Raw genomic sequence first — 54,758 nt, 5'->3', positions numbered from 1 at the left:
GGGTGCGCCTTCGGTGACCTTGCAGATCAAAGCGCTCGAAGAGCGTTTGGGCGTTGATCTGCTACATCGCACCACGCGCAGCGTCCAACTCACGGAAGCCGGCCGGGTTTTCTTTGATGCTGCTGCTCCTGCGCACCGCGACTTGGGCTAGCCGCCCTGTCGACAAGTGTCAGCTTTCAGTATTGCTTGGATGAAGCACGTCGATCTTTTGAGTCCCTGAATTGCAAAATGCTAATCCATCGAATTTACGGCATGGTCAGTCTCAACAATTAGGAGATCCGACAATATCTGTTGGTTTCCCTAAACGATGGGACTGAATTGTTGGGACTCACCTCTCCTAAACGAACGAAGCGGGCTTTCGCTGCGTCTATCCAAATGGGGGTTTTCGGCCAGATCAGACTATTGGCGCGCTTACGTCGACGGCCGTGCCCGCTGGGTCGCGCACCATAAGACGCCGTTGACCGTAGGGTAGGTCTGTTGGTCCATCGATGATTTCGGCCTTCATAGCGTTTGCTTGATCTTGCACATCTTCGATAGATGCCACCACGAAGGTGAGGACAATACCGGACGTGTCGGCAGCCACGTCGGCAGGGATTGTGTCGTGATCTCGATCCAGGATTCCGAGCTCGAATTCCGGCATGTCGTCATGAGACAAAATGACAAACCAGCCGAAATCACCGGTCCGCTTCATGCCAAGCAGGTCTTCGTAGAACTGGGCCGTGTTCGAGACATCGCTGGTCAGTATGTTGGAAAATGAGCGATTCATGATCCAGTCCTTCGGCAGCATACACATGTGTATCTTGCTTAAAGCATACATATGTGTATGTCTAGGCCATGATTGCTCGTGTCCTTACCGCCGAAGACTGGCTTGATCTGGCCTTGGAGGAACTTAAAGCCCACGGTTACATCGCTTTGAGGGCTCAACCACTTGCCAAGAAACTGAATGTGACCCGTGGTAGCTTCTACCACCATTTCGAGAGCCTCGAAGCCTTTCACACTGCAGTCATTGCCCATTGGTCCAAGAAGACGAGCGGCCAAATCGCCTTGGAGGCAAAGAACATCGACGACGCGAATGAAGCTTTCGACGACTTGCTTCAAAAGACGCTTCGGTCGGGCGAGGAACTCGAGCGTGCGATACGATCATGGTCAACAGTCGCGCCGATCGTTGCCGAGGCCGTGGACAAGGTCGATCAAGAACGGATTAGCATTGCCGAGAACCTATTACGCAAGACTGGGATACCAAAGTCGGTTTCATCAGCGCGCGCCAAGCTGCTCTACTGGGCAGCGATCGGGCGGTTGATGCTCCCGTTTCCTCAAAACAATGTTCTTTCAAGCTCAGAGATATCGCGCCTCGCCGAACTCATGACGAAGAATTAGAGAACCGAACGTTCGCCGCAGTGTAGAAAGTTGGGGGGTTTGGGCTCGATTCCGCTTTTAGCTGGCAACAGATAAATGGCGGCCCCCATCGACAGGAATGATTGCTCCGGTGACGATGGGCGTCTGCATAAGAGCAACTGCAAAGCGGCCGAATTCTATCGGCTCGACAATGCGACCAATCATTGTTCGATCGGCTTCGACACGGCGAAGTTCGTTGCGTTCATCATCGGACATGTCTGCCCATAGCTCAGAGTCGATGAAACCAGGACGTATGACATTGCATCTTATCGGTGCCAAAGCGACTGCCGCCACTTGTGCCATCGCCTCCGTGGCTTTGAACGCGGTGTGAACATGACCAGCTTTGTCATCAATCACTTGAGAGTATCCGCCGGTGATGAGCGTTACTGATCCGTTCTGATCCATTTGATCTTTGGCATGCCAGATACATCTATGGGTGCCCCACACTTTGCCCTGCATGAAGCGCTCTGCTTCACCGGGAGGTGTTTCGCTGAAACCAGAGCGCCCCACAGCTCCCGCTGTCAGCATCAAATGAGAGAAGCGCCCAACGCGCTCAAAGAAAGTGGACACGCTGTCTTCGTCGTAAATATCTATTGGCTCGCCCCTGCAGCCCAATTCTTTCGCAGCTTCGTTCGCTTTGCCCGCAGACCGCGACGTAACAACCACGTCAGCCCCGAGTTCCAAAGCTGCTTCTGCAACGCCACGACCCATGCCGCCGGATCCGCCGATACACACTACAATCTCACCACTCAGCATTCTGAGTCCTTTCTTTTGTATGATCCTCTGACTTAGCTTCCGTTGGCTGAACGACAGCCATTTACGAGCACAGCTTAGAGAGCATCGACCGCATCGCTTTGGAGGCCGCTTCGTGCCGCCGCTCTGTGTCTTCGCAGTCAGCCACCCATAGCGCGGCATCAATCATCGCGCCGTTGACCAGCACAGCCAGGGCCACTGCATCGCCCTCCACAAATGCGCCCTGCGCTTGAAGCTCCGCAATTGCCTCTCGCAGCGGCTCGACACTGCCCTCCTGGTCAATGTCGCGCAGCCTTTGACCCAGCACAGCCGGGCCATCCTGAAACACAATGCGGCGAACTTCTGGGTCTAAGGCTGCTTCAAGATAGGCGAGGCATGTTTGGATGAAACTTTCACGATCTACGGTGTCGCCACCCGCCATCAAAAGGCGCTCGCCGATCTCTTCATCAATCTGCAAGATGACCGCTTCGAGCAGCCCCTCTTTGCCACCAAAGTTGTGATAGAGCGCACCACGGGTTACGCCAGCGTCAGCACAGAGATCATCCATGGATGTGCCTGCGTAGCCCTTCTCGAAAAACCATCGCCGCGCCGTTGCCAAAAGCTTGGCGGATGTCTCCGCTTTCTTCTGTTCACGCAGATTCATGCGGGAGACCCTCGCTTTTCATTTGACATACGGCTCGTATGTTATATTTCACATACACACCGTATGTTAAGGAGTTCGCAATGAACATGCAACACAAGATCGCCCCCGCTGTACGGGCGGCGACCGTGCAAGACATTCCTTTTCTTGCCAAAATGGATGTGGAGGCGTCTTTGCCGCCTTTTGGCACATCTTTCTGGGATGAACTGCTTGAGGGCACCGGAACGGATACGCTGACATTTCTGGAAACGATGTTTCGCGAAGGGGCTTCGAATTGGGGGGCTGTACCGGACTTCCTCATCCTGGAAAGCGATGGCGCGCCGGTCGCGACCTGCGCTGTGTTTCCGCCAGAGCCGAATCCGACGAATGAAGGCCCGCTGAACCTCGATAAGCTCGACCAGATCGCTTGGGCGCTCTGCTGGTCTGACGACATAAGGACCGCCTTTCGCGCGGCGTATGAGAAGGTCTGGAGCGGGGATACAGTTTTTCTGAAGCCACAAGCGGACCTCATTGTTGAGACCGTCGCCGTTGCCCCGGATCATCGCGGACAGGGCTTTGGCACCGCGTTGATGCACGCCGCCTTTGCCCGCGGGCGCACACTTGGTGCCGAGAGCGTGGGGATAATGGTCATTCACGGCAATGACGGTGCGCAAGCGCTCTACGAGAAACACTTCGAACCCTACGCAACCTTCCATTCTGCGTACTTCGAACATCAATTCCCGGGACTGACAAAGTACCGGGCGTCCCTCACGTCAGAAAAGGAGTAAACTGATGGACACTATGATTGTGATGTACAACCTCGCGCCGGATCAGGATCAGGCTGACTTTGAGCAATGGTTGCACAACGTCGATCTGCCTGGCTACGCCAAGGTCAAATCGATGAGCGATCCGGTCTATTACCGGGCCGAAGCTACGCTTGAGGGGAACGTGCCACCCTACAAATACGTGGTCGCGATCAAATCGACGGGCGGCGAAGATGTCGACCAAGAGATGACAGGCCCGGAATGGGAAGGTTTTGTAGCGGATTTTGAGAACCGCACGCGCGATGCGATCTATGTCACAGCTCAGCGCATCATTGGATGAACGATGAAGGCGAGGGTCCGGATCCGGACCTTCGCAACGCTTCGGCGAACGATGGGTCCGACCTGAGATAAACCGCCACCGTTTGCTGTAGCCCAATAAGTTGCGGATTTAGGCGCACATCTCTCAGCTGCTGATGTTCAACCTTGCGATTAACGCAGAGATAGAGATGTGAAATTGTTCCACCAGTGCATCGGCATCAAAACCAGCCTCTTCAAGAGCATCCCGGAATTCCTAATCGCTCATCGCAAGAAGCGCCTCCGGATCCTTCTCAGCCAGCTCGAAAATCCAATGCTCATGCACGCGTTTCATCCACTAGGATATTCGCTAAAAAGCTAGCCGCAGAGCAGATGTAGGCAAACCGGGTGCAAAGGTCGCCGATGCATTACAAGGTCTACGAGTATGCTCTAAGCCTTGAGGATGACTAGTGATGTGATCCCGTATCATCTGGACCGACACCTGCCGAAAGAGCCTTCCCGAGATCAGCGATCGTGCGGTGTTTCAGGTTGGCTCTCATCGCTTCAGTTGCGGCTGCCAGTGCCACGTCTATGTCTTGTGCAACGGTGCGCTCGATTACGCATTCAGGGGGGTTACTTTCGCCTCCGCTTTCCGACGGGACCAGCTGCTCCCCGAGAGCGTCGAAGACATCTGCGAGGCTGATCTCTTCCGGCGGCTTGGCTAGGCGCCAGCCTCCAGAGTGGCCCTTTTCAGACGCGACCAATCCACCAGCCCTCAGAAGCCCTAGTACGCGACGCACGAAACCCGCATGCGTACCGTTGTGCTCAGCGATCTCTGCGGACGTCAAAGATCGATGCGGCTGTGCCGCAAGATGCCCCAAAACATGAAGCGAGAGAGAAAACCTTCCATTGCGTTTCATGCTACTTTTAAAGTATCGTGATTCCCGTTTCTTACTCTCACTAGGTCTAAGTCATGTCCACACCCAAAGCACCCATCAAGGTCGACGTCGCAATTGTCGGGGGCTCCTTTGCTGGACTTTCCGCAGCTCTCCCTCTGGCGCGCATGCGCCGTCAGATCGCGTTGTTCGATCACGAGGTCACGCGGAACAGATTTGCCTCTGCTAGCCACGGCTTCCTAGGGCAAGATGGCTCGTCACCTAACGAAATTCGAGCGACGGGGCGTCGTGAGCTCTCCGTGTATCCAACTGCTCAGGTGCTCAAGGAAAAGGTTGAATCCGTCATCCGGAAGGCAGGAGCATTTAGGCTCGAGACAGACCAAGGCACCTCCCTTGATGCGAAGCGCCTAATCCTCGCAACCGGGCAGCGGGATCTGTTACCCGACATACCAGGATTGGCAGACTGTTGGGGCCAATCAGTCCTTCAATGCCCCTATTGCCACGGCTATGAGTTGCAAGACAGGCCAACGGCTCTCTTGCATGTCGGAGAAGCATCCTTCCACCAGGCGCGTATTCTGCCCCACCTTACCGATGACCTCGTTTACCTAACGAACGGGGTGAAGATACCTGACGATCAACGCGCCGATCTCGGCAGCATTGGCTACCGCATCGAGGAGCGGTCTATTCGATCTTTAAAAAGCAGTGATGGTCTCTTGAGCAATGTCGAGTTTGCAGACGGAGCCTTTCTAAGCCGACAGGCGCTATACCTGATTACAACCTCACAACCTGCTTCTGACTTGGCAGATCAATTGGGTTGCCAGTCTCTCGACGGCCCGTTCGGCCCCTTCCTTGAAGTCGACGAGATGCAGCAAACGTCCGTTCGTTATGTATACGCCGCCGGCGATATCGGCCGACCGGCCTACAATGCGACTTGGGCCGCGGCTGATGGCGCGCGCGCGGGCGTATTTGCCCATCAATCGCTTGTGGTTGATCAGAACCCTTACCAAGGAAACAAAGTCTAGTATTTGATCACGCTTCAGGCTTAGCCGAGAACAGTTTTCGGCTTCCAGCAATTCCTGAACGAGACACGTCAGTCTTCTGGGCCCGGAATTGCAAAACGCTAAGCTATTGAATTCCCCGCGAGTGCTGTCTCGGCAAATTGGAGTTCCGACACGCCTTGTCGTTCTACCGGAATGATGGGACTGACTTGTTGGGACCAAAACGCTCTGCAACCGACCCTTTCGTGGTTCTAGCCCCAACGGCTAAAGAGCTTTGCCAAGTTCAAAAAGGTCTATTGCAAGCGCACCAGTCCGAAGACCTCAAACTGCTACGTCGTTCATGATTTGACACATATTCGATAGTCTTTGGTTATCGAATATGTCACCGAACCGTGTCGAAAAGTCGTGACATCGAACCAGTTCGAGGAGTGCTGTAAGTTAAAACAGCGCTCCAAACTACTGTCACAGATGAGATCACATGAACCTCTGGCTTGTCGCACTCCTTGGCACTGCATTTACCGCAACTCTTGTTTGGGCACAGGGTCTTGAGTCAACAGACCGCTACGGCACGAGTTTCGTAAAATATGCACAGGTTGATCGCACCGACGGGACGTATCGGCGCATGCTGACCACACCTGACGTGCTGGATGCGGCGCAATCTGGTCAGCCACTTCCCGATGGGACCCGCATCTTGATGGAAACCTATTATCGCCCTGGCGAACTCAGCACTGTTTTTCACGAGCAGAAAGTGGACGGTCGTTGGGAATACGGGTCCTTCGATGGGCAGGGAGATGTGCGGCTCGACACGCGACCGCAAGCGTCTTGCTTGTCTTGTCACAGTCGCGCTGCCGAAACGGACTTCACCTTTACCAAACCAGCCTTAGATGCCGCGCTGGATATGGGCGAGATCACCCTTAGCTGTGATCGCAGCGGTCGACGTCCCTGCACGCTCAGCACCTATCGCGTCAGCGTAGCAGACTAATGGCCCCGTACCCCCCATTGATGCGCTGGCTCCATTGGTCCACGGCAGCTTTGGTGCTCATTCAAATAAGCCTGGTTCTGCTCAACAGGGCGGTCTACGAGGCTTACCCGGTGCTTTCAGAAGCTCTTATCCAAGGGCATATCTCACTCGGTGCCTTGATCCTCTGCGTGACGTTGGTCCGGTTTGGCGTGCGCCAAGGGTTAGACGTACCGCCTGCGCCAACGAGGCCGTTTGTGAGGCGCACTGCGAGAACTATGCACCTTACCTTCTATGTCTTGCTGTGCGCGCTGCCGGTCATCGGTTATGCGCAACTCGCGTTCTTGGGGTTCGAACTTAGCCTCTTCAGCGTCGTGCACCTGCCGAGCCTACCCTTCAACCCGACGCTCGCACAGACGGCTTCGCTTTTGCACAGTTCTGCGGGTCTTTTCTTGGGCGTGTTGACCCTGCTTCACATATTGGTTGCGTGTTTTCATAGGAAACTGGACGGACAGCCGATGCTTGGACGCATGCTCCCGTCTGTCAAAACGCGGAGCTAAGTCCCTCACCCCTGCGTTAGCCGTTGAAGCTTGTCGATGACTTCTTGGGTCACATCCAAAGCGGGCCCGTGTCCGGGGCACACGACGTCGCCCGGTTGCACTTTGCGCGCCAGTTTTTGAATGGAAGCCAAGCCTACAGCGCGATCCTCGTAGAGTATGGGTTCTCGAATACCCGCGATCGTCATGATAACGTCACCTACAATCCAGGCACGCCTCTCTAGCTCAATCGGCAAGCCATAGGCGACTTGACCAGCGCAATGGCCAGGCAGAGGGAGGGTTTCGATTTCGATACCAAGCTCTGTTTTCAGCATGGTCAGCGCCTCAATTCGCTCAACAGGAGCAATGTGCTCGGGGTACCTGCGCGCGACCAAACGCGTTAAGACGTGTCCTAACACCGTTGGGGACGGCACGCTGTCTCGCCGCCATTTCCCTTGGCTGAGTAAGGCCGCGTCATCATCCGAAGCGAACACCGAGGCACTAAGGTGGTTTGAGAGCGTAGCTGCACTCCCAGCATGATCGTAGTGGCAATGCGTTAGCAGAATGGCGCGGACCGGCGAAGCCCGTTCCAAAGCGCGGGCAAGCGGCCTCGCAAAAGCTGGCTCCCCGGTATCAAAAAGGAGCGCTTCACGTCCGCGATCCCACAAGTAAACATTCACGCCCCGCCGCGTGGCCTGGAACAGCGCGTCTCTGATCTCAACAAACTTCATACAACGATTGCTCTTCTCGGGGTTCGTGAGTACGGGCCCCACCGGAACCCGGTGGGACAAAAGTTGTCAAAGGATTGGCTAGTTCACGACGACAAGGGAATGCGCCCCCGGCCCTGTTGGAATGCGGTACCCAGTATCACTGAGCCCACGCGTTCCGTCCTCGCTTGTGACGACTTCCCAGATCTGAAGATCGCTGGCGCGGGGTTCTGGACCCGCATATTCAAAAACTCCGAAAGCGATGAAGCTGTCAGAGGCATCAAAGGCCACGCCCTCTGGCAGGTCGCCCTCGAACTCCCAAGAACCCAAGACCGTCTGCTGGCCGAACTCTGGATCGAATTCAACAAGTGACACCGTCGACAGGGTTGCTTCGACAGCGTCTCCGCCGGGCCATGTCTGCCCGATATTGACAGTGGCAATGAGATCACCAGCGTTGGAGAAGGCGATGCTTTCAGCATGTCGCGGCAGAGACACGCCGCCAACTACGAAATGTCGGGGCGCTTCCGCGTCGAGCGGTGCGAGCTCAATCGACGTAAGCTGCGAAGGCGGTGCGTTCAGGTAAAACCCACGTACGTCCGGGCCCCATTGCAGATCATTCGTCACAAAGAAACGTCCGTCGCGCGAAAACTTGCCCGACATCGGCCATTTGCTTGTCGTTACCGGATTGCCCCATACCGAAAGATCCGTGACGCGCCCATCCTCAGACCGTGCGACTTGAAAGAACCGCACTTGACCTCTCAACTGTAGTGTTACGGCGATTACATCCGCCGTGGGATGCCACTCCGCATGGTGCGGCAGAAGACCTTGGTCTGGCAGTTCAGGCATGGGTGCAATCTCTCCAAGATCAAAACGCTGAACGTCGCCGAACTGACCGTCTTGCCAGGACACAAAGACCAACGGCTCGGGTGCTGCTTTGGTTGCTATGACCAAAGTGCTCCCGTCGGGGCTGACAGAGACACCTTGTGGAGCAACGCCCACGTCGATGCTGTCGATCACGCGGGGAGCTGTTGGATCAGACACGTCGACCGCGCGAAGCATCGTCCCCGGCTGCAAATCCATGATCGTCCGGTCGCCTTCTTCTCGTTGCGTATGCGTCTCCACTACAAAGATCGTCGACCCATCCGGGCTGTGGGCGATTGAGTAGACCGGGTTGATCACCGTGTTGGGGACTTCGATCGCAGCGACCGTTGGATTAGTGTTGAGGGGCAGCGGTATCATGTTCAGCGCGTCCGGTCCGCGCGGGACACCGAGATCGCCGTCGATGTATGCAAAGGCACGCATGTCGCCATCCGAGATTGCAGCGATGTAGCGGCCTTGGAAATCCGGCGGCGTGTCTTGCGCAAAGGAATGCGTTGCAAGCACCACAGCGGCGAAGGCCGATACGGTGATCTGAAAAGGGTATTTCATAAACTTGTGCTCCCGATGAGTTTTGGTTCACGGAAGCAATCTGGTCTGGAATTTGCGCGCAGAAACCTAAGTATTTGAGTAATTCAATAATCGATGGTTATCAAATGGCTGCGATACTCGACTATCAATGCGTTCTCGCAATCCGCCAGGAAGGCAACTTCGCGCGAGCCGCCGCAACGATCGGCATATCCCAACCCGCGCTCACTGCTCGGATCCGGCGCTTAGAGGAGGAGCTGGATGTTCGTTTATTCGAACGCGGGCGACACGGAGCCAGACTGACAGCCGCTGGTAGCGCGTTTTCGGAGGCCGCGGAGCGGATTGTTTCAATCGCCGAAGAGGCTGAAAGCGCTGCGAAAGGCGCGGAACGTGGTATTGGCCAAAGCGTACGGATCGGGTTTACACAGATCTCTGCCAGAACCTGTCTCCTACCAATCTTGCACGCGTTCCGAGATGCGCACCCGTTGGTTCGGGTCCAGCTTCGAGAAACGACCACGGTGCGGCTGGAGGCGTTGGTGGCGGAAGATCGCTTGGATGTCGCTCTGCTTCACCCGCCGGTCCACCGAGATGGTCTTGCCGAGCTTCACCTACGAAGCTGTCCAATTCTTCAAGTCGAAAATGACGACGCATCGGACGAAGGGCGTCCACTGGTTGAGTATCCGAGGAGCGATGCGCCGGTCCTGATTAGCGAATACAACCGCCGATATCCTGGGGCGCAATTAGCACCTCCTGCAGCTGAGGCGGACACTGCTTTTGGCGCGCTTCTGTTGTCAGAAGCGGGGTACGGCCCTTGCGTTGTTGCGGAAGACAGTTGGCGCCAAGTCGAAAGCAGCAACGGACGCTTTGCGCGGACGTTGGACATGGAAATCCACACGAGTCTCGTTTGGAGAAACATGGATCGGCGAGAGATTGTGCGAAACCTCATAGCGGTTTGCAAAAGGATCCGGCGCCAAATTTAAAAGTAACCACGAGACTTCGTTGACGACAAGTTGTCCCTCGGGGGTTCTCGGGCAATAGCATAGGTCCAAGGCCATTCATGCATAGCTTCCGAGCACCGCTTTGTCGCCGCCGGCAAAGGAGCATTGGTCTCAAATCGATCTTTTGGTCGGTTCTTCGAGACCTAAAACAACAAACACACCTTGCTTGAACCAACCATGCATATCCTCATAGGGCTTGTCGGAAAGACCGAGTCTGACACGCATCAAACCTAGACCATCCCATATGGATGCGCCAGAATTTGAGCGCTGGTATTGGCCGGTAGAGTCCTTAAACGAGTTCTGCAAGCAACTGGGTTTGTCTGCTTCAGGATCAAAGGCCGAGCTCAGAGAACGCGTTTTGTTTTCCTTGCAACATCCAAGGGAGGTGCAATCCAACCTGCGGCGCAAGTCCAATAGCTCAACGTTCAATTGGGCAAAAGAAACACTGGACCGCGATACTGTGATTACAGATAATGTGAGCTTCGGACCAAACGTCAGATGCTTCTTCAAGTCCGCGGTTGGCGCTCGCTTCACATGCCATTCGGATTTCATGGATTGGATGCGTGCGAACGCAGGGGCGACGCTCGGCGATGCAATCGATGCTTGGCACGTCCTTGAACAAAGAAAAAACGATCCGTCCTTCCGTCGCGAAATCGCCACCTGCAACAACTATCTTCAGTACTTGAGGGATGCGCGGGATAAGGTCACTGGCATGACCTTGGAAGAGGCAAAGTCATGCTGGGATTTTAAGAAGATAAGGCCCGCAAGAAACGGGATCGTCGTTTTTGAGATGTCGGATCTGACGTGCTTAGAGTGAGCACGCCACAGTGCTGTCTTTAACTCGCCCTTCCCTTTCGGCAAACAGTCAATGAAACAAGACACATAATAAACCTTATCGGACTCACAGCTTCTGGGTTTTCGGAGTCTTTGAATCGACAAGATTTGTAATATCCTCTGCTTTCGATCCGAGCGCGCGCGCTAGAACTATTAGCTCGACGACATCTATTCGTCTCTGGCCGCTTTCGATACGCGCAATCATCGATTGATGGCAAGACAACTTCGCAGCCAGATCAGCCTGCGTCATACCCTCGGCCCGTCTGATACGGATCAATTCAGCGCACAACGCTTCGTGTCCCTCACTATGAATTGTTTTTGCCATGCGACGAGAAACCTCTTCGCATCAGCGCTAATCTAGAATATAGATTATCTAAAATTTAGATAATTTAGGGTTTGTTATGCATACTATTTCCTTCTTCGCCAACAAGGGCGGCTCCGGTCGCACCATTGCCACGATGGCGCTGGCCTCTGGCTTTCTGGCGCAGGGCAAGCGCGTTGCCCTGATGGATTGCACCGATCTGGCGGGCGGAAGTACGGATGGTCGTTTTCCCTCGACGCTGCAGGCATGGATGACCCAAATGGCGGCGTGCAAATTTCGCCCGCCCCAGCTTGAACTGATCGAGTGCAGAACCCGCGATGCGGTGGAAGACAGCGCCGCCGCAGCCGACACGCGCGGCGTTGATGTTCTCCTGATCGACACAAAAGCCCGACTTGAAGAACCGCAACTCGCAGCGCTTGGCCTCGCCGATCTGATCATTGCCCCCGCTATCAGCCCCGTTGAGGCAAAGTGCATTTTCGACGGCATCAGCGACTATCTCGGATGTCCGGAACATCTCATGGGCCTGATCACCGGCTGCCGGAACGGAGCGCTTGAGGCAGCGGAGACGCGCAAAGCATTCCGCTATCATCCTGTTTTCCAATCCGAACTGCCGTGGGCCGAGGCGATTTCGGATCAGCTCTTGAATGGAGATATCGCGCACTTCGTCTCATCACTCGCCTGCAGGTCTGACAAACCTGGCTTTGCCCGCTACCGGGACGCACTGAAAGCCTGGGTCGCGGTGCAACGCCTGACCTTTGAGGTCGCATGGGCCTTGAACGGTCAGCGCTTGGAACCCTTCACCGGCGATCAGTCACCCTTCGCCTATAAAAGAAAGGCCGTCGCATGATCCGCTCATCGCTCACCCTCGCTGTGGCTCTGACCTCTCTTGCCGCACCCGCCCTCGCCGAAAACGAGCTGACGTCCATGGATGCGCCAGAGCCCCGCCCCTACCCTTATGAAATCCTCGGTCTGCAACCGGGCGATCCGCTGGACGATGTTCTGGCAGTGTATTCCGAGCGCGGCGACGATGACCCCACAAGCGAGAGCGACGTTCTACGTGTCCAATCGCCTGACGGGGCCGTATTCGAGTTCACCTACCAGCGTTTCAGCCGGATCGGCGATGTTGGGATCAACGGGCGACTCGCCAAGGTGGATCAGGATCAGGTGACGGCGATGTTATCGTCAGATGTGATGGCACAACGCCCGATGGCGATCCATCGCTCAATCCGCAAGCCCAGTGACCAGCTGCCAGAACCGCTGGAACTGAAAGCCCAGCTCGAAGAGACCTATGGTCCGCCATCCCGGGTCGAAATCAGCGGGCGTGAAATGACCCTCACATATGCCTGGGGCGAAGATGGGTTCATTGCCGATCTGGACGCCTTACCCCCGCTGGTCCACGAAGAAACCTTTGCATCGGGCACCGTGCGACAAACGGAGTACACGCTTTGCAGCAATGCCCAGCACTACCGCAACAACGTCGAGTATCACTTCGAGCATCCGCGCCAATCCGACATCAAGACAGGTTGCGTTGCGACCTTCACGGTCCGCTATCGCGGCGAACCTGGCAGTACCGTCATTGGCTTTTCCCTCGAAGACTATCAGCTTGCCCGTCAGCATATGGCAGAACTCGATCGCCAGATCGTTGAGGCACTGACCGGTGAAGAGGTCCAAGCCTCGGACATGGATTTGTAAGAATGGATAGCCAAGCACATCGGGAGCAACGATAGCACCCGCATGAACATCACGCGCAAACATATCACCCAAACCTAGCGCTCGCACATATGGCGGGCGGCATCGCGCTGTTCGCCTTTGATGATTGTCATCTCCGCTTCGCCAGATTGCCGCTCCGCCGACGACAGACGACGGAGAGAAGACATGACCAACTGGTACACCGCCGATCCCCACTTTGGGCATGAAAATGTCATCAAGTTCTGCAATCGCCCCTTTAGTTCGGCCAGTCACATGGACGCGGTTCTGATGCAGAACCTCTGGGCTATGGTTGGTCCCAAAGACGCGCTCTGGATCATCGGCGACTTCGCCCATGGACCAAAAGCCAAGGATACTGACTGGTTGAGAACACTCTTTGACAAGTTACCCGGCGCCGAGAAGCATCTGATCGTTGGCAACCATGATCTGAAGCCGACACAGGCCCTACCCTGGACCAGCGTCACACATCTGGCTGAAGTTCGGGATGGTCCCCAGAACCAGGCACACACGCTCTGCCACTACCCGATGATCACCTGGAACCATGCCCGACGAGATGCGCTCCAGATCTTCGGCCATGTCCACAATAATTGGCACGGCTCGCGCAACAGCGTGAATGCTGGCGTCGATGTCTGGGACTTCATGCCTGTCCGATTCGAGGACATCGCCCGCCGTGCCAAGACGCTCCCCATGAACAAGCACTGGGTGGATGTTGAGCATAACGCGAAGGAGATTTGAGATGGTCGAGGATATGCCAACCGCCACGATAAGCATGCTGCGGCGCAAGACGCATGAACTGCTGAAACGCGCCGAGAACCACCCCATCCTCATCACGCGATACGGCAAGCCTGCCTTGGTGCTGATGTCAGCCGCGCATTACGAGGCGCTCTCCAGCGCGGCCGGAGGTGCGCCATGACCGATCAAACGATCATCCCGTCCGACGCCACGGCACTGATCGCAACAGTATCCGGCGATTTGGAACTGGCTCTGGCACACGGACTCGACGATGCGGATGTCGCGCCGAACGTCCAGTTACTTTGCGCCGTTTTGCTGCGCAGAAGAGATCGTGGCTGGACCACTGAAATGATCGAATAGCTTGAGGCGCAGGGCAAACCTACCACGCCGTAATCCGATCAAAAATATCCCAATCTTGATGAGAATAGCGCCCACTATCTCATCAACAGACGCGCGCCCCAACCGAAACAGGAGACCTCAATATGACAGAAGAACCATCCGACCGTGCCCTATGCGAGAGCGTCGATCTGCAAGCTGCGCTACTGCGGTACGCCTACGCAACCGGCGAGGCAACAACTATTGATCATGCCCTCATCCGTGTCACAAACGCCCGCAGAATGATGAAAAATGGTTTGTACGAACTCATCTATGGCGACGACCCTGAGGACTCGGACAACGCCGCGACGCCCTCCGATCCTTAACGTCTCCGGGCAGCGCCGCTCAGCTTCGAACCGTTTCAAGAGATGCGATAGACCTGACGTCTACCCACAGCGTACAGGAACGGATATGGCGCGCAATCCGTCCAGGGCATCCGGGAAACTGGTGACCCATGGATCGGCATCACAACCTGTGGCTTCTGCAATTAGATCAGCGGCAGTGTTGTTGTCGATTCGATCGAAACCCTGCTGTCATGTATCAGTGTCGACGATACCTTTGCTGCCGGATCCCACGTTACCTGCACATCGGAGCCCTCAAACTGCACGGCCTCCGTCACCAGCGCGGGGCTTCTCGCGACCGGATCATCAGCTGGGGCATCGCACCCCGCCAGCACCGGGCTACCGCTCAAAAAAACCGTTGTCATCAAAATCCGCATACATCGCTCTCCTCAATTTGCCCCAGCTTAGCGGACAACTAGCACTTGCAGAACCCGTCCTGACATCGCCCCCACATGAGGCAGGGGAAGGATGGGTTTTGCGTCGCCCAACGGGCGCCGAGACAACCAAGTTGCTGATGAGATGGCGGCTCTGGGTGGGGCATCACAACAGCTACAATCCGAATGGATCGGCGCGAAGCGCTGGGGTGTCGGGGCCTGCCCTGACCATCACACAAGCGGAGTGAGTGGATGCCTGGGGGTGTCGGGGGGAGGCTGCAAAGCAGTTCCCCATGATCCTCATTGACACTCAGACGTAGTCGGAGTTTCATTATGAGCAATAAACTCCGATACCTGCACAAACACCGGTTACGTTTTGGATTGATACAATGGCCAGACGCCCCCGAAAACCCCGTGCCCCTCGTGGCCCGCGCCAGAAAAAAGAGCGCGCGTTGGCGGGAACGGGCTCTATTGTCACCAACTTCCGACAAGCATCTCGTGCCAACCTGAAAGGTGCAACTTTACACCAAACCAAACGGAGTCCTGATGGCTGGTCTGCAATCGATCTGTCCCGCGTTAACCTGAACGAAGTGTGGGTCGGATCAGGCATGCATATCCTCAATGACGTCAACACCTATCTTTCAGATGTCGTCGAGCCAACCCACAAGAACTCCTCGGCATCCCCCTTTTGCACAATCATACTGGGAGCTTCACCGGAGTATTTTCGACCCAACGGTGAACCACCTGGACAAGAGGATCCTGAGCGTCTGGAAGCATGGAAAGCACGCACCAAAGCCTGGATGAAAGAGACCTTCGGAGACGACCTCGTATCAGCAATCTACAACGGAGATGAAACCACACCGCATGTCCATCTCGCCATCTGTCCGACCTATCTGAAACGGCCGCGCAAGCCGGATCGGAAGAAACCAGGCGAGTCCGACGAAGCGTTTTTGCAGCGATGCGAGGATTGGAAAACTGCCCCCGGCACCAAAACGCTGAGCTGGTCGTCCAACGAAGTTCTCGGACGATACAACAGCTTTGGTCATCTGCGTCAGTCCTATGCTGATGCACTGAAGCCTCTTGGGTTGGAGTATTCGCTGGCATCTTTCGAGCCGGCGCAGTACCCCGAACCGAAGCATAAGAAAAAGCACCTTGAAGATCTGGAAACCGAGCGACTGGAAGCACTTGACGCGCTTGAGGAAGAGCGAGCGGAGCTTGCCGAGGAACGCCGCAAGTTCGAACAAGATAAAGCCGCATTCGAAGAGCAATGCGCTGAGATCGTTCGTGAGGAACTTCGGTCTGCAACCGAAGAAGCCGTACGCATTTCAAAGATAACGATGGCGGCAGGTCAGAAAGTCGCCGCGCGCATCGAAGCCAATGCCAAATACGATGCCGAACAACGCGCGGCGGAGCAGACAGCTAAACTGTCGGCAAGAGTAGAGAAACTCGCGCGAGACGAAGAACGACTGGAACGGCAAAAAAGAGAGATCGAAGATCAGGTTTCGTGGTTCGCGCTGTTCACATCCAAAGTTGAGCTTGCTTTGCAGCGCGCGCTTGATCGTAGTTTCGACACGACAATCAGCAGGGATCAACTGCCCGCCAGCCCATCCACAACCGACTGGATCGCCGCGCGCGGCGGAAATGTGACCCACGGTCTGAAGTTGGAGTTCTTTTCACTCCACTCTTCGACGGGTGTGCCGATCCCCCTTCCCTCCCAACTCAAAGATCTCGTCCGCAGCGTCTTCAAGAGTATCCAAGGTTTCGCCCAATGTTGGCGAACACAACATCGGCAACTGACCGATTTAAGGAACAGGACAGTAGCGATTGCAGAGGCCACCGAAACCGCAGAGCAAGCACTGGCAGACGCAGGCCGACGTCTTGCGGCCATGAGGCAAGAAACAATGGATGCCGAGGCCGCTGCAACGAAAGCCTACGATGAACATGCCGAACTGTCTTATGAGTTTGCGAGGCTTGATGAAGCACTGGCCCCTGCCCGACCGGCCTATGAGGCGTTACAAAACTGGTTGAGTGAGCTGCAGGACATCACGCCGAACGAAGACGACACGCGAAGTGCAAAGACGTGGATAAACCAATGGATGGAGAACGATACTGCGGACACAAGATCACTCATGAGGCTCACCCTGCGTCTGCAAGGTGAAGCATATACGTCTGAACTGGAACACCGCCTTAAATCGAGCGACATATCTTTTCCCACATTCTCTCGCGACATCCGTGATCGTTGGCGCGAAGTCTGCGCGCTCCCGTTCGGTCACCAACACAGAATGGTTAGGGCAATGAAACTGATTGATCGTGAGAACAATGTGCCGCTGTTCCTCCGCGACGAAAACGAAAATGCACTTGCTAAACACATCGCGCAACAACGCGCTCAGCATCAGCAACGCAGCATTCCTCCGCTTGCAAGACAATTCCTCGACCTCCCCGAGGATACTCAAACCAAGCTCGGGGCAGCACTCAAGGCACAGGATGACTACAATGCGACAACCGTCAGTTCAGGGCTTACGATGTAGCGTGCGATTGCTGCATACCTCGGATGCAATGCGGCATCCAAGATGTCGACTACGCTTCTCGGGGCCGGGGTCGGCTTACAGAAGACCATGGCACCCTCATCAAATGCTCCAGTCAGCCTAATGCGACCCGAACTCGACGCTCGATGCCGGTGAAAGGCCAATCGCTGCACGATCAACGAGATCCAAGTTTCAGCGTCAGAAACACCACAAACAAGAGATTATCGAAGAGGCAGCGCCTAAAGCGCCCGACGCAAAACCTGAATCGTGGAGGATTCCCGTAGTCGCTGATTTGTGATTCATCCTGTTTGGGAGGATGGATCATGTCAGCACCTTTATCAGATGCACTTCGGGCGCGTTTTCAGAAACTGGTTGAGGAGGGGTTGAGCGGGCGCGCGGCGGCGTTGCGCTTGAAGCTCTCGCCCGCCACCGGAGCGCGGTGGGGTCTTGCGATCCGGCGTACTGGACAGGCCAGAGCTGCGCCGCAGGGACGCCCACGCGGTAAAGGCAAGCTTGATCCGCATCGCTCATTTCTGATCGAATTGATTGATCAAGACGGTGACATGACCATGCCCGAACTGGCCGGAGCACTGGCGGATGCAACCGGCGTTCAGGCGCACCCGGATGCGATTGGTCGGTTCCTGCGCAAGCTTGGCTTCACGTATAAAAAAAGACGCTGGTCGCGACCGAGCGACGCCGTGCAAAGGTAAGGAAACAGCGCGAGGACTGGGTCAGATACCGCCTATCAGCGGTCGCAGCCCGACCGGAATGTGTTGTCTTCATTGACGAAACCTCTGTCAAAACGAACCTGACCCGCCAGCGTGGATGGTCACAACGGGGCGCGCGGCTGGTGATGGATACGCCCTTTGGATCTTGGGGAACGCAGACCTTCATCGCAGGCCTCGGCGCTGACGCACTGATCGCACCTTACCCGCGGCAGCATGAGCTGGCTGTAGCCCTGAGTGAAATCGGGCGCATAGAGCGGACACTGTTCATCATTGACTGGCTGCTCGATGCTGACATGCACCGGCGCGCTCAGATCGGTCTCAACAAAGGAGAGGCGCATCATGCTTTGAAAAATGCACTGCGCATCGGTCGTCAGGGCGAAATCAGGGATCGTACCACCGAAGGCCAGCATTACCGCATGGCGGGTCTGAATCTCCTCGCAGCGATCATCATCTACTGGAATACAAAGCACCTCGGCCACGCTGTCGCTGCAAGAAATCAAGCTGGCATCGACTGCTCACCAGCCCTTCTGTCGCACATCTCACCCCTCGGATGGGCGCATATCCTGCTCACCGGCGAATATAGGTGGAAAAACCGACCGTGACCCGCCTTAACGTACTATTCTGCACTCAGCCGGAGTCTACCCCCTTTTGCCTCTGCTTACTTTTACCAGCGTGAGGTGAGGGCCAAGCTGACTTCGCGTCCACTGCCATATGAACAAACAAACTCACTCTGGCATCCGGTGACGTAAACCTCATCAGAAACGTTTGATACGACCAAATTCGCGGATACGATCTCGTTAAATGCATAGCCGCCGTAAAGATCATAGATAGTTGAACTTGGAACCTCTAGCGTATTCGCCTCATCGGCGAAGCTGATCCCGCGGTGCCGCACGCCTGCGCCCAATGTCAGGCCGTCCAGCGCATCTGCGAATGCGTAGTTCACGCGGGCAGAGACTTCGCGTTCCGGCACAAGCGTCGGTGTGTTGCCAATCAAATCGGCATTTTGGTCCTCGGTGATCTCCTGATCTATGAAGCTTGCGGCACCTGCCACGGTCAGACCGTTCTGGAAGTCGTAAACACCTTCGAGTTCGACACCGCGCGACCGCACTTCACCCAGCTGATTGAATGGTGCAAAGGTGCCGACCACAACGTTGTCGCGGTCGATCTGGTAAAGCGATGCCGTGATGGCGAAATTGCCATCCTCTGGTGCCCATTTAAGCCCGGCCTCGATCTGCTCTGCCGTCTCTGGCTTTGTCACACCGTCGGCTTCCGAGAGGATCCGCGCATCGAATGAGCTGCTGACCGAGACATATGGCGTGAGGCCATTGTCGGCCTCATAGGCTAGCGCCGCGCGCCAAGAGGTTTCATCATCGGATCGGCTGAATGCGGAGCCAAAGCCAGAGCGCACGGATTGATCGCTTTCAACCCAGTCATGGCGCAGATTGAGCGTACCTATCCACCCTTGACCCCATCTGATCTGGTCCTGAACGTAAAGGCCGATCTGCTCTTGTTCTGTCACGCCGTCGCGATAGGGATCACCGATTGTGGGCTCGCCTGGCGCAACCGGGTCCACAGGAAGCGTCGTTGTGACAGCCGCAGCCTGGGTCTCATCCAGTTCATAGCGGCGCGCGTCGAGACCGAAGAGCACATCATGGGTGATCTGACCTGCGTCAATCTCACCATAAAAGCGAAGGTCGACCTGCGCCGTCCGGACTTCGGTATCATGTTCAAAAGCGATCAGATTGAGCGTGCCATCGGCGTCAGTTGGCGTCGGGCTGGCCGGAAAGCTGGGTGGATATCCGTTGGGGTAGTAATACCGCTCTTCAACGCTTGCAAAGCCGACCCGACCGATCCCGGTAAACGTAAAGCCGTTGTCAAAGCTGCGCTCAATGATCGAAGAAAGTGAAAGCTGATTGCGTTCATAAACGTCCCAGTCGGGATCTGAGAAGTTCACGTCCGGGTCGATCACTCCGTACTCAGCTGTTGGCTCAACAGTGCCGAAGTAGGGCAGGAACGTTGAGCCGGTATGCTGCTCGTCAGCGATATGCAGATTTGCGAGGAATGTGAGTTCGGTGCCGCCGTCGGTGGTGAACTTTAAGGACGGCGCCAGCGTGCCGCGCACGCCGTTATTGAACTCATCATACTTGTCGCCGCCTTCGATACGACCCGTGACACGATAGGCGCTGCCGTTTTCAAGCGCGTCCCCATAATCGAATTCGACCCAGGCTGCTGTCGCGTCGTTGATACCGAAAGTCAGCTCGCGCACACGTTCACCGGGCCGTTTTGAGACATAGTTGACGATCCCACCCGGGTTCGATCCGCCGTAAAGTGCTGAAGACGGACCGCGCAGTACCTCGATCCGTTCCAATGTGTAGGGGTCAATATAGAAAGACCCAAAGGCGAAGGCGAGGTTTTGCGCGTTGTCGAGATAGATGCCGGTCTGGTCAGCTTGAAAACCGCGAATGCGCAGCCAGTCATAGTCTGTGTCGTTACCGAATACATCCGTGGTGACACCGGCGGTATACCTGAGCACCTCGGATACGCGCGTGGCGTTGAAGCGATCAATATCCTCACGGCCAAGGACAGAAACAGATTGCGGTATCTCGTTCAGTTGCAAGGGGATTTTCGATCCGGTGATCGTGGGTGGGTTCCTGTCACCGTCGACCGGTCCGGTTGCGTCCTCCTGATTTCTGAGGACAAGTGTGCCGAGGTCGACAAAGTCTTCGTCAGATTGCGCGAAAGCCAGCGGGCTTGTTGATACCAAAAGGATCATTGCCGTCGCAGATCGCATGGACGTGCGTGTAGCATTCGTCGTTTTCATGATAGCATTCCCCCGCAATAAGCAACGTTCTGATCAAAGAACGCAGAATTTTGGGAATGCTGATAAGGTCGGTCAGGTCCGATTGTCTTGAACGTTCGGCCCAATAAATGCTGGCATCTGTTCGATAATCCAACGGCTGGGCGCGGTGCCAATCACTGATTTAAACGTGCGGTTGAAATGGGCCTGGTCAGCAAAACCCATAGCATCCGCAATCTCTACAAGCGCATGGCCTTTTGCCATCATGCGCTGCGCCTCTCTGATCCGGCGACGCTTGACCCACTGATAGGGGGAACAACCCGTTTCCGCCCGAAATTTCTGGTTGAACTGTGTTCGCGACAGGTTGGCGCAACAGGCCAGATCATCGACCGTAATCTGCTGTCCGAGGTTTGCAATGATGTATGATTTCGTCCGTTCCAGCCAGCCCAGGTCAACTGCATTTGGCTGGTGCGCGTCTCGTTGATGAAAAACCTCCAGCATCATTGCATCGACAAGTGCGTAAAGATGCCTGTCACTTCGCGTGCGATTTTCGCACTCTTGCGCAAGCAGCGCTCCGAATGCGGTGATCTGAGCGTTCTTCGAAAGAAATGCAGGTCTTTGCAAATCTACTGCCTTGCCCAGGCGATTGGTCAGATAATCGCGGTGCATATGGATGTCGAGATGCCGAAAACTTGCAGCGATTTTCATTGCACCATTCAGGTGTAGCCCTGCAGGCACATAGCAGGCTGTGCAGGAAATCTCGCCAGTCCAGGCCGCGCTCGAAAAAGCTAGATTTACGTCACCAAATAACAGTGTCAGGCGTGGATGAAGTGAGGCATAGGTGCCGCTTGCGCCTTTCTGGCTACGCACTTTCCAGTAATCGATGACCATTTTGTCGAGCAAAAGAAACCGAAGGTCGTCCACCGGGACGAAACCCGTAGTTTTAGCATACATTTTAGGATGAAAAGACATTGCGCTACCTGTTGTTATTGGCTGCGCTGTCTGGCTGGCTAACCAAGGTTAACTTTTGAAACGATGAAGTCAACAGCCTCGACTTGGCTGAAGCATTGGTGCGGCGGCCTCAGACGCAACCGGACACGCCCTTCCATCATCAGGTGCCGTTGGCACGCTCAACACTCTGTCATCAGATAACACCAGCCCGTCTTCGCCTAACCTGAGGTTGTCGTGCAGAGAGACGCAACGATTTTCCTCAAACACACAGAGAGTTTCCCATGCAATTGCGTCTCATTTTCCTCCCAACCCTTTTCGCAATACTCAGCTGCTGTGCTGAAATAACCGAGCTCCATTGCAGCAACATCAACTGGTACGACTTTGGCTACCAAACCGGGCTGGACGGAAAATCATCCTCGGTCATTGCGAACGAGGCAGGCATTTGCCGCGGCAGCGCTAGCTTGCCCCGTGAGGGCCGCGCGCTTGAGGGTTACCGCGTAGGGTTGCGCAATTACTGTACGCCGCGCAATGCTTTCGAGGTCGGGCAGCGCGGCGAGGATTTATCCTCCGCCTGCGCACCGCAAGAATTGTCGCTGATGCAGCAACCCCATCTAATCGGCCTCCGTGATCGCCGCCTCTGGTTGCAGATACAGGAGCTTGAGCAGGACCGTGATGCTCTCCGAGATCGCCAGGATGATACAGATATTGATGAAGACACGCAGCGCGAAATCCAACGCGACATCCGCGATATTGATCGCCGTATCGATCGACTTGAGGACAGGAGGTTCCTGCTGCTTACGCTGATCAATTAGCGAACCATGTGACAGGGGCGACCCGGTTCCTGTGAGATGGCACAGGAAAGGGCAACCATGGTTTTAATCGTATTGCCCGGTATGCGGCGGGCGATACGGCAACCGTTTGTAAGTCGGCTGGGTCACATCAGCTGAAATGCGCGCCAGGTGCGCAAGAGTTGCCAGAAACTGGTTGTATCGTAGCACTCGCATAGCAGGAGTGCATTGGTGGCCCACAGAGGCAGTAAAGTTGAGACCTGCAAACGCTCATGTTTCGGTCAACATGCGTTAAATATCGCCCTTTCCTAATGGGGTCCGGTTATGATGATGCATAAATATTGACTCTTTGGTAAAAAATGACGTTGCTCATGACAAAATCATAGAGGATGTGTGATGCCAACTGAGATTTCTACACGTTTCACCGGTCTGGACTTCGTCAATCCATTCGTGTTGGCCTCTGCGCCGCCGACCGAAAGCAAGCGCAAGATCTTAAAAGCCTTCGAATCCGGTTGGGGTGGTGTGGTTACCAAAACGATTGGTTTGCACCACGTCGAAAACGTGGCCGGGCCCAAGACGATCTTTCAGCGCGCAAGCGAGGTGAAGCCCTATGTTTCACGCAACAAGCGGTCTGATACTGTGTCCCATTCGTCATGGAATTGGGAACTGATCTCTGATCAGCCGCTAGATTTGTGGTTGCCCGACCTCGAAGAGATCAAAACGACTTATCCCGACCGCATGCTTATCGCCTCAATCATGGCCGGTGCGGGTGGTGAAGAAGAAATGGACAACTGGCGCAAGCTGGCAAAAGCCGTGGTGAATGTTGGGTGTGACGCGATCGAGTTGAACCTGTCCTGTCCTCACATGGACCGCAAGGATATGGGGGCCAACATCGCCAATGATGAAGACATCATCCGATCAATCCTGCAAGCTGTGACCAGCGCGGTCAGCGTGCCGATTTGGGTCAAACTCACGCCATCCACATCTACACTCGTCGATGCCGCCGGAGCCGCCTATGAGGCGGGGGCCGCCTCAATCTCGCTTTGCAACACATTCCCGTCCTTGCCCTTGATGGACCCGGAAACGATGAAATTTGAGGTCGAGGTAGATGGCCTCGTGACGTCTGGCGGGCTTGGCGGCTTGGCGATACTTCACCAGGCCCTACAGCGTGTCTCCGATATTTCGAAAGCTTACCCGGACAAGGCAATCTCTGGCATTGGAGGGATCAGAGGGTTTCGTGAGGCGTTCAATTTCATCGTACACGGTGCCGGTAATCTGCAGGTTTGCACGGCGGCGATGGAAGAGAAAGGCAGCGGTGGCGTTGGCGTCAAGCTTATTGAGGAATTGAAAACCGATCTCAGCGATTACCTGCAGCGCAAAGGGTATTCTTCCATCGAAGAATTCCGGGGGATCGCACGCGAGAGAATTGTCGAGCATTCTCAGGTCCGCAGAAAGAGCGACGCCTACAATGGCGGTTACGCAAAGTCAGCTTAGAGCGGGCGAGTGATGGGATAATTCTACTGAAACTCATGCACGCTTTCAGCATAAGTAAGAACAGCCTTGCTGCGCCATCAGCGCAGCGCCCTGCGACTTCGTAAAGGTTCGGATGCGACCGCTTGTTTCTGGACGTACCGCAGATAACCGACATCAACTGCAAACGCCTGATGCTCTGCCGACTTTTCAAGATAATCAGCCAAACGCAGAAGATTAACGGGCTGTTGGACAATCAGCTTCTCAATCGCTGCGATGGCGGCACCGGTCGCGTAATGCGACACGAAATGGCAGGCCGTCTGGGTTGGGGTCAGGATGTAATAGTCTTGACTGCGGCGCGGCGTGTCGCGCGCTGCGTCAAACGGAGAGGCACCCAATGCACGGAATTTGGGCATCAGCATGCGTATACCCTCCGCCGTGTTTTCAAGAACGCCACCCGAGATTTGCCGAAAGCCAAGCGGCGCCAGCCTTTCGATCACGCACCGCCGCATGGGCCCCGACAGCATATCCATATCCGCCCGATCATACTGCAGATCATCAAATACAGAGATGATGCGTAAGTTTTCATCCGCAATGCAAATGTAAGGATCACGGTCGATCACACGCAGACGTTCCGCAAAGGTCGCATTCAGTTGGGCAGTATCCTCAACTTTGGATGTATCCGCCGGCCCTGCCGGATGACGTTGAAAAAGCTGTGAAATCATTTGGAACACCGGCTTCTCCCCACGCCTACCCCACCTTTTCACGCCCACCCCAGATCTTATCTGAAGTAACGCGGTTTGCTGGTATTCAATGGCGCGGCGACGTGCGGGTGCATCGCTGTAGTGCTTTCTACCTTCTGCTCACCAGCACGATATGTTAGTGATGCGGCGCGTATGTAATGCCTGCAATGAGGACGTCATGAGGTTGCTTTCGCTCACCACCATTACCATTGCGATGATTGGGTCGGCGGCCAAAACCGACTACCTCTTAGAGTTCAGCGGCACCAGCTTTCGTGAGTATTACTGTGGCGTCACGCTTGTCATGACAAATCAAAGCGATGCACCTTTGGTCGAGATCAACGGATTTGTTGCGTCGTATATCGGGGACGAACAGATCGGTAGAAGCCGCGGTGCCTCCTTTCTGAACCTCGGCCCCGGCGAAAGCGCGTCAGCCTTGTTCGAAGCACCTCACGCACCTTGCGACGAAGCAACCCGTTACGAGTTTGTGGTTGGTGCATGCCGCATCGATACATCCTTTTCAGCCCATGAAGATTGCTCATCACGCATTACCGGCATTGATCCGGTCGCCGAAACCGCAAGACCTTAGGATTAGTTTGTAACACCCGGGGGTAAATGGGGCTGCACCGGTCCAGGGTCGTGATGTCCTTATCTAAGGGTCGTATACCAGAAGAAAAGATCGCTGTGCTGTTGTCGATGGTAGTCGTCAGAAACAGGCCGCGCAGGTGACCAGATCGCGCTCTAAAGGCGATGCATTGACACTTACCCTTGCGTCATGATTTACCCGACAATTAAGGTCAGAAATAGCCAGGGGAATCGCTGCGCGATCGCGCAGTCGCCCAAGCCAGACACTTAATCCAAAGATCTGGGGGTATGCCGCCAAAGGTAACGCGGCATTCTGCATTCTTATGCGACGACTGGTCACTTTCATGCTGCCCTATCGCCAGACCATGACGCTGGTCGTGCTATCCATCCTTGCGGTGACAGCGACGGGTCTTTTGGCACCTTGGCTTGTGCGCGAGATCGTTTTGATCGTGGAAACTGGCGCACAGGATGCAACACGCAACCTCACCTGGATAGCGGTTGGTCTTGTTCTCATCTATGTCGGGCGAAGCACGGCAGAGGCGGCGGTATTTCACTACTCGCATGTTGTCGCTTTCAATACATGTCGCGATTTGCGCGACGCGGTCTATGCCCATCTGCAACGGCTGTCGCCCAGTTGGTTTGCCGCACGCAAATCGGGGGATATCACCAAACGTGTGATTGATGATACGCTCAAGCTGGAACCCGTTATTGCCGACGCGGTTTATGGCTTCGTGGTCTCAATGATCCTTGCCTTTGGCATCCTGATCATCCTTTTCAACCTGTCACCGCTTCTGACGCTACTGGCGCTCATCCCGCTGCCTGTTGCACTTTTCATTATGGTCAAGGTCGGTCGCAAGGCGATCCCGTCTTTCGATAATGAAGCGGACCGCGAAGGGCAATTGGCGGCCCTTGTTCAGGATCACGTCAGCGGCATCCGTGAAATCCAGATCTTTAATCAAGAGCACGCAACGCGCCACAGTTTTCAGCGCAAATCGGATTTCCTGGCACGACGACAAATCAGGTCGCGGACACTTATCGCGCCATTTGATCCGGCTGTTGAAGGGGCGATTGGCGTGTCCACCGCGCTTGTTGTTCTTGTTGGCGGGCGGATGGCGCTGATGGGCGAAATCCTTGTCGCGGATCTGGTCGCTTTCATTCTTTACATTGTCACGCTCTACCAGCCCCTTTTCACGGTGGTCGATGCGACAGAAGCTGTTCAGCGCGGTCTTTCCAGCCTGAAACGTGTGAACAACCTGCTTGATACCGCGCCCGAGGTGGCGGATCCAGCAAAACCGACGCCGCTGCCCCAACCGGTTCGCGGCGCGATTGCGCTTGAGAATGTCAGCTTTGCCTATCGTGCGGACACACCCGTCTTGCAGGACGTGACGCTTGCCATCCAACCGGGAGAGACCCTTGCGGTGATCGGTGCAACGGGCGCTGGCAAGTCCACACTTGCCCACTTGATTGCGCGGTTCTACGACGTGGCGGAGGGCAAGATCGCGCTTGATGGGATTGACTTGCGCGACTTGCGCTTGGCAGACCTCAGGGGTGCCACGTCAATGGTCTTGCAGGATGTCTTCCTCTTCAACGGCACGATCCGGGAGAACATCCGTTTCGGACGCCAGAACGCGGATGAAGATGCGGTCATGTCAGCGGCGAAGGCCGCTGGCGCGCATGCCTTCATCACCGATCTGCCCAAGGGATATGAAACGCTTGTGGGCGAACGCGGCATTCGCCTTTCTGGTGGGCAGAAACAGCGGATTTCCATTGCCCGCGCCCTTTTGAAAAATGCGCCTATCCTGATCCTCGATGAAGCGACAAGCGCTGTTGACACGGAAACCGAGGCGGCCATTCAGGACAATCTGGATCAGCTTCTTGCCGGGCGTACCGCAATTGTTATCGCCCATCGTCTGTCCACCATCCGCCGGGCAGACAGGATCGCGGTTCTCGAAAACGGCAGGCTGATCCAACTGGGCGCGCATGACCAGATCGCACACGAGGCAGGGGCCTATGCCCGGCTTTTGCAAGCACAGGAGAGTGCCGCATAATGACCAGTGAGTTCCCAGCATCACCACTGACGGCCAATGGGTTGTCAGTAGGCTATGGCGATACAACCATATTGAAAAACATTGATCTGGACATTGCCGCTGGCCAGATCACCGCGCTGGTTGGTCCCAATGGTTGCGGAAAATCGACGCTGCTCAAGGCTTTTGCCCGCATCCTGAAGCCTAAATCAGGCCATGTGACGCTGGAAGGCCAGCCCATCACGTCCTATGCCACGCGCGATGTTGCAACGCGGCTGGCCATACTGCCGCAAGGGCCGGTGGCACCCGAAGGCCTGAGCGTCACCGAACTCGTCGCGCAAGGCCGCTTTCCGCACCAGACCCTGTTCCGCCAATGGTCTCCGGGAGATCGGGAGGCCGTCGAACGGGCGATGCGCCTGACCGATCTGGAGGACTTCGCAGAACGCCCAGTGCATTCCTTGTCCGGCGGACAGCGGCAGCGCTGTTGGCTTGCTATGGTGCTGGCACAGGATACGCCGCTTTTGCTGCTGGATGAGCCCACGACGTTCCTCGACCTCAAAGTGCAGGTTGATCTGATGGCGCTTTTGTCCCGCATTGTGCACGAGGATGGCCGCACCATGGTGCTGGTCCTGCACGAGTTGAACCTCGCTGCCGCCTTCGCCGACCGGATCGTGATGATGCGGGACGGGCAGATCGTGGCACAGGGCAGCGGCGCGGAGGTGATCAAGCCGGAAGAACTGCGCGCCGTCTTCGATTTGCGCTCTGATGTGATCGCAGACCCGGCCACAGGGCGCCCGGTCTGCCTGCCGCGCACGTCCGAGCAGGTCGTTCCATTGCAGAGCGCCGCCGAATGAACGCAACCCGCACCATATTTGCCGCCACTGGGTTCTGGCTTTGCATTGCGGGTGTGCTCTTTGCGTTTCTCTGGCACATCTCGGTCGGCGCGAAAGCGATTCCGCTTGGCACCGTCTGGCAGGCGCTGGTGGCACCGGAAGACGGGGTATTCGACCATGTTGTCGTCCGCGATCTGCGCATGCCTCGCGCGATCTTTGCGATTAGTGTCGGCGCAGCCTTGTCCGTGGCCGGGGCACTGATGCAAGGCGTCACCCGCAATCCGCTGGCGGAACCGGGCATTCTAGGCTTAATGGCGGGGGCGACCTTTGCGGTAATCATCGGGATTGGCTGGTTCGGGCTTGCGGGCACGGCTTATGTCCCGCTCTTCGCTGCAATTGGCGCGTTGATCGGCGCGGTGTTGGTCTGGACCATCGCAAGCGCGGCTCCCGGTGGCGCGACACCGCTGACACTGATCCTGTCAGGTGCCGCTGTTGGCGGTTTCCTCTACGCCATCGAGAGCGCGGCGATCTTGCTCAACGAAGATGCCTTCCGCAACTTCCGGGTTTGGCTTTCCGGCTCTCTCGCCGGACGCGATATGGAGACCTATCTCTGGGCGCTGCCATGGTTTATTACTGGTTTAGTCGCCGCCATGGTCATCGCGCGACAGGTCACCGCGCTGGCGATGGGAGAGGAAACCGCGGCCGGCCTCGGCGTTGATACAGTGAAGATCAAGTTCATCTCGCTCGCGGCGGTAGTCGTCCTTACCGCTGCCGCAGTGTCTGTCGCCGGTCCGCTGGGGTTTGTTGGGCTCGTCATCCCACATGTCGTGCGGCTCTTTGTCGGCTCCGACTACCGGCTGATCGTCCCCTTCTCGGCCATCGTGGGCGCGGGCTATGTCATCGTCGTCGATATCGCAGCGCGCGTGGTCCTCGCCCCCATCGAAATCTCAACCGGCATTGTGACCACAATGCTCGGCGCACCCATGTTCATCTGGCTGGTAAGGACAAAGCTATGAGCATGACCACGCTGGAAGGGTTCGGCGGGCGCGTCGCTCTGCAGGTTCCGATGAAGGCGCTGATGGTGAGTTGTGCGTTGGTGTTGGCCATTGTCGGCGTGCTGACCTGGAGTCTGATGACCGGCAGCTACCCAATGACCAGTGCTGAAGTCTGGGCAACGCTCTTTGGCGACCCACCCTCTGATACGGCATCAACGGTGGTGTGGGAATTCCGCTTTCCGCGTACACTTGTCGCGTTCATCGTCGGCGCATTCCTCGCCCTGTCGGGGGCGGCCCTGCAATATGTCACCCGCAACCCGTTGGCTGACCCGAGCCTTGTCGGCGTCAGTCAAGGGGCAGCTCTAGTCGTCGTGTCGGTCACCATCCTCGCACCGACAATGGGCTATTTCTGGCGCCCGATGCTCGCCTTTGGTGGATCGCTGACCGTCGCCGCGATCATCCTTGCAGCGGCATCATCGCATCGTGGCGGAGAGACGTTGCGCTTCATCCTGATGGGGATCGGTGTCGCCGCACTGATCTCATCCTTCACACAAGCATTGCTCACCTATGGCGATATCGACCGGGCGATGTCAGCCCTTGGCTGGCTTGCAGGGTCTGTCCACTCCGTCGGCTGGGACGAGGTGCGCTGGCTCACGGCGACGGCTTGCATCGTCATGCCGGCCCTCTTTTTCGCGGCACGCCCTTTGTCAGCGATCCGGTTCGGCGAGGATGTAGCCACCGGCCTTGGCATTCGGGTCCGCGTTGCCCGCTGGGGCCTCGTGATCCTCGCCGTCAGCCTGGCCGCGACAGCTGTTGCCGCTGTTGGTCCGCTTGGCTTTGTGGGGCTCGTAGCGCCACATCTGGCCGGGAGGCTCGCCCATTCCGGCGTCGGTCTGCACCTTGTACTCACCGCCCTCACCGGTGCGCTTATGGTCGGCCTTGCCGACTTCGCGGGTCGCGCCGCGTTTGCCCCGATCCAAATACCCGCAGGTCTGGTCACCGCCATCATCGGCGTGCCGGTCTTCGTGTTCCTGATCCTGCGGACGCAAGCGCGCAGCCAGCTCTGACGCGCCAATAAGACAGACCCCGAAACGGGGCGCCCTGTAGCCAATCCGCAAGGCAGCGCGTCCAGCGCGACCCAGCAAACACAACTCCAAAAGGATAGAACTGATGAGAGTCTTCCCTGTAGTTCTTGCGACTGCAATCACCCTTTCGGCTGCGTCAACTTTCGCAGACAGCACGCGCACGATCACTGACGATCTGGATCGGAGGGTTGAGATCCCCGCGGACCCACAACGCGTTGTGATTACCGGGATCGAAGAGGTCACGGCCATGTTCACTTCGCTTGGCTATGTGCCGACCGGCATGACCTGGGGCTATCATTCAAACGTGGTCCAGACCCTGAACGGCATCGGTGGTGATGTAGGCGACCTCGGCCAAGTCACCATTGTGGGAGACAGCGGCGATCCTGATCTTGAGGCAATTGCTACCTTGGAACCTGATCTGATCGTTGGATGGTTCCGACAGAGCGATGACGGCATAGCTCTGCTGGAAAAGCAGGCATTGATCGCGCCAACGATTTCAATCCATCCCCGGTTCAACGTGTTCGGCCTTGATGCCTATGGCGAAGGGGCGCATCTCGGCGAACGCTACGCCAAGCAGCGATTTGTGGCGTCACTTGTTGGCCTTGAAGAGCAATTCGACGCGCAGCTGGCGGAATATGAAGCCCTACTGGCGGATGTGAAGGCACGCCACGCCGAGATCATTCCGGACCTCGAATGGACCTTCCTAGACACATTCAGTGACTACACGCCTTACATGTACGATCAAGAAAAGTGGTTTACCTACTCCTATAACGGCGTGATGAGCGATCTGGGGATAAAGCCATCAGACGCCATGACCAATGCGACAGCGCAGGGTATCGGCGAAGAACCTGGCAAGGGATATGCCACCGTCTCTCTGGAAGTCTTGCCTGACTACGCCGCTGATCTGATCTTTGCGGGTCGCTACGACGCCGAACCTTTGGAAGACGACCTGATGCTGGTGCTCAGTCAAACAGCCGCGCATCAGGCAGGGCAGATTTACCGCGTCGACAGCAACACCTGGACCTACCACCTGCTGCAATCGCAAATCGGCGTTTTGAAACAAGTGGATGAAATCCTGTCCGCCGGCGTCGAGAACCTTGGCGACTTTTAGTACGCAAAGCCGGGTGTGTCCTCTTGAAGCCTCGACCGGCCTTTTCATCAGAACCAACAGTAAGGAAGTTAAACATGAGATATCTCACCGGCCCTCTTGTGGCCATGCTGATCACGCTGGGCATTCCCGCATTCGCTTTGGACTGTGATTCAGGGCTGCGCCCCTTCACCCATGCGGGCGGCGAAAACTGTATTCCTTCAGAACCGCAACGCATCATCGGCCTGCATGATCAATCTGTCACGCTGACACTGGTTGAGCTTGGAGCGCCGATCATCGGCTCGCATGGGCGGGTAGACGATGACGGCAACCTTTACATGCGCTCGGTTGATCTGCTTTTCGGCCTCGACTTTGAGAATGCCAATATCGCCTATGCTGGCACCTGGGACGCCATGGATTTTGAGGCGATGGCCGCAATGCAGCCCGATCTGATCATCGGGCGCGACTACGACATGGAATGGGCCGACCAATATGAGGCGATTGCGCCGACGGTATTCATAGCTGACGACGTGACCGACCCAATGGCTTTTCCCCGCAACGTGGCGGATGCTGCAGGGCTCTTGACCGAATGGCAGGCAAGGCTTGCAATCTATGAGGCCAATCTGGAGCGCGCGCGATTTGCGTTGCCGCAAGTTAAAGGCGTCAGCTACTCCAAAATTCAGGGCTGGGATGGCAACCTGGAAGTCTATGCAGGCTATGGAGGCCTGACCAAGGTTCTGAGTGATCTTGGTTTTGAACGTAGCGCGGTTGGTCAAGAAATGGCGGATCGTGGCGTCGCATGGGGCGAAACAGTGAGCGCCGAAATCCTGCCAGAGCTTGAGGCCGATTACCTTTTTGATACCTACACTATCGCTTATGGGGATACCTTGGCCGACCCGGCGACGCGCTTGGGTGAGGCCGTGCCCGGCTGGTGCGACTTTCTGACGGCCTGCAGCGCCGGACGTTACATTGTGCTGCCGCGCGAATATGCGACCGGGTTCAGCTTCACGCAGCTCAACATGCTGGTGCAGATGATCACGACCAACGTCGCTAACGCACCCGCCGTTGGGGGTTAACGCGCGTGTCTGCCCCCGCCGCCGTCTTTCTTGCCGCTTTCCTTGCCTGCGTAGTGGAAGCACTTGAAACGGTCACGCTGCTGATGGCCGTGGCCTCGGCGCGCGGTTGGCGGCCCGTTTTGATCGGCGCGGTGGCCGGATTTCTGGTACTGACAATACTTGTCGTCGTCTTTGTTCCACTAATCGACCTGCTCCCACGCGATACCCTGCATTTGGTGGTCGGAATGCTGCTTTTGCTTTTCGGTGCGGGCTGGTTGCGCAAGTCGATCTTGCGGGCAGCGGGCCAAGCGGCGCGCCATGATTTCGACGCGGAGTTTGACGCGGCCCGCGCGGATTTTGCGCGCCCCGGCATCGCCGATTGGGTTGCGGGGATCGCCGCCTTCAAAGCTGTGCTTCTGGAAGGGTTAGAGGTGATCTTTGTCGTGCTCGCCCTGGGTGGGACAAACAGCCTGACACCCGCTCTCACCGGCGCGATCAGCGCGTGCCTGATCGTCTTTGCTGCGGCGTTCTTTCTGCGCAAGCCGCTGTCACGCGTTCCTGATAATACGTTGAAGTTCTGGACCGGGGTTATGCTGACGGCCTTTGGCACTTATTGGGTGGCCGAGGGGTTGGGCGGCGACTGGCCCGGTGGCGATCTGGCGCTTTTGGGTCTTGTCGCGTTCTTTGCGGGGCTAAGCGGATTGTTGATCCGCAGATTGTCTTTCGCGGTGGCCGCGCCATGAACCTGCTGCGCGATATCCTCAAAGAGCTTTCAGGCATGTTCTGGGCCGATCGACGGCTGAACCTTGGCTTGCTCGCCGTCACCGCCCTGATCGGCATCTCATCCGCCGCGCTTCCCAATGCTGTGATGCCGATCCTACTGACCCTTGGCTACGGCACGGTGATCGCCTGGGCACTCTTCCCGCCTATGAAAGGAGACTGACATGAGCGCTCGCACGCTTGCGCCGATCATTCCCGTCGTCAGTTGGTGGCCTGAAGGCCTTTTTCACCCCGATGGGAAACACTCTCAATTACCGCTGAGCAAAGGAATGAACGCCATGAAACACATCGCCTCCGCCATCGCGCTGACCATTGCCACACCGGCCTTTGCCGATTGCGCCGCCGACCAACGGCTTTTGGACCACCCAATGCTCAACGCATCGGTCTGTATTCCCGCAGCGCCACAGCGGATCGCATTTACCATGGAAGAAATCGTCGCCGCCTACGCCATGGGACAGGAAAGCGTTATCGACAATTGGTATTTCCAGTCCTTTCGGGGAAACTTTCCCGGTATTGCAGCGACATATGATGTACCTGCCGTTGATGTCAGCTATTACCCGCAATCCGACATCGAAACGATGACATTGGCCGCCCCCGACCTCATCGTCTCTTTCACCGAGATCGACAACAACGAAAAGGCCGCTGAACTCGCACCAGTTGTTGAGCTCAAGTGGGAGGAAGAGACGACATGGCGCGATCTGCACGGGTTCATGGCCATCCTGTTGATGAAAGAGGATGAGGGCCAGGCGATGCTTGACGCGCTTGATGCGCGCATTGCCAGACTGGCGGATGATCTTGGGGACACATCACCGACCTTTGCCATTGTCCGCACCATGGATGAAGGCGGTACACTGCAAACCTTCACATCGCAGAACTTTGGTGCATCGATCCTGCAAGACGCGGGCATGCAAATGGGGCCGGAGATCTTATCACCTGCAGCGTCGGCAGAGCTACGCAATGCCTGGTGGTATCCCATGTCATCAGAAAAACTGCAGACCCTGGATGTCGACCATCTGTTTGTTTTGACAGGGTGGGAGCCCGAGATTGAAGTCGCGTTCCTCGAAAGCCCGTTGTGGCAAACGCTTCCAGTCGTCGCCGAAGGCCGCGTTATCCGCCCGCAAGGTGACGGGGAGCAATTCATCCGCGAAAACATCGTCTACGCGCACCGCGTCGTCGACTTCGCCTATGAACATGTCTTGGGCACCACCGCGGGGGCCTCCGGCAATCCCAATCCATTCGCCGCATGGCTTGCCGATTGATCGCCCATGCCGCTGCCCGCCGACGCCCACCTGCCTGACGAAACCGGTCGCATTGTCACGGACCCGGAGCGGTTCTGCACAGGCCACGCATTGGCCGCCGGAGAGCCGCTAGCCGGTTGGGGTGCCCATCAGGCGCGCAACATTCTGATCCGCTGGCCCAAAGGCCGGTGGGAGCACTCATTGCGCATCGCAGCGGGCATGCCGGATGAGCTGATTGCGGCTATCAATGCAGCGGTTGAGGCGCGCTGGCGCATCAACCTGATTGATCGCAAATCGGATCAGAACACCTGCGTGCTGCTATATCCACAGGCATTGCAGTTCACGGTTGAGCCGTCCGATCTGCCCGCGCTGATCCGGGCCATCATTGATGAGGGTGACCTGACATCATTTGCGTCGCAACCGACCACCCGCAAAACGATCCTCGTTTGTACCCATGGCAAACATGATGCCTGCTGCGCCAAATGGGGTTTTGCCGCTTATAAGGCCATCGCCGAAAAGGCGGCGGATCATGAAGGGGTGTTCGATGTCTGGGAGGCAACCCATCTGGGCGGCTGCCGTTTCGCCGGCGGCGCGCTCGTTCTTCCCGCCGGGCGAAAATACGGGCGTTTGGTCCCCGCCGATGCGATGCCACTCTTGCAGGCGGAGGCGCAGAACCTGCCCTACCTGCCAGCCTTTCGCGGTTCCAGCATGCGGGAGGCACCCGCACAGGTGGCCGAGATAGCCGCACTGAAGCACCTGCCTCCGGGCACCCTTTGCCATCATGTCGTCGAGATTGCGGGTTCCAGCCCAGAGCGCACCTATCGCGTGGAAACATCACAAGGCAACCTTCTGGTGCGCTGTGATCCCGGCGAAATCAGTTCCTACGGCGCCTGTTCCGATCTCAAGGCCAAGAAGCCACTGAAACCCAAAACCATCTGGACCGGCCACGTGCTCAGCATCGTCCCAATATCTAAAACAGAAAGTACGAGCATATGAGACTATTTCTTGCCGCCATTACGGCCGTTTTGATCTGTGGTGCTGCTTTGGCCCAAGAGTTTCCACTGACGATTACTCATAAATTCGGTACCACCACCATCGAAGAAGTGCCAAAGCGGGTGGCGAGCGTCGACTACAACGGTGCCGACAATCTGCTCGCCCTCGGTATCCAACCTGTCGCCGTCCGGTATTGGTATGGCGACTTTCCTGATGCCGTCTGGCCCTGGGCTGCAGATCGGCTGACGTCGAGTCCGGAAATCCTGCGGGGTGACTTGAACTTTGAGCAGGTAGCCGCCAGCGAACCTGATGTGATTATCGCTCTGTGGTCGGGGATTACCGCATATGAATATGATCAGTTATCGAAGATCGCACCTGTCATCGCCGTGCCGGAAGGAGTAGGCGACTATGCCCTGACCTGGGACCAACTGGCACTAATCGCAGGTGAGTCGACCGGACGCCGCGACATCGCGGAAGCGCTTGTCGCAGACCTGCAAAACCGCATGGCGGACATGGCCGCCCGCAACCCCGATTGGCAGGGAAAAACTGCAGTCGTTGCATATCACTGGCGTCGCTCGCCCGGAGTCTATGCGGGTGACGATATACGGCCACTGATCCTATCGAACCTAGGGTTCCGAACGCCGGAAGCAGTAAACGAGATCATGGATGATGGGGAGTTTGCAATCACCATTTCCGAAGAAGAGCTCCCGATCATCGATGCGGATTTGCTGATCTGGGTCACCGATGGAAGCCAGGGCCAGCGTAACCGGATTGAACGTATGGCCTTGCGCCCATCCCTCAGCGCTTATGCAGAGGGTCGCGAGGTCTTCACGGATGGCATTCTAACAGGCGCGTTCAGCCATGGCTCACTCCTGAGCCTGCCTTACGTTCTCGACGCGCTTGAGCCGAAAATCGCGGCGGCAGTTGATGGTGACCCCACGACGATTGTCCCGGAGTAAACAAGACAGCTCAGCAAAGGAAACTTCAATGAGAATGCTTCTGATGGCTTTTGTCGGCCTCGCCCTTTCCGCAACGCTTGGCATGGCGCAAGACACACGTACGGTCACAGATGATCTGGGGCGCATCGTCGAGATCCCGGCGGAACCGCAGCGGATCGTCTCGCTTGATGACAATTCGATTACGCTGCCGCTGATCGACCTCGGCATCGATCTCTATGGCAGTGCCGGGCGCATTACTGAGGCCGGAACGCCTTTCGTGCGCGGTCTGCTGGATACCTACGGGATGAGCGTCGCCGCAGGTGATCTGGTATTCCTCGGCAGCCAATGGGAAATCGATATTGAAACTGTCGCCGCTGCCGAACCTGATTTCATACTTGCCGGTGCCTATCAGGCGGACCTGCTTGAAAAACTCGAAGCACTTGCCCCGGTCTACGTTGTCGAAGAGAAATCCGAGCCATGGTTCGTTCAAAACTCCATCGCGCGCGCCATGGGCATGGAAGAGACCCTCGCCGCCCGCAAGGCCGCGTATGAACAGCGGATCACGGAAACGATTGAAACGCTGAACATCACGCCCGGCAGCACATTCTCTGTCCTGCAACCGGATGCGGACGGGGTGTGGACCTATCACGGGCTCTATGCGGTCACGACCGTGCTTCTCGATCTCGGCATGGTGCCGAACGCAATCACGCAGGAGCTAGAGGAAACCGGTCCCGACTTTGGGGACAAGGTGAGTTATGAGCGGTTTCTGGACCTCGATGCCGATTATGTCTTTGTCACCTACTTCACGGGTTCGGATTGGGGCGAACTTGATTGGCAAATCGGGCACCTTAACAATTTCAGCCAGAATTGGTGTGATTTGCTGCCCGCCTGCGCTGATGGGCGGCTGATCTTCATGCCCTATGAACCCGCGGGCGCACCAACTTTCGCCGCGCTGAATGCATCGCTGGACATTATCTCAAGCCAAATCGCCACACGGGCCGCTACGCGATAGCGCGCCTCAACCTGTATTCGCCAGCCATGCCGCTTCCGGCAAGCCAGCACGTCACGATCAAGGAGAAATCAATGAGATTCAGATTGACCGTCGCAAGCCTGCTGGCATTCGCTGCCGCCCCGGCCTTCGCACTGGACTGCAGCGCAGGTTTCCGTGCCTTCGACCACGCACTTGGCGAAACCTGTATCCCCGAAAGCCCACAGCGCATCGCCAGCCTGCGCGATGATAGCATCACAACACCCCTTATGGATATGGGAGCACCGGTATTTGCGACGATCTCACGCGATGGCGAAGGCGGACCACGATGGGTACGGGGTGCCGCGGACATCTTTGGCTATGACAGTGTGGAGGCCACCGGCCTGATCGACCTTGGCGGCCATAACCCACTCGATGTTGAGGCTGTTGCGGTCGCCGGGCCAGACCTGATCATTCTGCGCACCTACCAGCAGGACGCAATTGATCAACTTCAGGCCATCGCACCGGCCATCGTGATCCCTGATGACATGGCCTACTTTGACCATATGGAGTGGCTGGCCGATGCGGCGGGCATGACAGCAACATTCGAGGCCGAGCGTGCCGCCTACCAGGCCCGTATCGACACAGCCAAAGCCCGGATCGGTGATCCTGGCGCTATTGTCGTCTCCCGCTTCGATATGTGGGATGACGGCCTGTGGTACTACCCCAATTGGGGTGCAATTGATCAAGTCATCAACGATATCGGCTTTAGCAAACCCGCCCTGCAGGCCCAAGAGACTGAGGGGTTCAACGGGATGAGCGTCGAACGCGTTCAGGAATTTGATGGTGATCTGATGCTGGCCAGTATCGCACCACGTTGGGGTCAGACCGAGACGATGCTGGCCGACCAATGGGATAGCGTTGCACCCTTCTGGCGAGAGCTTGATGGCGTGAAATCGGGCAATCTGTTCTGGTACGAACGGGACATCATGGTCGGCTACACGTTCGAAAGCCTCAACCGGTCGGTTGAGCTGTTGACCCTGCTGACCGCCGGACGCGACTTTAACTGACCCGCACCAGCCAGCCAAAGGCACCCTCCCCGCCTTAGCCAGCCTTTCTTGTCACAGAAAGGACAGACGATGAAACCACGTCACATCATGGCCGCCGTAGCATTGACCGCCACACCAGCGCTCGCCCTGGAATGTGAGACCGGAATGCGCCCCTTCATTCATGCGGCTGGGGAAACTTGCATTCCCGCCGATCCGCAAAGGATCGTCACCTTGCAGGACCAAAACGCGCTCTTGCCGCTCATGGAATTGGGCGTGTGGCCGGTCGGTTCCGCAGGTGCCACGACGCAGGATGGTGAAAACATCTTTCGCCGCATGGAAGGCTACGACACAACCGGGATCACATGGGTTGGCACCTATGGCGGCCCTCCAGGTGTGGAAGAGGTCGCCGCGATGGAGCCTGACCTGATCGTCGCGTCACCCTGGCCGCCAGAGGCGCCAGAGCTCTACGGTGATATTGCCCCGGTCGTTGTCATCGACATGTTCGACCAACCGCTGCCTGACGCGCTCTATCAATTCGCCGACCTCGTCAATCGCACCGACCGCGCGAAAGAGCTTGAGGCCGAACTGAACGCCCGCATCGCCGAGGTGCGCGACGCACTAGGACCAGCACTGTCCGCAACAACCGTTTCGTTCCTTACAGCGCGTCTGGACGATGGGCAGTTCTACCCGGCCAATCCCACGCAAGCGATGGGCGTGATCCTGCGTGGTCTGGACCCCATACGCCCGGCTGCCGAGCAAGGCTTGGGCAGTGAGCGCGAATACAGATCGATCGAAACGATCGGCGATCACAATGCAGATGTGATGTTCCAACTGGTTTTTGATGCGGACAATCTGGGCTTCAGCAGTTCGCATGACGAATTCCTCGCGCATCCCCTGGTCGGAGCGACCGAAGTAGGCAAAGCGGGCCAAGTATACCAGCTGAACGGGTCAACCATGGTCGGCTCCGCCTGGGGAAAGGTGATGAACGGGTTGGATCAGATCAGCGCGGTCCTGCTGCAGCACGACCTGAACCGCGATCTGGTCGCGGAGTAAGACATATCGCAAGCCAGCCCCATGAGGCATGCCAACCGTTTCATCAGGAAAGGACAGTGAATGAGAAATTCCATACGCTTTGCCGCGCTTGCGGCTTTGGCCGCATCACCCGCCTCGGCGCTTGACTGTGACGCCGGGTTCCGCGCCTTCACCCATCTTCAGGGCGAAAGCTGCATTCCCGAAAACCCGCAGCGTATCGTATCGCTTGGCTCAAAAAACGTGACGGTTCCGATGATCGAGCTTGGCGTCATGCCAGTCGGCAGTCAGGGCACGCTGCCCGATGGGGGAGAACCCATCATCCGCGCCTCGGCCACATCCACAGGCGTGGATTTTGGCAACTCAGACATCGCTTTTGTCGGTGATAACCCGGTCGATCTTGAGGCTGTTGCCGCTCTAAACCCTGATTTGATCATCTGGCCGGATTGGCAGGACGAGGTCAGCATAGATCAACTGAAGCTGATCGCGCCAACGGTGACTTATTTCACGGATTCGACACTGCACGAGGCGCAGGAATTCTATGCCGCGCTTTTTGACAAAGGCGATACACTTACTGCCAATCGCGCCCGCTACGATGCGCAAATTGCGCAACTAGCGTCGCTGGTGCCTGACGATACGTCCTATGCCATCATTCATGGCGGTTCGGACGGTTTCTGGACCTGCACACCCTACGGGAACCTTGATCTCATCTTGCAAGATGCCGGGCTCAACCCTGTAACGTACCCCAATAATCCTGCAGCTGGGGATTGTCCCACCTACTCCGCCGAAGAACTGCAGGCCTTTGACGCAGATTGGGTATTCACCACTTATCGGACGGATCGTGGCCAAATCCCGCAGGATGCGATTGACGCGATGGAGGGCGCGTTTCCGGGTTTTTGCGATGTCCTGAGCGCCTGCCAGCAGGGCCGCCTGATCCCCATCCCGCGCGAAGAGATCACAACGCCGTCTTACGATGCAGTCGGCGGGGCGATCTTTATGCTTACAACTGTGCTGTCCAACCCGTTTTTACAGCCAGAATAGCGTCACGCCGCGCACCGCGTCAGGTGCGCGGCAATGTCTCAACCTGACATCTCCATTTATTCTCGACAGAAATACTCGGAAAATGTCATAGTGCCCACGGGCAAGCCAGCGAACCTTCCACATCCAAGCTAGTTCTGAAAACACATCTGGAGAGTTCGATGAGACGGCTGACCTTTGCTGCTGCCCCCACCCCACTGATGACTGTCGCCCCTGCCCGGGACGGTAAGACAGGTTTCAAGGCGTTCACGCACTCGGAAGGCGCGCAGGCCATCTACGCATGGAAGCCTTCACCGAAATCACTGGCCAAAGTAGGCTCAACAGAGACCCCGTGATCGAATGACCCATATTCCCCGCGACCTACAGACGACAGCAGCAACGCTTGTCCCGCTTGAGGGTGATTTTTCGCCCGTTCTTCATCTGACCGGCGCCACGTCTTCTGGCGTGAACATGGCAAACCTATCCGATGATTGCGTGCGCCGTCTGATGGCCGATGCCATTTTGGATGAACCGGGTGGTGACGCGAAACTTGCGGCAGCCTACCTGATGGGCACAGTGTCTTGGAGCATCTGTGAACCACTCGCCGGATTGGCTTTGCGCGGCCTCTGGCTGGCCGCCGCAAGGTCAGAAGCGGTCAGCCTGATGCAACGGTTTGTGCATTGGGAGGAGGACGGAGAGAAAGGCGTCAGCCTTGCGTTCGACGTCCATATCGATCCGGATCGGGCCGCTTTTGTCGACATGCCCGCCCTGCCCGGCTTGGCCACGACACTGGAGCAAATCCATACGCCATTAATCGATCGGCTCTATGTACTATCCGGACTGTCGCGCGCAGCCCTCTGGCGGCTTGTCGCGGACAGCCTTGCGGCAGCGTTCCTTGAGCATGGTCGCGCGATAGGCCAGACAGATCTGGCGATGTCCCATGCACGGAACATCATACGCGACAAAAGCTCCAGACTTTTCAACAAACAGACAGATTTTGCATGGATCGACCTGCCAGAGGCACCGGAGACAGGCGACTGGATGCGCGTACGCGGTGGCTGTTGCCGCTACTACACGGCACCCAGAGAGGACGCTGACTACTGTACGACCTGCGTGCTACGATCCGACGAAAGCCGCCGCGAACGCTACCGCAATTACCTGCGCCGCACGCGCACAGAAGGTTAGGCGAAGTCATCTACTTGCGGCAGTCAAATGATGGGTGGGACTTTCAAAATATGCCTGATTTCGCGCGGCAGACCATCATGCTTTCTTCTGGACCCGCAACCTTTCTGCAGGTTGGATCGGATCATCATAAAACCGTTCTATTGCTTCATGGCGGCGGTCTTGATTGCGCAAGCCTGTCATGGCGGCTGTTGGCACCTGAATTGGCCAAACACTACCATGTCATCGCCCCAAACTGGCCCGGCTATGCCGGTTCGGCAGCGCTAGGGCGACCCTACACAATTGCCGATATCGGGCATTGGCTGATGCGGTTTCTTGATCACCAGAAAATCGACAACGCTGCCATGGTCGGTATCTCAATGGGGGGTGGTGCCGCGCTTTGGTCAGCGATCAACCACCCAATGCGCGTCAACGCGCTGATACCGGTCGGTACGTATGGCGTGGCCCCCCGCGCGCCATATCACCTGTTGTCGTTCTTACTGACGCGATTGCCGTTGAATGCCATCTCATACGCAGCGATGCGACGATATCCCAGTTTGCTGCGGCGCGCTGTCGCAGGACTTTTTGCTGACCCAAACAAGGTGACGCCTGAACTTGTTGCCGAGGTCAGCGACGTACTTGCGTCAGCAGACAATGGCACGCCCTTCACGCATTTTCAGCGGGGCGAGATGACCGCAAGGCGCCTCCGCTCATTTTACAGGGAAGACCTCCATCGCATCGCGCAACCCACTCTTTTCATTCACGGGGCGCAAGATGCTCTCGTTCCTCTTGAAACCGTTCAGATGGCGGCAAAGCAGATGCCGCACGCAAAACTGGAGGTGCTTGATGTTGGACATTGGCCCATGCGCGAACAGCCAGAACAATTCAATCGACTGGTGAGCACATTCTTGGATTCACTCAACAACTAGCGCGCACCGGTTGCCCATCGCGGCACAAGCCGTGGCGTCTTTGCGGCATAGTTCGCCCATGCAGCCCCAAACTGGTCAGCCATCATCCGTTCTTCCGGGCCGATGCGGATCAGATATAGCGCGGTAAATGCCACCAAGCCAATTGGCCCCGCGATCCAATTGGTTAAGATCAGAGTCTGCCCAAGCGTGATCAGGAAAATCGCGCTATACATCGGATGGCGGATCCGGCTGTAGATACCATGCGTGATCAGACGATGCCCTTCACGAACTTCTAGATGCGCCGACCACATCGGACCCAGATCAGCATGGGACCGCCAGAACAGATAGACGCCAATGACTGCCACAACTGCTCCGATGGCCAACTGACCGGGCACAGCCGTGTAGGCCGCGAAATCCAGCAATGGCGTCGCCAGTGTCAAAAGCGGGAGGAAAATCATCCCAACACCGACAACCCCGGCAAGTGGGCGTTCGCGCTTGGCATCGCGCTCTTCCTTGACCTCAAGCGATGCCCCTTGCGTCAGTACCATGCGGACCGTGTACCATGCGGCCATGACCACGATGAACAAAGGTGTTGCATAAGGCGCGTCGCGCAAAAGTGCGAAACCTGTTGCTGCAAGCATGATCAGATAAGGAACCAGATTGCCGACCATCGTCGTTCTCCAACGCTTTGTTCCGATGGCTGGCGCAGTATGGCTGGCGCGTAATTTGACATACCTCACTTGCGAACGATTCTCAAATACCGATTTGCCTTCTGCAAACCATGTTAGCCCAATGCCTGACTGGCCAAAGCAAAGGCAGGCGGTAGATCATCTGCACCAATCCGCATCGCTGTGGCAGGTTCAACCTCGATGAGGCCATGCGCAGCCAACCACGGCGACAAGCCATGCATGGCGGGCGTGTCTATCCGCAAAAACTGACCCGTATAGCGGTCAAGGAAGAGTGCAATAAGCGCCTTTGCTGTCAAAGTGTCAGATGCGACGACCGGACCAATGACACGGCCCATTCCGAACGCGCGGCAGAGCGCGTAACCCGCCAACTCTCCCGACGCATCCGTTGATATTGCAACGTCACTAACCGTGACCAGCGTTTCCAAGATGTGGGAGCGTTGCAAACCGGTGACCCTTTGATCAAACTGCATGATCTGCGAGGCGACATAGCGCCCTGCAAGAACCGCATCGCTGGTTTCGCCTGTGCCCCGCGCAATACCCTGGTTCTGGCAAATCACCCCCACATCGCGAAACCCGGCACCCTGGTAAAGCGCCATGCCCTCTGGCGTCGCGTTCAATCGCAGCGTCTTGCCGGTGTTGGCCGCCAAAGCCGCTTGCATCAGTCTTGTTCCACCCCCCTGCCCCTGCAGGTGTTTTGGCACCATCACCATGCCCAAAGTCGCCGCATCAGCCCCAAGCGGCCACCACATCACTGTGCCAGCCAGCGCGCCATCACGCTGGATTTTCAATCCCGCCCCGATCCGCAGCATCAGCGCCCAGTCTTCTTGCCGATGAGGCCAACCAAACGTCGCGGACAGGGCCGCTGCGGCAGACACATCCTCTCGCGTTAATGGGACAACGTCGGTTTTCGTATCCATGCGTGTCGTCATGCCGACACCGCAGTCAGATGTATCGTTTCTGGAGGGACATTGATCGTCAGTTTCATCGCCACATCATCCGCGTTGACGCCCTGGCTAATGATCTGACTGGGGCCGTCACAGGCTATTATTGGCGCACTGATTGTCAATCATGAACACGCGTGTCATCTGGCGCATAGACCATGATCAGTGCATCAGCAATCGGACCTTTACGACGGTGCCAGACGGATTTGCGCAATGTCGAATGCACAAAGCCAAACCGCTTATAAAAACGGATAGCACCGGAATTGTCCGCAGCGACCGCAAGCCAGATTGGCAGTGGCAAGCCGTCTCTGGTCACAGCGTCCAACACCGGCCCAAAGAAACGGCCCCCTACCCCGTGGCCCTGAATTTTGACGCCGAACTCTTCTACCTTTGTCCCTTTTGCTGTCTGGGTGAGCCAACAAAACCCGCACCGTTCCGCATTTTCGTCCCAGATAAGAACCTTGCTCTGCGCGCCAGCGATCGCGGCATAAATGGTGTCTTCAGAATAGGCTTCCAACTTGTCCCAATTCTCTGGCGCATTAAGGATCGACTGGATCAGAGGGATATCTGCTGGATCAGCAAGGCGTAACATCGAACGGTCTGTTTATATCATAATGCATTGAAAACATGCCAGAAATAGTCATCTGGTTGCAGAGTTCAGCCGCTTCATCACCTCGTTAAGCGGCATGGCCCGCACACCACCCTGCCCCGGCACTGCGCGGTCACTGGCATAGACAAGCAATCGTTCAGTCACGTTCAGTTCCTCTGCGGCAATATGGAACCCGCGTGTGACTTTCGGGCTGGTCGTTCGCTTGACCTCGATCGCCCATAATGCGCCGTCTGGCAGTTTCAAAATCAGGTCAATCTCTGCCCCGGCAGATGACCGATAAAAGCTCGCCTCTGTTCCCCGAGGGGCAGCTGCGATCAGGTTTTCGATGCAAAAGCCCTCCCAGGATCCGCCGACAACAGGATGGCCCAGCAAGGCTTCTGTCGTTTCAATTCCCAACAACGCATGGGTGAGACCGGCATCGCGGATATAGACCTTAGGTGATTTGACCAACCGCTTTCCGGTATTGGCGTGCCAGGGTGGTAAGCGCCTAACCAACATAAGGTCGACCAAAAGATCCAAGTACCGCGCCACACTTTGGCCAGAGACGCCGAGGCCAGCGGCAAGTTTGGCCGCATTCAATAACCCGCCCTGTTCATGTGCCAGCATTGTCCAGAAACGGCGCAAGGTTTCCGCAGGGATGCGCAGACCAAAGGCCGGAATATCGCGTTCCAGATACGTGCGGATGAAATCGTCACGCCAGGTGAGGCTCGTGCGGTCATCAGCCGCCAAAAAACTGTCTGGGAACCCGCCCCGGAGCCAAAGCTGCGCCAAGGCCCCCTGCCCCACTTCGTCCAGCATGAATGGTGTCAGCTCATGATAACTCACGCGCCCGGCAAGGGATTCCGCACTTTGCTGCAACAGTGTGTTTGAGGCTGACCCCAGCAGCAAAAACTGCCCTGTCCGATGCCCTGCCCGCCGGCGCCGATCGATCTGCCCTCGCAGCGCGCCAAACAGGCCCGGCATCAACTGCACTTCGTCTATAACAACCAGCTTGCCCGCCTGTTCGTCCAGATAAAGGTCCGGCTCTGCCAATACCTGCCGATCTGCCGCCCGCTCCAGGTCAAGATAGACGGCATCGCGGGCTTCTGCGATGTCCTGTGCGAGCGTTGTCTTCCCCACTTGGCGTGGGCCAAGCAGCACAACGCTAGCCTGGGTTGCAAGCGCCGTTTCAAGACGGTTCAGGTGATGTCGCGCGATCATACCTTGCATTTATGCCATCACATGGAATATTTGCAAGGTTTCAAGAGACAGATCACGCCGCGATACCATTTAAGCGCCCAAAGAAACTCCGCTCCAAATGCAGCTCCCCTGCCTCGGCTTTTGCCACCATACCCCGCAGATATCCACCAGGAGAGTTCACTTCGCCGCTATGAACTTTCTCAAATACCAGTGCGAGCGCGGCCGCGGCCTGTATCTTACCCATCTGCTGCTGCGCGGTGGTCCAGGCGTGGTCTGATACCCCAATCATAGGCCTGAGTTCGCCCGCAACGCGCACAAAGTCACTCCAATCCCGCAGATAGCCACCCATGTTGTGCGCCCAAGAGGCAAATTCAGGACAAGCCTGTAAGAGGACTGGCAGTTCAACACCAAGCATTACTTTTGCGTTGCTTATCTCGCCCGCTGGCGCATCATGAGCAACCTTTGCCGGTCTGGGTGCATCGGTTTCGCCTTCCTTATTTTCTAAGGAATTACTGTTTACAGAATGAAGTTCACTTGTAATTAGTATGTGCGGTTCAGAAATGGCCTCTCTGGGGTTCATTTTTGTAGAATTTTGTTGCGGCGATATCGAGTGCGGAACAGGTTCACTCTTATCAAACACAAGCGCCTCAACCTGCTGCAGCAACTCAGAAAGCGCTGACGCCATCGCCATTAATGCGTCAGACCCAACTCTGGCGCCTGGAAGGCGGCTTAGAAGCGCTTCAAAGCTCTTTTGTAGGGATATCCACCCCCTGCCCTGTTGCCGAGCCTCCTGCGCCGCCACAAGCCGCGCACGGATGCTCCGCCGCAGAACCGTGATCTTGCGTTTGAGCCGCTGACACAAGGCCCGCTCAGCCGCCAGCTCGGCGGCGATTGCTTCGAATGTTTCAACCTGCGCTGCAAGCGGCGACAGATCAAAGCCATAAGCCTCGACAATGAACCCTTCGGCGTCTCGGCGACCCCAGCGTTTGCCATTAGGGCTATCCTCGAACGAAATCATCCGGGTTTCCGCCAAACGCCGCGCATGCCGCTTGAGCGTCGACAACGAAAACCCGGTCTGATCCATCAAATAGGCGTTTGACGCCCACACGATCGGGCGCTGTCCTTCGGTCCAATCCTGCGGCTGTGTGAAGGCCGCCAGCGTATCAAGCAGTAAAAGATCTGCGGCCTTCAGCCCGATATGTGCCCCGACACGCTTTGCAGCGACCACAGCGCGTGTCTTTGTCACCTCTTGTGCCGCACCTTCATCCGCCAAACGCGTCGCATTGATCAAACCTGCGCTGGCTTTGCGCCAGCCAGCGTTGTTCTGCGCCCCCGACGACGCAGTTGCCCTTTGCGGGCCTGTTCCAACATGTTCCATTTTGTTTGCACGCCTCAAAAACCCGTTCGCCCAAGGGCGTTTTTTGTTGTCCGGTGATTCGCGGGGTGCTATGATCGCAGTGTCAAAACAATCTGCGCTTTCGCGCTTAGCCCTCGGAACCCCGGTTTCGGGGGTTTTCTTATGCGTTATCCTCCTTGTCTGCTCATCACCTCATTTTGCGAGTTAACAGCTGTTAACCCGCGCTCATCCTCCGGCCTCTTTTTTGAAGGTCTCGTAGGATTCCTGCAGCAGACGGTCGATATTGGCATCGATCCAGTCCGCAAATTCTCTCGTTTCACCATGACGTCTGACAGTCAGCGTCAATGATGATTTCGTAGTCTTGACCGCCGTCCCCGCAACTGGAGACCGCTCTATCGGTCGCGCGTCATCCGCACCGCGCTGCGACAGCGTTTGCAGTATCGCCTGTAGCCGCTCATCTGACGTGGTCTCCACAGGCAACTTCGCAAGCACTGCCAAACACCCATCCTGCGTCAACTTTTCACTTTCCAACGCTGCCGCAAGTGCCATCCACTTTGGACGCCCAGAAGCCGGCGCAGCCCCGATCGCAATACCAACTGCATCAGGGATCAAACGCGCGACACGCTCAAACTGCGACAGGGAGTTTTTGCTGATCGACAAGGCCTGCATCGCCGCGTCCCGACTATGCCCCTGATCAAGGATCGCCTTCACAAAGCGGGCACGTTCGTAAAAGCTCAGATCAACGCGCGCCGCATTCTCCAGCCCTTTGGCCATGAGCGCTGCGCCGTCGTCCAGCGTCCGGATTAGCGCCTTGACGGGAACACCAAGCTGCTGACAGGCCAAAATACGGCGGCGGCCATAGATCACCTCAAACTTGCCGTCCTGGCTCGGCGCTGGCCGCAACAGCACCGGCACCTGCTGCCCGCTGGTACGAATGCTTTCGGCCAGGTCCTGCACCTCTTCTCCGTCAGAGTGAACAGCTGTTAACTCCAATCGATCCGCTGGCCCCCAGGGCAGGATCAGGGCCGTTTCAATCTCTTGAATACCACCAAGCCCTGCCCGCACAGACCCAACCGTACCCCGTGGCAACGACCGATGCGCACGCGCCGCAACGTCCGGTTCCGCCTGTTTTGCTTTTGGTCTCTTCAACGGCGCTTTGCCTTCGGTTGCCGCCTGGATCGCCGCCATGATGCCGGCCTTGTTCTTGTCGAGTGCCATTATGTGCGCTCCCATGCTTTCTGAACCATGTCAGCGACATCCGCCCCAACCGCATCCATGCTGGCACGTGCGCGATCATAGGTGCTGCGCGTCATCTCGGACCGCGCCACCTCATAGATCGACATCTTCAACATCGCCGCATCGCCAATGGCCGTGCTGCGCAAGGCCGTTGACGCAATGATGCGATCCTGAAACAGCGCGCGCATCAACGACACGATCTGCTGGCTTGGAATATCGCTTGGGTCATCTCTTGTGATCAGAAAGGAAAAGAAGTCCTGATCCATGCGCACGCCCGTATCCTCGATCACACCCAGATAGGCCGAAGTCATTTCGATGAATTGCTGGGTCGAGGCGAGGTCGAGCATGCTGGGCGTCATCGGCACAATCACCGATGTCGCGGCATAAAGACCGGTCAGCGTCAGAAACCCGAGGGCAGGGGGGCTGTCGATGATCACGACGTCATAGTCAGCCTCAACTGGCGCAATCACATCGGCGAGCCGCTCAAAAAACGCAGTACCACGACCGGCATTCACCGCCGTTTCAGTTTCAAACTCGCTCAGGATCAGGCGGGCAGGGGCCAGATCAAGCCCCGGAAAATACGTATCAACGATCACGTCCGAAAAGGACAGGGGGTCTTCATAGCGCAGCGCGTCATAGACCGTCGGGCCGTCAAACTCCAATTCGGTCTGCAGCCCGCAAAAGCCCGTCAGGCTGCCCTGCGGATCAAGATCCACCGCCAACACGCGGTAGCCATTCAGCGCAAAGTAATGACACAGATGGATCGCAGCCGTCGATTTCGCCGAGCCACCTTTGAAGTTCATCAACTGGATAATCTGCAGTTTGTCACCTTCACGCCGCCCCGGAAGATACTTCCCTGGCGAGCGAGAGGACGCTTCCAAAACCTCGCGCATCTGCCAGATCTCAGCTCCGGTATAAAACCGGCGTCCATTTCTATTCTCTGCCGGTTCTGGTAATGACCCATCGGCATGGCCTTTACGCAGAAACTGGCCCGATACACCCAACAGCTCTGCCACCTCGGTTGCACTGAACAACCGCAAGCTCTTACGCTGATCTGGGGCGTAAACCTGTTGTAAATGCGTGGACAGCGCAGTGCCAAGCCGCTCGGCCATTTCGCGAGTGACATCGGATTGCGAACCCGCGGCGATCGGTCCTGTTTGGAACATGGTTGCTGTTTTCCCGCTCTTTGTTGCTTATTTGCGCAACTTCAAAACAGTTAGGGCGTGATTCACCATGCTAAGTCAAGGAAATTGTCCACAATTTGGCGCGGGGCAGGGACATGCGTCAAGATATAGCGGTTACCGGCCCGGAATGACGAGCTGCAACTGCCGCAATTCGAGTAAAGACCGTGCTATTCCGGCGAGCAGCCCAACCAAAAGCCCGCCAAAAAAGATGCTTGATTTTTCCTTATTAAAACAGTCAGGATACAGCATAAGATCATATCGCCCTTGTCGAGCCCTGATTTCAGAATTGCCAGATAGGACGCCATCCTGATGCAAAAAAGGTTTCGACATGCACCAATCCAAAAGCCAGTCCCATTGTGGTCGGCGCCCTGACCAAAAAGAAATCCTGCGCACCGATGCACGGTTCGATTACACAGAGGATCACATCCTCACGATTGCGCGTTTCTTTTTTCAATCCTTTGCAAGCCCGCAATCGCATGCATGGCTCAGGGCATCCGATATTGCCCAAGCAGCCTTCGGTGATGAGATAGGACCGATCATCGCCGCGCGCCTTGTCGACGTTTTGCGCAGCGTGCGCGAGGCACGGCGATCTGTCTTTCATTTCAACTCACCGGTCTGCGATGGCTGTGCTGCCATTGTCAGCGAACATGAGCGACGCCTGATGGGCGCGCTGCAGGCGGTACGTCGCGGAAATGCGGGTCGCGCGCAGACGGAATTGATGATGCTCTGCGAAGGGAACAACATCACCCAAAGCCTGGGCGCGATCACGCGGTTGTCGGTGATGCTGCCCATGGCGCAAATGCCTGCCGAGGTGCCTGCCGATGTCTAGAGCTCTGATTGATCTGTTGGCCATGGATGCGTTCGCCCAGCGGACCGGTGTGGGCCTGAACCCCCGGTTGCGCGCCGCGATTGAAGCGGACATACGGTTTCCGGCGAAAAGAGCAGGTCCAATCCCTGAGATTGCACCGGACGACCTGCCAGAGGACATCGCTCTATTCCGACAATGCGATGCCGCAGCCAGGAAAAAGGCATGAAGGCCATGCATGCCGATATGGCCCCGCGCGCAGAGCAGCTTGATGCGGCCAGCAAGGCGCTGCTACCGGTGATGCGTCATTTTCTAAACGCTTACCTTCATCCAGAAACACTGGGATGGCGCACCGGCTTTGCCACAGCGACGGGCACTTGGGGGGAAGCAAGGGGGCTGGCTATTGCCAACGCTGTGCAAACGTTCCTGTCAGCCGTTTTGCTGAACCGACCGGTGCCGCTACGCTACAACGATCCGCTGGATGTAGACGCGCGCAAACACCTGACGACAGATGAGGTTGAGCTGTTGGCGCTAATCGCGGCCATGCGCGCTGACAAGACTGACCACGCCCGCACCATCATCGCCCATCTGACCGGCGGTTCGGTCAAGGCGGCAGTTGTACGGACGGGTCTGTCGCTTGCCACGACACTCGACCCGACAGCGGCACGGCCCGCGCGAACAAAGCGCCCGGTCTTGCGCGCCGTGACATGATTGATCTCATCCCAGCAGCTGCGCAGGGTTAGAAAAGGAGGAGGCCATATGAAGCTGACCACGAAAGGCCGCTATGCCATGGTTGCCTTGACTGATCTGGCATTGGAGGCGCGCAGTCACCCGGTCAATCTGTCTGAATTGTCCAAGCGTCAGGATATCTCGCTGACTTATCTGGAACAGCTTTTCGTGAAACTGCGCCGTGCTGGACTGGTTGTCTCGGCCCGCGGACCTGCTGGGGGGTACCAGCTGGCGCAGGCCCCATCAGATATCCGAGTTGTCGATATTCTGGCCGCAGTGGATGAGACCGTATCGGCGTTGCATACCGGCGCAGGGGTGTCGGGCGGGGCCTCTGGTTCACAGGCGCAATCCATGGCCAATCGGCTTTGGGAGGGACTGAGCGCGCATGTCTATGTGTTCCTGCATCAGGCGCGGTTGTCTGACGTCGTTGGCAACGATCTGGCCCCATGTCCGGCGGTTCCGGCGTTGTTCGAACTGGTGGATCAGACCTGAGAAAACATGGGTTGCGGCTGGTGCTACTGGGTGCTACCATTCCGTTATGACCGTTAAATCCTCTATATCTTTAACCGACCAGCAGGATAGTTTTGTCCGCCATTTGGTGGCCGAAGGTCGATATGCCAGCGCCAGCGCAGTGATCCAGAAAGGTCTTGATCTGTTACGGCAGCAAACCGAGGCTGAAATGGCAGATACTGCCGCGCTAAAGGCTATCCTGGCAGAACGTGCGGCAGGTGCATTCGTAGATGCAGACACGATGCGTCAGCAACTTGATATGATGATTGCCCAGAGACAAAGCGCCCGTGTGGCGGATTGAATTTGCGGCGGATGTCGGACACGACTTCGCGCTGATATTCGATCATCTGCTTGCAGCCTATGTTGATTTTGGCGATCCGGGCGATGTCGCGCTGGACCGTGCCGCAGTGCGCATCAGAGCCATTCAAGCCGACGCGGAAAAACTGGCGGAATTGCCGTTCCAGGGGACATTGCTCCATGACATCGTGCCGGATGTTCGATTTGTCAGACGCAATAACGCGGTCTTTTGGTTTCGTCCCGATGCGGAAACGGAAGTCGTCCGCATCTTGGCGGTGTTTTTCGGCGCACAGGATCATATCCGGCATATGATGGTGCGCATATTGGACCGCAAAGCGCCGTAGTAGCTAACCCAATGACACCAGATGATTGTCCCATTGCAGTGATGGCGTGTCCCGGCTGCGTTGGGTCAGCAGATCAACCAGCTGACCGGTGCCGGTGGTGATGATGGCGCCGTCTGCAGTCGCAGCCGCACCGCAGGCATCAGTCAGGTCCACTTGGTCAAGCAACGCCAGCGTTTTTGCGTCATAACGCTGCACACGACCGCCACGCGGGGATGTTGCGATGATCTGCCTACCCTCACCGGTGAAGGTGATGCTGCCGACATAGCCCTGCATCTGACGTTCGGTTGTATGGGTCAGTTTTGGGGCGGTGCCGCGTCGATGCAAGCCGACCAGTGGCGAGGCAGGGGTGTCGCCTTGCCATTGCATACCAAAGGCAACCGTCCCGTTCTGCGCGACCGACAAATGCCGAATTGAGTTCTTGTGGTGGATTTGGTCGAGTTCCACCGTTTCGACCACCTCGCCATCGGCGATGTAGGCAAGGTTAGGTCGCATGGTCGGGATGTTCAGCTTGGTCCGTCCGCTGTCAGGATGCGTATCGATCCCACCATTGGCGACCACCAGGACGTCGCTGTCGGGCAAGCGTTTGATGTCATGCGGGCCGATCCCGCCACTGGCGAACTCGCCTGCGCGGGCAAATCCGGCGGCGGCATCCCAGACCCCAACACGGCCCGCGCCTGTGTCGTAGTCATTTTCGGTTGTATAGAGCCATGCGCCATCCTGGCTAAAGACACCATGCCCGTAGAAATGGCGGCCCTGTGGCGCATCAAGTGTGGCCCTTGGCTGTCCTGTGCTGCAGTCAATCACTTGGGCAAAACGCCCCGGACGGCGGGCAAAGGCCACGGCAAGCGGTCTTGTTGGATGGCCTGCCGCCGCGTGCCCACGGGCGGGCAAGGGAATCTGGAACAGCACCTGCAGCGCGTCGCTGATGCCACAAAGAACGTAGGTTCCGTCATCGCGCAAGGCCGCTGACAAAAGGGCCGGCGAGCCCGCATCAGCCCAGCTTGGCACGGGCGAGAGCCCGGTTGCCAGAAGCCCGGCGATGAACTGCCGCCGGTTCGCCATTTCAATCGCCGTCAAGGGCGTTGAAGCCTGATGCCACCCCAAGGCTCGGGCCCAGTTCGTTTTCGGCGATGGCACGGATTTCTTCAACGCGGCTGCGGATCGCCTCCACCTTGATGCGTGACGCAGGGTCCGCGACACCGGCGAAGGCAGGATCATCGAGGGCGGCGATCTGTGTCAGCGCGCGCGTGAAGGCGGCATTCAGGCTCTCCTGCAACGCGGGATCATCGGCAGAAAGGCGGCTGCCAAGATCGGCCAAGCTTTCAATGGCGATGGCCACATGCCGCGCGGAGCGGCCTGAGCGCCAGGCCTCGGCCCGGCGGGGGCGGGGCTGGTCAAAGGTACCCAAGGGGCGGCCCAACCGCGCCTCTGACGTCAGTTGCAGGCCGGTTGTGAGCGCTTTGAAAAGCTCTTGCATCGCTTCCAGATCGGTGCGGTAGATGCCATCACCGGATGGGTTGGTCAGTAGCGCTGCGTAACCATCGTCCCAATCATTGGCGATGTCTTGCGTCAGATTGGCGATGTCCGCGGCCACTGTCTGGACAAGCTGGCAGCGATAGCCTGCATTGCCTGCTGTGCTGATCGTCTCGTCATAAAGCAGGAACTCCATCGCGTAGAACCCGCGTGCTGCGATGGACATGTCGCGATAGGCATCGGCACTTTGCGCGATGGGATCTTCATCGCGAAGCAGGGTGCCAAGCGCTTTGGGCGTCGCACCCCGGCTGTCGGGCCAAAAGGAAAGTGCAAATGCGCGGTCGTCGGTCTCCGATGGACCAAAGCGCATGTGGCTGACAGCGATCCAGGCATCAAAAGCGGCGCCATAGGCCATGCGCAACGGGTTGGAGGTTGCCGCGCAATCCGTCGCGGCGGCATCCGACAGGGCCTTCCCTGCCTCTGCCAAAGCATCGTAGCCGGGCAGGACGTGATTGTTGACGATATCAGCGGTGATGCTCTGGGCCGCCACAAAGCCGGGCAGGATGGCAAGAACGCTGGCGGCAAGAAGGTGTTTCATAGGCTCTCCACAAACCGGATCAGCGCGTCCCGGTCTTCTTTCGACATCTCGATAAC

At 57.0% G+C, this 54,758-nt stretch carries 63 protein-coding genes and 1 pseudogene (1 of these 64 running past the window's edge); 44 read left to right on the top strand and 20 right to left on the bottom strand.

Annotated features, from left to right (window positions below):
- On the top strand, positions 1 to 151 hold the 3' portion of the coding sequence (locus SLH49_RS20960; protein ID WP_320271097.1) for a LysR family transcriptional regulator. The gene continues 89 nt to the left of window position 1, outside the view; only the last 151 of its 240 coding nucleotides appear in the window; its start codon lies beyond the left edge, outside the window; the stop codon is at positions 149 to 151.
- 243 nt (positions 152 to 394) lie between these two features.
- On the opposite strand, the gene SLH49_RS20955 is transcribed toward SLH49_RS20960, so the two are convergent.
- Positions 395 to 766: a VOC family protein gene (locus tag SLH49_RS20955; RefSeq protein WP_320271096.1), complete on the bottom strand. Its 372-nt coding sequence runs from the start codon at positions 764 to 766 to the stop codon at positions 395 to 397.
- Positions 767 to 834: 68 nt separating this feature from the next.
- Here SLH49_RS20955 and SLH49_RS20950 point away from each other — a divergent pair, with 68 nt between their 5' ends.
- A complete protein-coding gene (locus SLH49_RS20950) occupies positions 835 to 1,377 on the top strand; it encodes a TetR/AcrR family transcriptional regulator (protein WP_320271095.1) in 543 nt (180 codons plus the stop codon).
- A 57-nt stretch (positions 1,378 to 1,434) separates the two neighbouring features.
- Here SLH49_RS20950 and SLH49_RS20945 read toward each other — a convergent pair whose 3' ends face one another.
- The gene (locus SLH49_RS20945) at positions 1,435 to 2,151 is read right to left on the bottom strand and encodes an SDR family oxidoreductase (protein ID WP_320271094.1); all 717 of its coding nucleotides are present in this window, start codon (positions 2,149 to 2,151) and stop codon (positions 1,435 to 1,437) included.
- Between the two features lie 61 nt (positions 2,152 to 2,212).
- Positions 2,213 to 2,791, bottom strand: coding sequence for a TetR/AcrR family transcriptional regulator (locus SLH49_RS20940; RefSeq protein WP_320271093.1), 579 nt, complete (start codon positions 2,789 to 2,791; stop codon positions 2,213 to 2,215).
- 80 nt (positions 2,792 to 2,871) lie between these two features.
- On the opposite strand from SLH49_RS20940, the gene SLH49_RS20935 reads away from it, so the two are divergent.
- The gene (locus tag SLH49_RS20935) at positions 2,872 to 3,555 is read left to right on the top strand and encodes a GNAT family N-acetyltransferase (protein WP_320271092.1); all 684 of its coding nucleotides are present in this window, start codon (positions 2,872 to 2,874) and stop codon (positions 3,553 to 3,555) included.
- 4 nt (positions 3,556 to 3,559) lie between these two features.
- Positions 3,560 to 3,871 carry a hypothetical protein gene (locus SLH49_RS20930; protein ID WP_320271091.1) on the top strand — a complete coding sequence of 104 codons (312 nt, stop codon included), beginning with the start codon at positions 3,560 to 3,562 and terminating at the stop codon, positions 3,869 to 3,871.
- A 421-nt stretch (positions 3,872 to 4,292) separates the two neighbouring features.
- On the opposite strand, the gene SLH49_RS20925 is transcribed toward SLH49_RS20930, so the two are convergent.
- Positions 4,293 to 4,745: an Rrf2 family transcriptional regulator gene (locus SLH49_RS20925; RefSeq protein ID WP_320271090.1), complete on the bottom strand. Its 453-nt coding sequence runs from the start codon at positions 4,743 to 4,745 to the stop codon at positions 4,293 to 4,295.
- A gap of 53 nt (positions 4,746 to 4,798) precedes the next feature.
- Between SLH49_RS20925 and SLH49_RS20920 the strand changes: the two genes are divergently transcribed.
- The 3 genes from SLH49_RS20920 (at position 4,799) to SLH49_RS22420 (ending at position 7,237) form a co-directional block, all read left to right on the top strand.
- Positions 4,799 to 5,743 carry an NAD(P)/FAD-dependent oxidoreductase gene (locus SLH49_RS20920; RefSeq protein WP_320271089.1) on the top strand — a complete coding sequence of 315 codons (945 nt, stop codon included), beginning with the start codon at positions 4,799 to 4,801 and terminating at the stop codon, positions 5,741 to 5,743.
- Between the two features lie 454 nt (positions 5,744 to 6,197).
- On the top strand, positions 6,198 to 6,701 hold the full coding sequence (locus SLH49_RS20915; RefSeq protein ID WP_320271088.1) for a cytochrome P460 family protein: 504 nt from the start codon (positions 6,198 to 6,200) through the stop codon (positions 6,699 to 6,701).
- On the top strand, positions 6,701 to 7,237 hold the full coding sequence (locus SLH49_RS22420) for a cytochrome b (RefSeq protein WP_413785319.1): 537 nt from the start codon (positions 6,701 to 6,703) through the stop codon (positions 7,235 to 7,237). Before SLH49_RS20915 ends, SLH49_RS22420 begins: the two co-directional genes overlap by 1 nt.
- A gap of 5 nt (positions 7,238 to 7,242) precedes the next feature.
- Here the strand turns inward: SLH49_RS22420 and SLH49_RS20910 are convergent, their stop codons facing one another.
- Positions 7,243 to 7,944 (bottom strand): MBL fold metallo-hydrolase, encoded by a 702-nt coding sequence (locus SLH49_RS20910; RefSeq protein ID WP_320271087.1) that lies wholly within the window; start codon positions 7,942 to 7,944, stop codon positions 7,243 to 7,245.
- 78 nt (positions 7,945 to 8,022) lie between these two features.
- A complete protein-coding gene (locus tag SLH49_RS20905; RefSeq protein WP_320271086.1) occupies positions 8,023 to 9,348 on the bottom strand; it encodes a hypothetical protein in 1,326 nt (441 codons plus the stop codon).
- 104 nt (positions 9,349 to 9,452) lie between these two features.
- Here SLH49_RS20905 and SLH49_RS22415 point away from each other — a divergent pair, with 104 nt between their 5' ends.
- Both SLH49_RS22415 and SLH49_RS20895 read left to right on the top strand, forming a co-directional pair.
- Complete coding sequence (locus SLH49_RS22415) at positions 9,453 to 10,304, top strand: LysR family transcriptional regulator (RefSeq protein ID WP_413785318.1); 852 nt, start codon at positions 9,453 to 9,455, stop codon at positions 10,302 to 10,304.
- 262 nt (positions 10,305 to 10,566) lie between these two features.
- Positions 10,567 to 11,139, top strand: coding sequence for a DUF6434 domain-containing protein (locus SLH49_RS20895; RefSeq protein WP_320271084.1), 573 nt, complete (start codon positions 10,567 to 10,569; stop codon positions 11,137 to 11,139).
- An 84-nt stretch (positions 11,140 to 11,223) separates the two neighbouring features.
- On the opposite strand, the gene SLH49_RS20890 is transcribed toward SLH49_RS20895, so the two are convergent.
- Complete coding sequence (locus SLH49_RS20890; protein WP_320271083.1) at positions 11,224 to 11,481, bottom strand: helix-turn-helix transcriptional regulator; 258 nt, start codon at positions 11,479 to 11,481, stop codon at positions 11,224 to 11,226.
- A gap of 76 nt (positions 11,482 to 11,557) precedes the next feature.
- Between SLH49_RS20890 and SLH49_RS20885 the strand changes: the two genes are divergently transcribed.
- The 6 genes from SLH49_RS20885 to SLH49_RS20860 all read left to right on the top strand — a co-directional run bounded on the left by SLH49_RS20885 (position 11,558) and on the right by SLH49_RS20860 (position 14,618).
- Positions 11,558 to 12,325 (top strand): division plane positioning ATPase MipZ, encoded by a 768-nt coding sequence (locus SLH49_RS20885; RefSeq protein ID WP_320271082.1) that lies wholly within the window; start codon positions 11,558 to 11,560, stop codon positions 12,323 to 12,325.
- Positions 12,322 to 13,170, top strand: a complete 849-nt coding sequence (locus SLH49_RS20880) for a hypothetical protein (protein ID WP_320271081.1) — start codon at positions 12,322 to 12,324, stop codon at positions 13,168 to 13,170. The genes SLH49_RS20885 and SLH49_RS20880 overlap by 4 nt, the downstream gene beginning before the upstream one ends.
- Before the next feature lie 183 nt (positions 13,171 to 13,353).
- Positions 13,354 to 13,920, top strand: a complete 567-nt coding sequence (locus tag SLH49_RS20875; protein WP_320271080.1) for a metallophosphoesterase — start codon at positions 13,354 to 13,356, stop codon at positions 13,918 to 13,920.
- A 1-nt stretch (position 13,921) separates the two neighbouring features.
- Positions 13,922 to 14,098 carry a type II toxin-antitoxin system prevent-host-death family antitoxin gene (locus tag SLH49_RS20870; RefSeq protein ID WP_320271079.1) on the top strand — a complete coding sequence of 59 codons (177 nt, stop codon included), beginning with the start codon at positions 13,922 to 13,924 and terminating at the stop codon, positions 14,096 to 14,098.
- Positions 14,095 to 14,277: a hypothetical protein gene (locus SLH49_RS20865; RefSeq protein WP_320271078.1), complete on the top strand. Its 183-nt coding sequence runs from the start codon at positions 14,095 to 14,097 to the stop codon at positions 14,275 to 14,277. Before SLH49_RS20870 ends, SLH49_RS20865 begins: the two co-directional genes overlap by 4 nt.
- Positions 14,278 to 14,399: 122 nt before the next feature.
- Positions 14,400 to 14,618, top strand: a complete 219-nt coding sequence (locus SLH49_RS20860; RefSeq protein ID WP_320271077.1) for a hypothetical protein — start codon at positions 14,400 to 14,402, stop codon at positions 14,616 to 14,618.
- 161 nt (positions 14,619 to 14,779) lie between these two features.
- Here SLH49_RS20860 and SLH49_RS20855 read toward each other — a convergent pair whose 3' ends face one another.
- Positions 14,780 to 15,010, bottom strand: coding sequence for a hypothetical protein (locus SLH49_RS20855; RefSeq protein WP_320271076.1), 231 nt, complete (start codon positions 15,008 to 15,010; stop codon positions 14,780 to 14,782).
- Between the two features lie 386 nt (positions 15,011 to 15,396).
- Between SLH49_RS20855 and SLH49_RS20850 the strand changes: the two genes are divergently transcribed.
- From SLH49_RS20850 to SLH49_RS20840, 3 genes and pseudogenes are all read left to right on the top strand, one after another.
- Positions 15,397 to 17,535, top strand: a complete 2,139-nt coding sequence (locus SLH49_RS20850; protein WP_320271075.1) for a plasmid recombination protein — start codon at positions 15,397 to 15,399, stop codon at positions 17,533 to 17,535.
- A 320-nt stretch (positions 17,536 to 17,855) separates the two neighbouring features.
- On the top strand, positions 17,856 to 18,242 hold the full coding sequence (locus tag SLH49_RS20845; RefSeq protein WP_320271074.1) for a transposase: 387 nt from the start codon (positions 17,856 to 17,858) through the stop codon (positions 18,240 to 18,242).
- 212 nt (positions 18,243 to 18,454) lie between these two features.
- A pseudogene (locus SLH49_RS20840) lies at positions 18,455 to 18,862 on the top strand (Tn3 family transposase); the annotation flags it as partial.
- A 62-nt stretch (positions 18,863 to 18,924) separates the two neighbouring features.
- Here SLH49_RS20840 and SLH49_RS20835 read toward each other — a convergent pair.
- Positions 18,925 to 21,081, bottom strand: coding sequence for a TonB-dependent siderophore receptor (locus SLH49_RS20835; RefSeq protein WP_320271073.1), 2,157 nt, complete (start codon positions 21,079 to 21,081; stop codon positions 18,925 to 18,927).
- Between the two features lie 72 nt (positions 21,082 to 21,153).
- Complete coding sequence (locus SLH49_RS20830) at positions 21,154 to 22,029, bottom strand: AraC family transcriptional regulator (RefSeq protein WP_320271072.1); 876 nt, start codon at positions 22,027 to 22,029, stop codon at positions 21,154 to 21,156.
- 260 nt (positions 22,030 to 22,289) lie between these two features.
- Between SLH49_RS20830 and SLH49_RS20825 the strand changes: the two genes are divergently transcribed.
- Together SLH49_RS20825 and SLH49_RS20820 are read left to right on the top strand one after the other, a co-directional pair.
- Positions 22,290 to 22,820, top strand: a complete 531-nt coding sequence (locus SLH49_RS20825) for a DUF2799 domain-containing protein (protein WP_320271071.1) — start codon at positions 22,290 to 22,292, stop codon at positions 22,818 to 22,820.
- A gap of 372 nt (positions 22,821 to 23,192) precedes the next feature.
- A complete protein-coding gene (locus tag SLH49_RS20820; RefSeq protein ID WP_320271070.1) occupies positions 23,193 to 24,290 on the top strand; it encodes a tRNA-dihydrouridine synthase in 1,098 nt (365 codons plus the stop codon).
- 77 nt (positions 24,291 to 24,367) lie between these two features.
- Here SLH49_RS20820 and SLH49_RS20815 read toward each other — a convergent pair whose 3' ends face one another.
- On the bottom strand, positions 24,368 to 24,991 hold the full coding sequence (locus SLH49_RS20815; RefSeq protein WP_320271123.1) for a hypothetical protein: 624 nt from the start codon (positions 24,989 to 24,991) through the stop codon (positions 24,368 to 24,370).
- Between the two features lie 196 nt (positions 24,992 to 25,187).
- Here SLH49_RS20815 and SLH49_RS20810 point away from each other — a divergent pair, with 196 nt between their 5' ends.
- The 18 genes from SLH49_RS20810 to SLH49_RS20725 all read left to right on the top strand — a co-directional run bounded on the left by SLH49_RS20810 (position 25,188) and on the right by SLH49_RS20725 (position 42,771).
- A complete protein-coding gene (locus tag SLH49_RS20810; RefSeq protein ID WP_320271069.1) occupies positions 25,188 to 25,595 on the top strand; it encodes a hypothetical protein in 408 nt (135 codons plus the stop codon).
- A gap of 340 nt (positions 25,596 to 25,935) precedes the next feature.
- Positions 25,936 to 27,639, top strand: a complete 1,704-nt coding sequence (locus SLH49_RS20805; protein WP_320271068.1) for an ABC transporter ATP-binding protein — start codon at positions 25,936 to 25,938, stop codon at positions 27,637 to 27,639.
- Entirely contained in the window at positions 27,639 to 28,469 is an 831-nt protein-coding gene (locus SLH49_RS20800; protein ID WP_320271067.1) for an ABC transporter ATP-binding protein, read from the top strand. The genes SLH49_RS20805 and SLH49_RS20800 overlap by 1 nt, the downstream gene beginning before the upstream one ends.
- Positions 28,466 to 29,464 (top strand): iron ABC transporter permease, encoded by a 999-nt coding sequence (locus SLH49_RS20795; protein WP_320271066.1) that lies wholly within the window; start codon positions 28,466 to 28,468, stop codon positions 29,462 to 29,464. The genes SLH49_RS20800 and SLH49_RS20795 overlap by 4 nt, the downstream gene beginning before the upstream one ends.
- Positions 29,461 to 30,510: an iron ABC transporter permease gene (locus tag SLH49_RS20790; protein ID WP_320271065.1), complete on the top strand. Its 1,050-nt coding sequence runs from the start codon at positions 29,461 to 29,463 to the stop codon at positions 30,508 to 30,510. Before SLH49_RS20795 ends, SLH49_RS20790 begins: the two co-directional genes overlap by 4 nt.
- A 103-nt stretch (positions 30,511 to 30,613) precedes the next feature.
- Entirely contained in the window at positions 30,614 to 31,639 is a 1,026-nt protein-coding gene (locus SLH49_RS20785; protein WP_320271064.1) for an ABC transporter substrate-binding protein, read from the top strand.
- 74 nt (positions 31,640 to 31,713) lie between these two features.
- Complete coding sequence (locus SLH49_RS20780) at positions 31,714 to 32,691, top strand: hypothetical protein (protein WP_320271063.1); 978 nt, start codon at positions 31,714 to 31,716, stop codon at positions 32,689 to 32,691.
- A 5-nt stretch (positions 32,692 to 32,696) separates the two neighbouring features.
- Positions 32,697 to 33,413 carry a hypothetical protein gene (locus SLH49_RS20775; RefSeq protein ID WP_320271062.1) on the top strand — a complete coding sequence of 239 codons (717 nt, stop codon included), beginning with the start codon at positions 32,697 to 32,699 and terminating at the stop codon, positions 33,411 to 33,413.
- Complete coding sequence (locus SLH49_RS20770; RefSeq protein WP_320271061.1) at positions 33,410 to 33,613, top strand: hypothetical protein; 204 nt, start codon at positions 33,410 to 33,412, stop codon at positions 33,611 to 33,613. The genes SLH49_RS20775 and SLH49_RS20770 overlap by 4 nt, the downstream gene beginning before the upstream one ends.
- A 1-nt stretch (position 33,614) precedes the next feature.
- On the top strand, positions 33,615 to 34,709 hold the full coding sequence (locus SLH49_RS20765) for an ABC transporter substrate-binding protein (protein WP_320271060.1): 1,095 nt from the start codon (positions 33,615 to 33,617) through the stop codon (positions 34,707 to 34,709).
- Between the two features lie 6 nt (positions 34,710 to 34,715).
- Positions 34,716 to 35,684 carry a sucrase ferredoxin gene (locus SLH49_RS20760; protein ID WP_320271059.1) on the top strand — a complete coding sequence of 323 codons (969 nt, stop codon included), beginning with the start codon at positions 34,716 to 34,718 and terminating at the stop codon, positions 35,682 to 35,684.
- The gene (locus tag SLH49_RS20755) at positions 35,681 to 36,640 is read left to right on the top strand and encodes an iron-siderophore ABC transporter substrate-binding protein (protein ID WP_320271058.1); all 960 of its coding nucleotides are present in this window, start codon (positions 35,681 to 35,683) and stop codon (positions 36,638 to 36,640) included. Before SLH49_RS20760 ends, SLH49_RS20755 begins: the two co-directional genes overlap by 4 nt.
- A gap of 28 nt (positions 36,641 to 36,668) precedes the next feature.
- Complete coding sequence (locus SLH49_RS20750; RefSeq protein WP_320271057.1) at positions 36,669 to 37,631, top strand: ABC transporter substrate-binding protein; 963 nt, start codon at positions 36,669 to 36,671, stop codon at positions 37,629 to 37,631.
- A gap of 71 nt (positions 37,632 to 37,702) precedes the next feature.
- Positions 37,703 to 38,656 (top strand): ABC transporter substrate-binding protein, encoded by a 954-nt coding sequence (locus tag SLH49_RS20745; RefSeq protein WP_320271056.1) that lies wholly within the window; start codon positions 37,703 to 37,705, stop codon positions 38,654 to 38,656.
- Positions 38,657 to 38,725: 69 nt separating this feature from the next.
- A complete protein-coding gene (locus SLH49_RS20740) occupies positions 38,726 to 39,688 on the top strand; it encodes an ABC transporter substrate-binding protein (protein ID WP_320271055.1) in 963 nt (320 codons plus the stop codon).
- Between the two features lie 60 nt (positions 39,689 to 39,748).
- Entirely contained in the window at positions 39,749 to 40,705 is a 957-nt protein-coding gene (locus SLH49_RS20735; protein WP_320271054.1) for an ABC transporter substrate-binding protein, read from the top strand.
- A gap of 336 nt (positions 40,706 to 41,041) precedes the next feature.
- Positions 41,042 to 41,866, top strand: coding sequence for a (2Fe-2S)-binding protein (locus SLH49_RS20730; protein WP_320242284.1), 825 nt, complete (start codon positions 41,042 to 41,044; stop codon positions 41,864 to 41,866).
- 77 nt (positions 41,867 to 41,943) lie between these two features.
- On the top strand, positions 41,944 to 42,771 hold the full coding sequence (locus SLH49_RS20725) for an alpha/beta hydrolase (protein WP_320271053.1): 828 nt from the start codon (positions 41,944 to 41,946) through the stop codon (positions 42,769 to 42,771).
- On the opposite strand, the gene SLH49_RS20720 is transcribed toward SLH49_RS20725, so the two are convergent.
- The 7 genes from SLH49_RS20720 to repA form a co-directional block, all read right to left on the bottom strand.
- The gene (locus SLH49_RS20720; protein ID WP_320271052.1) at positions 42,768 to 43,421 is read right to left on the bottom strand and encodes a protein-S-isoprenylcysteine O-methyltransferase; all 654 of its coding nucleotides are present in this window, start codon (positions 43,419 to 43,421) and stop codon (positions 42,768 to 42,770) included. The two genes, SLH49_RS20725 and SLH49_RS20720, sit on opposite strands and share 4 nt — an antisense overlap.
- Positions 43,422 to 43,534: 113 nt before the next feature.
- On the bottom strand, positions 43,535 to 44,356 hold the full coding sequence (locus SLH49_RS20715) for a GNAT family N-acetyltransferase (RefSeq protein ID WP_320271051.1): 822 nt from the start codon (positions 44,354 to 44,356) through the stop codon (positions 43,535 to 43,537).
- 145 nt (positions 44,357 to 44,501) lie between these two features.
- The gene (locus tag SLH49_RS20710) at positions 44,502 to 44,972 is read right to left on the bottom strand and encodes a GNAT family N-acetyltransferase (protein WP_320271050.1); all 471 of its coding nucleotides are present in this window, start codon (positions 44,970 to 44,972) and stop codon (positions 44,502 to 44,504) included.
- Positions 44,973 to 45,020: 48 nt separating this feature from the next.
- Positions 45,021 to 46,199, bottom strand: a complete 1,179-nt coding sequence (locus SLH49_RS20705) for an ATP-binding protein (RefSeq protein ID WP_320271049.1) — start codon at positions 46,197 to 46,199, stop codon at positions 45,021 to 45,023.
- Between the two features lie 43 nt (positions 46,200 to 46,242).
- Complete coding sequence (gene repC / locus SLH49_RS20700) at positions 46,243 to 47,547, bottom strand: plasmid replication protein RepC (protein WP_320271048.1); 1,305 nt, start codon at positions 47,545 to 47,547, stop codon at positions 46,243 to 46,245.
- A gap of 204 nt (positions 47,548 to 47,751) precedes the next feature.
- Positions 47,752 to 48,744 carry a plasmid partitioning protein RepB gene (gene repB / locus SLH49_RS20695; RefSeq protein WP_320271047.1) on the bottom strand — a complete coding sequence of 331 codons (993 nt, stop codon included), beginning with the start codon at positions 48,742 to 48,744 and terminating at the stop codon, positions 47,752 to 47,754.
- Entirely contained in the window at positions 48,744 to 49,928 is a 1,185-nt protein-coding gene (repA, locus tag SLH49_RS20690; RefSeq protein WP_320271046.1) for a plasmid partitioning protein RepA, read from the bottom strand. The genes repB and repA overlap by 1 nt, the downstream gene beginning before the upstream one ends.
- A 346-nt stretch (positions 49,929 to 50,274) precedes the next feature.
- Between repA and SLH49_RS20685 the strand changes: the two genes are divergently transcribed.
- Genes SLH49_RS20685 through SLH49_RS20660 form a run of 6 tightly spaced genes read left to right on the top strand, consistent with a single transcriptional unit; the run spans position 50,275 to position 52,631 of the window.
- Positions 50,275 to 50,775, top strand: coding sequence for a hypothetical protein (locus SLH49_RS20685; protein ID WP_320271045.1), 501 nt, complete (start codon positions 50,275 to 50,277; stop codon positions 50,773 to 50,775).
- Positions 50,768 to 50,980 (top strand): hypothetical protein, encoded by a 213-nt coding sequence (locus SLH49_RS20680; RefSeq protein ID WP_320271044.1) that lies wholly within the window; start codon positions 50,768 to 50,770, stop codon positions 50,978 to 50,980. The genes SLH49_RS20685 and SLH49_RS20680 overlap by 8 nt, the downstream gene beginning before the upstream one ends.
- Positions 50,977 to 51,462 carry a hypothetical protein gene (locus SLH49_RS20675; RefSeq protein ID WP_320271043.1) on the top strand — a complete coding sequence of 162 codons (486 nt, stop codon included), beginning with the start codon at positions 50,977 to 50,979 and terminating at the stop codon, positions 51,460 to 51,462. The genes SLH49_RS20680 and SLH49_RS20675 overlap by 4 nt, the downstream gene beginning before the upstream one ends.
- 48 nt (positions 51,463 to 51,510) lie before the next feature.
- Complete coding sequence (locus SLH49_RS20670; RefSeq protein ID WP_320271042.1) at positions 51,511 to 51,972, top strand: Rrf2 family transcriptional regulator; 462 nt, start codon at positions 51,511 to 51,513, stop codon at positions 51,970 to 51,972.
- Positions 51,973 to 52,018: 46 nt separating this feature from the next.
- Positions 52,019 to 52,291, top strand: coding sequence for a type II toxin-antitoxin system ParD family antitoxin (locus tag SLH49_RS20665; protein WP_320271041.1), 273 nt, complete (start codon positions 52,019 to 52,021; stop codon positions 52,289 to 52,291).
- Positions 52,278 to 52,631 carry a type II toxin-antitoxin system RelE/ParE family toxin gene (locus tag SLH49_RS20660; RefSeq protein ID WP_320271040.1) on the top strand — a complete coding sequence of 118 codons (354 nt, stop codon included), beginning with the start codon at positions 52,278 to 52,280 and terminating at the stop codon, positions 52,629 to 52,631. The genes SLH49_RS20665 and SLH49_RS20660 overlap by 14 nt, the downstream gene beginning before the upstream one ends.
- 3 nt (positions 52,632 to 52,634) lie before the next feature.
- On the opposite strand, the gene SLH49_RS20655 is transcribed toward SLH49_RS20660, so the two are convergent.
- Complete coding sequence (locus SLH49_RS20655) at positions 52,635 to 53,693, bottom strand: DUF1513 domain-containing protein (protein WP_320271039.1); 1,059 nt, start codon at positions 53,691 to 53,693, stop codon at positions 52,635 to 52,637.
- 1 nt (position 53,694) lies between these two features.
- Positions 53,695 to 54,758, bottom strand: a 1,064-nt coding sequence (locus SLH49_RS20650; protein ID WP_320271038.1) for an imelysin family protein, incomplete at its 5' end; no start/stop codon positions are given.

This window comes from Cognatiyoonia sp. IB215446 (assembly GCF_033963825.1).
Lineage (GTDB): Bacteria > Pseudomonadota > Alphaproteobacteria > Rhodobacterales > Rhodobacteraceae > Yoonia.
The sequence above is the reverse complement of the archived record's forward strand: the minus strand, read 5'-3'. Positions and strand labels throughout refer to the sequence as shown.

Bases quoted from the DNA above. Each gene is read 5' to 3' on its own strand.
- SLH49_RS20955 (WP_320271096.1), bottom strand. From the start codon at position 766: ATGAATCGCTCATTTTCCAACATACTGACCAGCGATGTCTCGAACACG.
- SLH49_RS20950 (WP_320271095.1), top strand. From the start codon at position 835: ATGATTGCTCGTGTCCTTACCGCCGAAGACTGGCTTGATCTGGCCTTG.
- SLH49_RS20945 (WP_320271094.1), bottom strand. From the start codon at position 2,151: ATGCTGAGTGGTGAGATTGTAGTGTGTATCGGCGGATCCGGCGGCATG.
- SLH49_RS20940 (WP_320271093.1), bottom strand. From the start codon at position 2,791: ATGAATCTGCGTGAACAGAAGAAAGCGGAGACATCCGCCAAGCTTTTG.
- SLH49_RS20935 (WP_320271092.1), top strand. From the start codon at position 2,872: ATGAACATGCAACACAAGATCGCCCCCGCTGTACGGGCGGCGACCGTG.
- SLH49_RS20930 (WP_320271091.1), top strand. From the start codon at position 3,560: ATGGACACTATGATTGTGATGTACAACCTCGCGCCGGATCAGGATCAG.
- SLH49_RS20925 (WP_320271090.1), bottom strand. From the start codon at position 4,745: ATGAAACGCAATGGAAGGTTTTCTCTCTCGCTTCATGTTTTGGGGCAT.
- SLH49_RS20920 (WP_320271089.1), top strand. From the start codon at position 4,799: ATGTCCACACCCAAAGCACCCATCAAGGTCGACGTCGCAATTGTCGGG.
- SLH49_RS20915 (WP_320271088.1), top strand. From the start codon at position 6,198: ATGAACCTCTGGCTTGTCGCACTCCTTGGCACTGCATTTACCGCAACT.
- SLH49_RS22420 (WP_413785319.1), top strand. From the start codon at position 6,701: ATGGCCCCGTACCCCCCATTGATGCGCTGGCTCCATTGGTCCACGGCA.
- SLH49_RS20910 (WP_320271087.1), bottom strand. From the start codon at position 7,944: ATGAAGTTTGTTGAGATCAGAGACGCGCTGTTCCAGGCCACGCGGCGG.
- SLH49_RS20905 (WP_320271086.1), bottom strand. From the start codon at position 9,348: ATGAAATACCCTTTTCAGATCACCGTATCGGCCTTCGCCGCTGTGGTG.
- SLH49_RS22415 (WP_413785318.1), top strand. From the start codon at position 9,453: ATGGCTGCGATACTCGACTATCAATGCGTTCTCGCAATCCGCCAGGAA.
- SLH49_RS20895 (WP_320271084.1), top strand. From the start codon at position 10,567: ATGGATGCGCCAGAATTTGAGCGCTGGTATTGGCCGGTAGAGTCCTTA.
- SLH49_RS20890 (WP_320271083.1), bottom strand. From the start codon at position 11,481: ATGGCAAAAACAATTCATAGTGAGGGACACGAAGCGTTGTGCGCTGAA.
- SLH49_RS20885 (WP_320271082.1), top strand. From the start codon at position 11,558: ATGCATACTATTTCCTTCTTCGCCAACAAGGGCGGCTCCGGTCGCACC.
- SLH49_RS20880 (WP_320271081.1), top strand. From the start codon at position 12,322: ATGATCCGCTCATCGCTCACCCTCGCTGTGGCTCTGACCTCTCTTGCC.
- SLH49_RS20875 (WP_320271080.1), top strand. From the start codon at position 13,354: ATGACCAACTGGTACACCGCCGATCCCCACTTTGGGCATGAAAATGTC.
- SLH49_RS20870 (WP_320271079.1), top strand. From the start codon at position 13,922: ATGGTCGAGGATATGCCAACCGCCACGATAAGCATGCTGCGGCGCAAG.
- SLH49_RS20865 (WP_320271078.1), top strand. From the start codon at position 14,095: ATGACCGATCAAACGATCATCCCGTCCGACGCCACGGCACTGATCGCA.
- SLH49_RS20860 (WP_320271077.1), top strand. From the start codon at position 14,400: ATGACAGAAGAACCATCCGACCGTGCCCTATGCGAGAGCGTCGATCTG.
- SLH49_RS20855 (WP_320271076.1), bottom strand. From the start codon at position 15,010: ATGCGGATTTTGATGACAACGGTTTTTTTGAGCGGTAGCCCGGTGCTG.
- SLH49_RS20850 (WP_320271075.1), top strand. From the start codon at position 15,397: ATGGCCAGACGCCCCCGAAAACCCCGTGCCCCTCGTGGCCCGCGCCAG.
- SLH49_RS20845 (WP_320271074.1), top strand. From the start codon at position 17,856: ATGTCAGCACCTTTATCAGATGCACTTCGGGCGCGTTTTCAGAAACTG.
- SLH49_RS20835 (WP_320271073.1), bottom strand. From the start codon at position 21,081: ATGAAAACGACGAATGCTACACGCACGTCCATGCGATCTGCGACGGCA.
- SLH49_RS20830 (WP_320271072.1), bottom strand. From the start codon at position 22,029: ATGTCTTTTCATCCTAAAATGTATGCTAAAACTACGGGTTTCGTCCCG.
- SLH49_RS20825 (WP_320271071.1), top strand. From the start codon at position 22,290: ATGCAATTGCGTCTCATTTTCCTCCCAACCCTTTTCGCAATACTCAGC.
- SLH49_RS20820 (WP_320271070.1), top strand. From the start codon at position 23,193: ATGCCAACTGAGATTTCTACACGTTTCACCGGTCTGGACTTCGTCAAT.
- SLH49_RS20815 (WP_320271123.1), bottom strand. From the start codon at position 24,991: ATGATTTCACAGCTTTTTCAACGTCATCCGGCAGGGCCGGCGGATACA.
- SLH49_RS20810 (WP_320271069.1), top strand. From the start codon at position 25,188: ATGAGGTTGCTTTCGCTCACCACCATTACCATTGCGATGATTGGGTCG.
- SLH49_RS20805 (WP_320271068.1), top strand. From the start codon at position 25,936: ATGCTGCCCTATCGCCAGACCATGACGCTGGTCGTGCTATCCATCCTT.
- SLH49_RS20800 (WP_320271067.1), top strand. From the start codon at position 27,639: ATGACCAGTGAGTTCCCAGCATCACCACTGACGGCCAATGGGTTGTCA.
- SLH49_RS20795 (WP_320271066.1), top strand. From the start codon at position 28,466: ATGAACGCAACCCGCACCATATTTGCCGCCACTGGGTTCTGGCTTTGC.
- SLH49_RS20790 (WP_320271065.1), top strand. From the start codon at position 29,461: ATGAGCATGACCACGCTGGAAGGGTTCGGCGGGCGCGTCGCTCTGCAG.
- SLH49_RS20785 (WP_320271064.1), top strand. From the start codon at position 30,614: ATGAGAGTCTTCCCTGTAGTTCTTGCGACTGCAATCACCCTTTCGGCT.
- SLH49_RS20780 (WP_320271063.1), top strand. From the start codon at position 31,714: ATGAGATATCTCACCGGCCCTCTTGTGGCCATGCTGATCACGCTGGGC.
- SLH49_RS20770 (WP_320271061.1), top strand. From the start codon at position 33,410: ATGAACCTGCTGCGCGATATCCTCAAAGAGCTTTCAGGCATGTTCTGG.
- SLH49_RS20765 (WP_320271060.1), top strand. From the start codon at position 33,615: ATGAGCGCTCGCACGCTTGCGCCGATCATTCCCGTCGTCAGTTGGTGG.
- SLH49_RS20760 (WP_320271059.1), top strand. From the start codon at position 34,716: ATGCCGCTGCCCGCCGACGCCCACCTGCCTGACGAAACCGGTCGCATT.
- SLH49_RS20755 (WP_320271058.1), top strand. From the start codon at position 35,681: ATGAGACTATTTCTTGCCGCCATTACGGCCGTTTTGATCTGTGGTGCT.
- SLH49_RS20750 (WP_320271057.1), top strand. From the start codon at position 36,669: ATGAGAATGCTTCTGATGGCTTTTGTCGGCCTCGCCCTTTCCGCAACG.
- SLH49_RS20745 (WP_320271056.1), top strand. From the start codon at position 37,703: ATGAGATTCAGATTGACCGTCGCAAGCCTGCTGGCATTCGCTGCCGCC.
- SLH49_RS20740 (WP_320271055.1), top strand. From the start codon at position 38,726: ATGAAACCACGTCACATCATGGCCGCCGTAGCATTGACCGCCACACCA.
- SLH49_RS20735 (WP_320271054.1), top strand. From the start codon at position 39,749: ATGAGAAATTCCATACGCTTTGCCGCGCTTGCGGCTTTGGCCGCATCA.
- SLH49_RS20730 (WP_320242284.1), top strand. From the start codon at position 41,042: ATGACCCATATTCCCCGCGACCTACAGACGACAGCAGCAACGCTTGTC.
- SLH49_RS20725 (WP_320271053.1), top strand. From the start codon at position 41,944: ATGCTTTCTTCTGGACCCGCAACCTTTCTGCAGGTTGGATCGGATCAT.
- SLH49_RS20720 (WP_320271052.1), bottom strand. From the start codon at position 43,421: ATGGTCGGCAATCTGGTTCCTTATCTGATCATGCTTGCAGCAACAGGT.
- SLH49_RS20715 (WP_320271051.1), bottom strand. From the start codon at position 44,356: ATGGATACGAAAACCGACGTTGTCCCATTAACGCGAGAGGATGTGTCT.
- SLH49_RS20710 (WP_320271050.1), bottom strand. From the start codon at position 44,972: ATGTTACGCCTTGCTGATCCAGCAGATATCCCTCTGATCCAGTCGATC.
- SLH49_RS20705 (WP_320271049.1), bottom strand. From the start codon at position 46,199: ATGCAAGGTATGATCGCGCGACATCACCTGAACCGTCTTGAAACGGCG.
- repC (WP_320271048.1), bottom strand. From the start codon at position 47,547: ATGGAACATGTTGGAACAGGCCCGCAAAGGGCAACTGCGTCGTCGGGG.
- repB (WP_320271047.1), bottom strand. From the start codon at position 48,744: ATGGCACTCGACAAGAACAAGGCCGGCATCATGGCGGCGATCCAGGCG.
- repA (WP_320271046.1), bottom strand. From the start codon at position 49,928: ATGTTCCAAACAGGACCGATCGCCGCGGGTTCGCAATCCGATGTCACT.
- SLH49_RS20685 (WP_320271045.1), top strand. From the start codon at position 50,275: ATGCACCAATCCAAAAGCCAGTCCCATTGTGGTCGGCGCCCTGACCAA.
- SLH49_RS20680 (WP_320271044.1), top strand. From the start codon at position 50,768: ATGTCTAGAGCTCTGATTGATCTGTTGGCCATGGATGCGTTCGCCCAG.
- SLH49_RS20675 (WP_320271043.1), top strand. From the start codon at position 50,977: ATGAAGGCCATGCATGCCGATATGGCCCCGCGCGCAGAGCAGCTTGAT.
- SLH49_RS20670 (WP_320271042.1), top strand. From the start codon at position 51,511: ATGAAGCTGACCACGAAAGGCCGCTATGCCATGGTTGCCTTGACTGAT.
- SLH49_RS20665 (WP_320271041.1), top strand. From the start codon at position 52,019: ATGACCGTTAAATCCTCTATATCTTTAACCGACCAGCAGGATAGTTTT.
- SLH49_RS20655 (WP_320271039.1), bottom strand. From the start codon at position 53,693: ATGGCGAACCGGCGGCAGTTCATCGCCGGGCTTCTGGCAACCGGGCTC.